Raw genomic sequence first — 50,720 nt, forward strand, 5'->3', positions numbered from 1 at the left:
AGTACTTTTCCCCGTACTATTTTTACCAACTAAAATAGTTAATGGCTTAATTTCAACTTCTTTCGTATCAATTAAACTTCTTAAATTTTTAATTCTTATTTTTTTCAAATTCATACCCTCCCATTGTACATTCTCCCTGATATAATTATAGAATTTCAGTGTTTTTGTAAACTTTAAAAAAGCAGATATCAATTCTTTTCATTTTTTATTGCAATCTAGATATTAACCTCCGTTTAATTTTCCTATATTATAATAACACATTGCAGATTAACTGATTGTCATATTTTGTCGAAATAATACATATAAACATTCTTCGTCTACTACTTATCCTAACCTAAATGATAACTTGTACGCTCAATTAAATGTAATAAACTATAAAAAATCCATATACTTTTTTTCTCCCCATACCTGTATATATGTTTTTCCCCACTCATCAAATATTTCTTCAACCGTTATTAGCAAAACTTCGGAACTTACTTGTTTTACCGGAAAGTACTCCTCAATTCCATTTTCAAAAACTATATTTGGATCCTTATAACGATTTGTATTTCTCTGTAAATGTTCACAAATATGCAGTACGATTCCACCAATTGAGTTAATAGAGTCCCTTTGTTTCCACAAATCTTCTTCATTAATGAGTTTTATTGCCTGTACTAGCTTAATTAAATAATGATCTTGCATTCGATGATAAATAATTTTGTATACTAACTCCACCTTTTTCCTCCCATCATTTCAACTACTACACTGGATATTTAACAAATAAATCTTTCCGAAAATCTTTATCATTTATAAGCAGTCTAATTTTTTCGTTATTATCGTTAAGGAACTTTACTACTTTCTTTTTATCCCATATATCATTTTCTTTTGGAAAATCATCAAATTTTTCATACAAGATTGATAGTATCTCTTCTCTTTTTATCGTGAAATTTTTATTTTCTACTTGAAACTCGTAACTTTTCGCATTTGGTACTAAAATCGCTAGATAAATAACGTTAAAGAGAAAATTCTTCTCCTTTGTGTCCTTGCCATCAAACCAATACGTCTCAACCATGTCTTCTGTCAGAGTTCCATTTGCACTATATTTTACCTTTATACTTTCATTCTCTAAACTTATACTTTGAAATGTTTCACCACCGGGTAAATGATTAACAATTACAACCACATCTGAGTTATTACCAACGTATGTCCCAGCATACTTCTTAAAATGACCAGGTTCAACATCAGATATTTCTTTTATTCTTTCTCCGCTAGAACAAGCAGTAATAAATAAAAAAATTGTTAGCATAACAACCACAATACGATGCATATATTTCATTTAGCATTCCCCATTTTTATCGATATTTCGTTCATTACAATACTTCTTCTCAAAATCCTTTAAAATATACGCATTTTAATCAAAATTAAAAATTTTCAATTTTTATGTTTACAATTATCCATTAATTGTATATACTTACTAACGTAAGAAAAAATTCTAAAAGGAGGTCGAAGGAAATGATGAAATTACAATTACATGCTTTAACTTTAGCGTTAACTGCACCTTTGTTTTTCGGACAATTAAATATGAATTCGACCACCCTAATGGAGAATTGAAAATCGCACTTTATTTCTATTAATTCATAAATTTGCCACAGGAGGTCGTATACTTTCCTGTGGCTTTTTGACGCCCAGCCATAGGAGAACTATATCTTCCTGTGGCTTTTTTGTGCGATTTTTTAGCCTCTTATATTATTTTTTAAAGAAAGGAGCAACATTCGATGACTATTAGCGTATTGTTTTTAAGTATTACGATTCAAAGAAATACAATTTCCAAAGATGAAATTTTTCATAATGAGCAAATTGAAAAAGCTATGAATGATGTTAAGGAGCGCCAAGCGCTTTATTGTGATCACCTGTAATTCCTTTTCGAAAGGAGGAATTCATTTATGACTTTTCATATTTTCTTTTTTACAACTGTACTTCAGAAAAACACTTTATCTGAAGATGAAATCATTCGTAAACAACAATTAAAACAACTGACTGATAAAATGACTGACATTAAAAGTTCATACTATACGCAAATGTATTAAAAATATATTTTAAAGGAGCATTACCTTCATGAAATTTAAAGCATTCTTTTTAATAATCACCATTCAAAAACGTAAGCTTTCTCAAAGTGAGATTATGCATGAGCAACACATTCAAACTATTATGGACGAAGTAAAAGAGCACCAAGCTTCTTATTACAGCCGTCTTTTCTAAATAACTTTTAAAGGAGCATTATCCTAATGAAATTTAAAGCATTCTTTTTAACGATTACCATTCAAAAGCGTAGGCTTTCACAGAATGAGATTTTGCGTGAGCAACATATTCAAACTATTATGGGCGAAGTGAAAGAGCGTCAAGCCTCTTATTATAGCCGTCTTTTCTAAATAACTTTTAAAGGGGAAAAAACAAATGAAATTTAAAGTATTCTTTTTAACGATCACCATTCAAAAAACTAAGTTCTCAGACAGTGAGATATTGCATGACCATCAAATTAATAAAGCTATGGAGGATGTAAAAGAACGTCAAAGTCACTACTGTAGCCATCTATAATTCCTTTCGAAAGGAGGAATGTATCATGAAGTTTCACCTATTCTTTTTAACAATTACAATTCAGAAAAAGAACCTTTCTGAAGCTGAATTAAAACAAGAAGAACAATATAAAGAGATTATGGACGAAATTCGAGATCGTAGAAGCAAGTACTACTCTCATCTATAATCCTTTAAAAATATAAAATTTGAAAGGGGTCGATTATGATGTTGCTAGCACGCTGTGAGGAAATGATTTGGATAGTTCAGAGGGATTCCACATAGTTTTATAGAGGCTATATCATACAAGTTTACCGTTATATTTGATATGTAATAAATATATAATAAAAGTTTATGCATACACTTTTTTACATTGATTAACAAACAAAGATACACCACTTAAAAAGTGGTGTACCTTTCTCAACTTATACTATTTTCGATTACTTCGTTTCGTCTTAAACAATCTCACTAAGTTCGATACAACTGTTTTTGTTACTGCATAAACTGGTACTGCCAAAATCATTCCGATAATTCCCGCAAAGTTACCTACCCCTAAAATTAAAATAATAATTGTTAACGGATGGATATTTAATTTTGAACTCATAATACGCGGTGAAATGATGTTACTTTCAAACTGTTGTACAATTGTTACGATAATAATTACGTACAACGCTTGCATCGGAGATACGAACAGACCTACAATAACAGCTGGTGCTGCACCGATAAATGGACCTAAGTTAGGAATGATATTTGTAAATGCTGCTATAATTCCTAAAACGAAAGCGTACGGTAAATCGATAATTAAATAACCGATAAAAGTAAAAGCACCTACAAATATACAAACGAGCGCTTGCCCTTGAATATATGCAGATAATGTTTCGTTCGTTTCCTTAATGATACGAAGTCCTTCTTCACGGTAAGACTCAGGTAATAGACTAACTGCTTTCCCTGGAAACGCATGTCCATCTTTAAACATATAAAATAAAATAAACGGTACTGTGAAGATAACTAATGCAACGTTTGTGATAATACCAAATAAAGCCGTTGCACTCGACGTAATCGTGTTTGGTATATCCTTTAAGTATTCAATCGCATTTTTCTCAATTGTTTCAATGGAAACGTAGTTTTGTGTAGATAACCATTCAAATAATCTGTGATGGGATAAATCTTGTATGTATAGTTTTCCCTCTTTAATATAACCGGGCATATTTTTTACTAAATCCATTAACTGTTGTGAGATCGTTGGAACAACTACCCCAACTCCAACTGCAGTTAATGTTATAATAAAAAGATATAACAGTAAAATCGCTAAATTTCTAGGTACTTTTTTATTCTCCAAAAAGACTAACAATGGGTTAAATATGAAGTATAAAAATAACGCGATTAAGATTGGGAAAAACAACGTTGATATGAAGATACCAATCGGTTGAAATAGAAACGATATTTTTGTGCAAATAAATATGATCGCTACAACCATTAGCACTTCTAATGTCCAAAAGTGCACTTTCGATTTCAAAAAAACGTCCTCCTTTAAACTAGCACTTCTCTTTATTGTACCAAAATAAGCAAGAATTTCACATAATATTTTCCTTTACAATATTCCAAAATACCAATAAATACACTACAATGAGATTACATACAAATTTGCAGGTAAAGGTGATAAAAATGACACAATGCATCATATGCAGAAAAGATACGAAAGAACTTAGTGAACAATATGTCATCCCCGAAATATTATGTGGATATTATTTCACAAACTCAATTTGTGATACTTGCCAAGAAGAAATGACAACAAATATTGATCGTCCCTTAATTCGGCATAAATTAAGTCAATTTAAGATTGAGCAAATGAAAAAACAAATTGATTCCCCGCTCTATACGAATGAACATGGTGAGGAACTTGCGGCTGCTGAGACAGATGTTGTTGCAGTAAGTGATGAAATACTTTATTCCAATGCATTAATTATGAAACTATGTAAAAAGCACGATATTTCACTACATAATGAAATTTGGAAAGAAGAACGTGTAACGAAGGTAGCTAGCTCTATTCAACGTGAATTACTTTTAGATAACCGTAAATACAAAATGAGCGTATTAAAAATGGCTTATACTTTCGCTGTACAAGCTGTTGATGGCTATTTTGAAGATCCAGATGCGATTGATATTTCTAACATTCTATCAAATGCCGATTTTATGGAATTAAAAGAAAAAAGTATAGTTCGCGATTTAAGTAAAAGTTCTTTATGGAATACATTAAATACAGATAGCGAGAACCATTACTTTATTTTATTAAGCGATAAAGATGGCCTGTTCTGTTTCATTCGTCTATTTGATATATTTGACGTTGTCGTTCATTTATCAGAAAAGAGATATGAACTTTCATCTCCAATTGTCGGCGTAAATGATGTAAATAGGCAGGAATTTTATGTCCAAACTTTAAAACAGTATATGGATGGGCTATTTAAAGAAAGAAAACCTTCTATTTAATCGAAATCAGAACATACGGTCTCCTTTCTTGATGAAAAGACACTGTGTTATAATAAGTATGAAAAGAACAATACAATCACATAAACCAATTATTAATTGTATATAAATAAAAAAAGACTAGTGTGCGGCTACACACTAGTCCACGTAACTTAGCAGATTGGATTGTTCATTTATCCTATTTGTTTCTTACAAACAAAACAACCCACATTCTATTGGCATAGGTGGGTTGTTATTTTTTGAGCTTGTCTATTAAAACGACGACGAACGTTAACAATGCAACGAGAAACAGTCCACCCTGCAGTAGCAACGCTATTTCACTCACGTATTATCACCCCCCTCCTACTTTGGAGAAGTGATAATTGAACAACCAACCGTACCTTAAGTTACTATTTAATTTTACCATATTTTCTAATAGTTTACGATGAAAACCCGCAAGTGAATTACTTGCGAGTTTTTTTATCCCGTATTAACAGGCAGTAAACAAAATGAAGCAAACATAGGTGAAACTGCCTGTTAATGCCCGATTGGATCAACTTTATTTCTCACTATTTTTTTAAAGCATATGCATCAGCTATCATTTCACCAATAATTTTATTTTCTTGTTTCTTCTCGTCTTTCAATAAAGGAAATAACAGTTCTGCCACTTCATATGCCTCTTCTAAATGGGGGTATCCCGATAATACAAACGTATCAATTCCTAACGCTTCATATTCTTTTATTCTTTCTGCTACTGTATGCGGATCTCCAACAAGCGCAGTACCCGCACCACCTCTTACAAGCCCAATTCCAGCCCATAAGTTAGGACTGATCTCTAACGACTCTCTCGTACCTTTATTTAAATGTGTCATTCGTTTTTGTCCGACTGAATCATATCTTGCAAATGTTTTTTGAGCGAGCTCAATTGTTTCATTATCTACATATTGGATTAACCTTTCAGCCTCTTCCCATGCTTCTTCTTCTGTCTCTCTTACAATTACGTGTAGTCTAATTCCAAATCGTACGTTACGCCCCTTCTCTTCCGCAAGTTTTTTTACTTCATCTATTTTCTCTTTCACTTGCTCTGGTGGCTCTCCCCACGTTAAATATACATCACTATGTTCAGCCGCAACTTCTTTACCTGCAGCGGACGATCCGCCAAAATAAATTGGTGGATACGGTGTTTGAACCGGAGGAAATACAACTTTACTCTCCGTAACTTTAATATGTTTTCCTTCTAAAGAGATTGTTTCACCTTGTAATACTGACTTCCAAACCTTTAAAAATTCATCTGCAACTTCATATCTTTCATCATGTTCAAGATACAATCCATCACCTTGCAATTCAACAGGATCTCCTCCAGCTACTACATTAATAAGTAATCTCCCATCTGAAATTCTATCAAATGTAGATGCCATCCTCGCTGCAACTGTCGGTGACATTAACCCTGGTCTAACCGCTACTAAAAATTTTAATTTCTCTGTCTCAGCCGCAAGAGCTGATGCTAACACCCATGGATCTTCACAACCTTGACCAGTTGGAAGTAATACACCAGTATATCCTAAATAATCAGCTGCCTGTGCAACTTGCTTATAATAACCATATTCAGCTGCTCTTCCTCTTTTTGTCGTTCCTAAATATCGACCATCTCCATAAGCTGGAATAAACCATAATAATTCCATACCTTTACACACCCCTTATTTATTTTGAAATGTATACTAACATACTCTATATAAATTACCCCTAATAATTTATATGTTAATTCCCTGTCTCTCCTTTAAAATTATCTCGCCATCTTAAAAACTTCACTTCTAGTAAACGTACGAGTGAATCAGAAAACTTCCCAACGAATGCAAAAATAATAATGCCGACAAATACGATATCTGTATTTGAAAATTGCCTTGCATCCATAATCATATAGCCGATACCTTCTGTAGACCCCATAAGTTCTGCTACTACTAAACTCACCCATGCAACTCCTAAAGATAACCTTGCTCCGAGTAATAAGTTCGGCAATGCCGCTGGTAAAATCAATTTTGTAATTAATTTTCTTTTACTAAACTCTAACACTCTCGCGACATCAAATAGCTTTGAATCTACACCTCGTATCCCTAAAAACGCGTTTACGTATAAAGGAAAAAATGCACCGTCCGCAATTAATAATACTTTCGATGTTTCTCCAAAACCGAACCATAATACGAAAAGCGGTGCAACTGCTAAATGGGGTACAGTTCTTAACATCTGTACTGACGGATCTAAATATTGCTCACTTCTCGTTGAAAATCCAACAATCGTTCCTAAAATAATTCCTAAACTCCCGCCAATAAAGAAACCAGCCGCTGCCCTGAATACACTAATACTTAAATGACCGAATAACTCTCCTGTTTTTATAAGTTCTTGAAAAGCTAGAAATATATCTAATGGCGTTGGTAAAACTGTTTTAGAAACTAAATCGAATACGCCGGATAGCTGCCAAATAATTAATACGATAATCGGTATAGTAATCGCTCTCACTAGCACTTTTCCATTCTTCTTTCGCACTTTCTTTACATTGTTTTTGCCAATCGTTATACTCGCCCTTTTCATAAAAGCTTTCGTATTCTCCAATTTACAAAACCTCTTTTCATTTCGCCTTTAACGCTTTTTCTACGAAAGAATTGTCTACTACTTTATCTGTCTTAATTTCTTTCTTTATAGAACCGAGCTTATATTGAAAATCCGCTGTCTTTTGCTGTTCCGCTATTATTTCTTTCGTTACTGGAACTAAAATTGGTTTGTCGTGATTAAACACTTCTTTTACAATTTCGGCATCTATTTTCTTTGCAGAAGTATATATTTTTATCGCTTCATCTAAGTTTGACTCTTGCCATACACGTGCTTTTTCATAAACTTTAAGGAATTTCTCAACTAATTCTGGATGCTCCTTCGCAAATTTTGTTCTCGCAATTAAAAACTCTGGTGAAGAAACATTTAATAGTTCACCATCTGCAATAACCTTTGCCCCTTTATTTAACGTATGTAGTGAAATGAATGGATCCCAAATGGCCCATGCATCTACTGATCCGGATTCAAATGCCGGCTGCGCTTCATCTGGTTGCAGTTGAATGACATTTACATCTTTCGCATTTATACCTTCTTTTTCTAATGCTCGATATAATAAATTAAATGCGCTACTTCCTTTTGCTACTGCAATTTTTTTACCTTTTAAATCTTTTACACTCGTAATCTTGCTATCTTTTTGTACAAGAATTCCTGTTCCTTTTCTCGCATAACTTGTATTAGCAATTTCAGTAAATTCAATACCTGCTGCTTGCGCTGAAATAACTGGGGAGTTCCCCACTTCACCAAAATCCAACCGATTTGATGCGATTGCCTCAAAATAAGGAGGTCCGCTTTGAAACTCTGTCCATTTCACCTTAACTCTTTCTTTTTTAAACTCCTCTTCAAACCACCCTTTTTTCTGTGCCAGTAAGAGCGGGCTTAATCCTTGCTGTATACCAATTTGTATTGTTACCTCTTCTTTCTTACTACTTGCAGTGCTTTTTTCACATCCTAATAAAAATAAAGATATAACTAATGCAAAAGAAAGGACCTTACATTTTTTATACATATATAATCCACCCTTTTCCTATATACTTGTTTGAATTAGTCCCCCGTGTTCAAACTGATGTAGCACTTTCGTTCGAAGTTGTTGGAACGATTGAGAAGTTTTATTCCGCGGATAAGGCAAACTATTTTCAATAACTTTATGTATTTTCCCAGGCTTTGCACTCATGATGATAATTCGGTTTGAAAGATATATCGCCTCGTCTATATCATGAGTAACAAATATCATTGTCGTTTTCTTTTGTTCCCAAATGTTCAGCAACACTTCTTGCAAATGACTTCGAGTAAAAGCATCCAATGCCCCAAATGGTTCATCAAGTAATAATACATTCGGATCTCTTAATAAAGCTCTCGCAATTGCAACACGTTGTGACATCCCGCCTGATATTTCTTTCGGATATGATTTTTCAAAACCGTCTAATCGAACAATTCCAACCCATTCCTTTACCTTATCCTTTACATACTTATCTTTTAGCGACAAATCTGCAGCAATATTTTCTTCTACTGTTAACCACGGAAACAAGCGGTGTTCTTGAAAAATAAACCCTTGTTTCTTACTCGGTTTTGTTATATGCTCCCCATCAATAATAATTTCACCTTCAAAATCGTTGTCTAAACCAGCAACAATTTTTAATAATGTACTTTTTCCACAACCACTCGGTCCAATTACAGTTACAAAATCCCCTTTCTCTAATTGAAAATTAATATCTTCTAATACTTGAACAGTACCGGTTTGTTTCGAAAAATATTTTGATACCCCATCAATTGAAACAGTCACTTTTTCCCCTCCTTGAAATGATTCATCTAAATGAATAAATTCAGTATTTGTGCAATAAAAAAACCAAAGGCACTTTATCAATAGATAAAATGCCTTTGGTTTCTCCAATCAGCAATATGTTATAGAATTAACTACATATTATACAAATTTTTCCGATGAGTCAACTAGGTTTTGTTAAAATTTAACTATTTCTTCCATAACCCATTTTTAAAGAATGTATTCGTCTCTAAAATAATTGCGGAAAGTAACTCTTGAATATTACCTGTTAATGCATAAAGAGCTTCCTTCACATATCCATCTTCAAAGTTTCCTAACGGCTCTGGTAATTCATCCTCATCCAATATAAAATATTCTCCATTTGGAAGTACCATAATATCGATGATTAAATCTTCAAAGGAAACTACTTCGCCTGTTATTTGCGTATTTTTTACAACATTAAAATAAGAGCCTAAATACATTCCATTCTTATCTCTCCATATGTATAAATTGTATGGACGATTTGCCCAGTAGTATGCAATTGTATAACTTCCTTTCGGGATCGTTAACTTCATATCGTTCGCTGCCATTGTAAAAGAGTACTGTACTTCATGATATAAAATAATTTTGTCCCGCTGCGCTTCTATTAGTAAACAAGCATGGTCTACGGTTGTACCATCATATCGGATTTTTCTTTCAATAATTTCAATGTCTGACGTACATAAGCAACTCATTTTTTTATTTCCCCTTTTATTTTAGTTCTTTCATTATATCCCTTTATATTTCCACTAAGAAAGCGTTCAGTCAATTTGTTTCTTGTTTTTAAAGATAAAATCCATATAATCTCATTTTCTACTCCACAAAAAAGCCCCTTCTAAATTAGAAGGAACTCCAATAGCATTATTCACGTTAGAACTTCTCCGTAACCGCATCATAAAATTTCCGTTCCTCATCAACATTTAAGTGAACACGACTTACTGTTTTAGAAAATCCATATAACAATTGTGCTTTCACTGGCTCTTTTAGTGTTATTTCAAATGTTGGTGGTTCCTTTATAAATTCCATCACAGTTGCGTCAAGAACTTCTTTCTCTTTCTTTAAACTTTCTCCTTTATAAAACGTAATTGTTTCAATTTGTGTAAATGGTATAACCATTTTCTTTCCTAATCCAATTTGAATGATTACCTTTTCTTCCGCAACAATAATTGGATTTTTACGTATTGCTTGTATTTCAGCTAAAAAATAAAACATTGCATATACATTTAAAATAAGTAACACCCATGCTATTACTGGATTCCATTGATGAAACAAATAATGAAAACCGATACTTTCTATTAAGGTCGCATGGATTATCATAACATATACACCTATTGCACCTGTCTTTTTGTGATATGAGTATACGGATTCACCTTCTGGCACTTTTACACGCCATGAAAAAAATGCATAATAGACTAACTTACACTCTGTTAAAATGACATCTACTAACGTATTTCTTTTCATATTTGAGTCAAACGCTGCATCAATTGCATAAGAAAATGAAGAATACTCACTTTTATATTCTTTATATCTTTTTATTATGGTAGGAAGCTTTCTAACAATTTTATATAGAAGGAATAACTCTAAACATACAAAAGCAATTTCTCCTGCAACTATAATATAAGAAACGTATGAAAAAGCTTGTAAATAGTCGCTTGGAATAATAGATTTTGCAAATATATATCCGGCTATTACAACAGGCAATATATACGTTAACGAGTATCTTTTTCGAATAATAAAGAAATACGTAATGATTGGAATTACAAACATACAATCTAATAAAGAACCAAGCACTACTTCTTTCGGAGCAGCTGGTACAATTGGAAGAGCATATAATAAATAGTTTGATAACAAGATTAAAGATACGATTCCAATCCAAATACCTTTCCGCCTTCGCGAAAGTGTGACACTCATACGTTCACTCCTTTATTTAAAAACTTCGTCTAAACGGTCTTTATAAAATGAAATGGCACGTTCAAATTCTTTAACTTCGTCTACTTTTATCACCGTTTCAAGTAATAATTTCATCGCAGATTCATGGTCATTTACATTATATTTTGCTAATGACAAAAATACTTTCATCACGTCATTATCCGGAAACTGCTGCAAACCTGTTTCTAAAACAGTAATTGCTTTGTCATACTCACCTATACAACGATATGTACTGCCAAGACCGATATATGCACCGCAAAGTGACTCCCCATCAAGACCATTTGCAATTGCCTGTTCATAATACGGCACAGCGTCTGTTTCAAGTCCCATTACATCATGTATCCAGGCACATTGAAAAAGCACTTCTGCATCCCGCGTAAAATTGGTTAACCCCATAAGAATCTCTCTAGATTGCGCATATTTCTTTTCATTTCTTAGTTTAATAGCTTGCTTTAATAAATGTTCCATAGAATCCACTCCTCACCAATTATTCTATGTATCCATCTTGAATGGTTAACGTTTGTGTAAAAGTAAAATTCCAATAAATTAAAGTTTCGCTTACCTATATATACTATGCGGATTCACTCTTATCCAAATACTTAAAATTATAAAGCAGTAATGCGATTACATAGTAACTCTAACCTTTTGACAATTTCTTTCGCTGTTTCATCTTTTCCATTACATAACTTCCCTTTACCGTCTTGTCCAATTACGTAGTGCACCGCTCCGCGTGAATATAAAGAATGTGGTGAATTTGCAATCATTACACTCGCCTTCGCTTCTTCCATTCTATTTTTCGCTCTTTCAAATAGTTCTTCTTCATTTACATCACTTTCAAGCTTAAAGCCTACGAGCACTGTTTCTGGATCCCACTCTTTTATTTGTTTTAATACTTTCGGTGCTTTTTGAAAATGAATAATTGGCGCTATATCACTTGAGATTTTTCCATTCATATCAAGAACGCTTCCGTCTTGATCACAAATCTTATCCACAATCCAATCTGATCCAGCAGCTGCCATAATGACCGCATCGACCTTTTCATGCGTAATAATACTTTTCATTTTATCTTGTAAATCAACAATTCCTTCGAATGGGTGTAATTCTAATTGATTATTTATATCGTTTGGTTTCTCGGCAAAATAACCGTGTAAATATATAACATGTGCTCCTTTACTTATAAGCTCTTCTGCAATTATTCTTCCAATTGTTCCTTTTGCCATATTCGTATGACCACGCACTTGGTCCCATTTTTCTAAACAACCACCACTTGTAATTAATACCTTTTTCCCCTTCATTATAACCATCCCTTACTGATTTTTCTTGCGAAACCATTCTGTTCCAAAATCAACGATATCACGTTGTTTCATAAGACGGCACTTTGCGTTTCCTATTTTCCCCATTGTTACAGTACCCTTTTGCTCAAACTCTACACCGATTTCTACAAACTTATCAGAATCGTAATCCATATCAACAAACTCTTTCCATACTCTTTCACCATTTTCTATAATAGGTGCTCCTACTTTTATTAACTCACATGCACCAGAACGTACTTCAGATAAATGTACAGACGTGTTGGAATCATAACCAACACCAATTAATAATATGTTCCCGTCTAAATCATATATTTTTCTTAATGGAGATTCCTCTCCTAAACTCATCGATAGTGACTGATTCATCGTTATTTCTTCTGCGTGTTTTCCCCATGCAGCAAAACTTCCTAATGGATGATTGCTGCGAACTACATTCGGATATGTACGAAAACATTCAACTATTTCCCCCATGCCTCTTGTTGGTGTTATGCGAGGATCATACGCTGGTACATTATCACGGATAATCTGCCACCAGTCTTCAGGGACAGGCGGTCTTGACCAATGTTTCGGATCAGATAAATCTGAAGATTGCGTTGGCATAATGATTGTTCCTTCTTTTGTAACAACTTTCATTAATGCTTCAATTACCGCAACTGCCCCACCAGATATCCAGCCGATAGAACTCAACGAAGAATGCACAATAACCGTCATTCCTTTTTCTAACCCTAATTTTCTTAAATCATTTGTAATTGTTTTGATTGTATTTGGCAATTGTGTACTTGCCACTATGTCATTCATTTTCACGATTGTTCCCCCATTTTTTTAAAACTAATACATACATATATTATCATATTTTTCTTAATTTTTAACTTAATCATTTTTCACATCTATAGAAAATTGTAATATAATCATACAGAAAATAGTTAAATTATGGTGTATTGATTCGGAATATCAAAAGAAGGTGAATAAATGAAGAAATTTATATACTCTTTTCTACTATGTGGACTTATTACTTTAAATGGATGCGTTTCTGCTCAAAATGACTATGAAAGTTATTGGGTTTTGGAAAAATCCAGTTATAATGAAGGTGGATCTGGACTAACCAATTTATATGAAAAAGCACAAGAAGATCCAACTATGGTTCATTACTCAAATGATAGTATTAGTGAAGGGAAAAGATTGGTATATTTAGCATTTGGAAAAAACTATAAAAACGATGAAATTACAGTACAAAAAGTAATAGGCAAAAAAGACACTTCCGTTATCGTATTACAAATTGAAAAAGGGCAAGGAAAAGATGAAAATCCTGTATTGTATATTGGTGTACCAAAACTTAGAGATTCAATAAAAATAGTAGATACAGATGGTAAGAAGATTTTTGAAATGAAGAAGGGTGAAGGTTTTACATCACAACAATAAAAAACTTTCATTCTCATTTACACCTTATACAGAAACGAAAGAGCTCATCATTTGTAATGAGCTCTCCGTTTACTTTATCCTTCAATTGTAACCCCAGTAAACATTGATAAGTTTCCCGTTATTTTCTCGCCTACACGTAAAAATAACCCTGCGGCTCTCCCGCTAATACAGTGTGAACCAATTAATAGTTTACCAGTATATGGACCATCCCATGTGTCAATTGTATAGTCAGGCATTTCTATGTATTGCTGATATATTTTCCGTTGTTCAAAGTAATACTTCGTTTTATCTTCAGCTAATAGTTCATCATTTTCGTATATAGATACTCCTCCGCCTTCACGGCCGTATAAAGGTTTAGAAACATATGATTCATTTCTTTCTATAAACGGTTTATTTGTAAAATATGTTGGTAAGAAGTAGTTCTGAATGATTTCTCGCTCTTCTTTCTCAAAGAAAACTCCCTCTTCGAACAGTTGCCAAATTAATGCGAGTACACTTTTATTTTGCATAAGAAAAGCAGCAGGTGGATTAATAATTTTCACTCTTCCTTGCGCTATATGATCTAAAAGCTGAAGTCCAATTCTTTTCTCATTTTTATCGGTATCTGAAACTAAATATTCAATTGGATATAGTCTATATAAATAATGGATTCGTTCGCCATTTGGCGTATATATACCATCATCTGCAACGACGATATCTTGTATTCCTATATAGTCCGTTGATTGATCTAAGCAATAGCTTCTTAAAAATTGAACTGTTTGATGATCTTCATCGTGCCAATCATAACTAGTAAAATATATCGTCTCTTCAGGACCTATATTATAGTCATGTTTAATTTGTTCCCACGCCTGCACAATATGCTCTTCTATATGATTTGGGTGATTCACATCGTGATAACGGCATAACACTTCATTTGCGACAGACGGCTCTAAATAACCTGTTGGTGTGTCACAATTTACTTCTATTAACTTTATATCTTCACCATTTACGATAAAGTCAAACCTTGTAAAATATGAAAACAAACCAGTATGTTTCATTCTCGCAATTTCCCACGTTTCAGCTGGAAATCGTAGTTTTTGAAAATCTTCTGTCGTATTGACAATATATTGATACGTTCTATATAACACGTACATAACTTCCTCTGTCGCTTTTGAAATAGCAGTATAAGTTTTTACTGGCATACGATACATACCTGTTGCCATATATTGATTCCATTCTTCATTTTCTAATAGACTCGGCCATGTAAAACCATTCCGACCAGCCTCTTCCGCAAGTGAAAACCATACTTTCATATACTCTTTCTGCTCTTGTTCTGTATACATGATCCTATTATCCTTTCGTGTTATGATCCGGCTGGCGCTTTTGCGTTTCCAATTCCACTTGAACCAGAATTCACTTTCGGCGTTTGAGTAGTAGATGATTTCGGCGTATTTGTATCTGGTGTCACTTTATTTGAGGAATTGGGCTGTTGTTTGTTTAAATCTACTTTATTGGAAGAATTATTGGTGTTACTGTTAGTTCCACCGTAGTATCCACCACCACCGCTGCCACCAGTTCTACTTTGGTCTTTTTCACGATATGGAATAATATTATTTGCATACGGTTTCTTCATTACATTGGGTTTTGCTATATAATTCATATTTGAAGTTCTGCTTGCTAATAAATATCCTGCTACGAATGGCAGTATCGGTAAATGTGAGTTTTCATTATACGATGAAAACGATGGATTAATTTCCTTGCATATCTCATCATTTTCTACATTTTCATTAGTAGGAGTTTTATCATCACAATGTAAAGCTTCTTGTTCATTGCCTTGCTTTGCACCATCTGTTTTAACAGCGGTACTTTCTTTCTGTACAGTTTCTTCTTCATAATCACCACACCCAGTTAATAAAAATGATGATACTCCTATTGAAGCAGCGACTTTTATAAATTTACTTTTATCCATTCTCATGTGTTATACACCTAATTTCTTTTATCTATATTTTTCCATATAACTTTATTATATAATATATATGTTAATTTTTTCAAACTAAACTCTATATGCACATTTGCATATTTTATACTTTTTATTCCATGAATAAAAACAAACTATCATTAGATTATAATTTTATTTATAGACAATAATAAATTGAAAGACGACCTAATACCCGGGTCGTCTTTCAATTGTGTTATTTTTATATATTAAACGTCTCAATAAAATCTCTAATGGTCCATTCAGATTGTTTTTCTCCATTATTGTAGCTAATATGACAGACAATATCCAAATACTTATAGCTATCAATGCAGCAAGAGCGTTACTTACAAGCCCTCCTAAATCAAATGCTACAGGTGATAAAAGTATAACAAGCAGTGCCTCATTCAAAACAAAAAATGTTAATGAGCGTTTTCCCAAAGCAATTAATGAACGGCTAAAGTGCCCTAGATTTTTTAATCTACTCCCTATTATACCGAAACCCGTTGCATATGCTAATCCTCCAACAATTCCAGTTAAAATATGGATTCCATTTACCATTCCAGCCGTAAATACACTTGGATACCATACAGTCCCTATAAAAGATAGAGGCAAAGCACCTATTAAGGAAATTGCTAATCCTATAATTGTTATAAAATATAATTTTTTCAAATGTTGCTCTGGTTTTATTAATAACTGATATCTAGCAATCCACAAACCAAGAATTACAGAAGGAAGAATCGGGAACATAAAATGGATGAGAACGGGTATAACAGGAAAGAAAAGTAATCGTAACATTGTAGTACTAATATACGTGTCTTTTGCTGAAACATCTGGTGAAAAACCGTAATCACCTATTGCTTGCATATTAAATCCCCATATTATTGGAATAAAAATAATATACAATATAGTGATAATCGTAAATGTTCGAATTAATGTTTTCATTTTACACTTTAATAGCGGACTTACAAGAAGCCCCGCTACGCCATAGGCCATAAGAATATCTTGCCCTCCAATTAAGACCGCTAACACAACCCCAAACAGTATTAAATACCAAGAGCGTCTTCTTACAATTTTCACAGCATGATTTTCATTTTTCTCTTTTGATATTTGCCCTTCAAGTGCTAGAACCAAGCCGTAGCCTAATAACACGGCAAACATCGCTCTTGCACGGTTATCAATTATGAATATACCAAAAAGGTTTACAATTTGATCAAAAAAACTACCGCTTTCCACCCTATGCATAATTCCAGGATCTGCAGCATATAAGTAAAGCGGTGCATGAGCAAGTACGATTAATAGTAACATAGTACCCCTTGCTAAATCTAATGAGACTGCACGTTTCTTCTCAATTGTTCCATTATTTATAGATTTACTCATATTTTGCTTCCTTCCTTTGCATCATCTAAACATTTCGACCTTTCTTACATTTTTGTCAAAAACTAATAACTAGCTACTATTAAAATTAGAACAGATAAAGTGAAACTTGAATCAGTGGAGGTTTTGTGCATCCTCCACTAATTAGAAGCCCGTACCAATCGGGCATTTATGGGCTGCAAGGCTTCCAACTAACTAACTTCCTTACTCCAGCCGAATTTTAATGTGGGAGCTTTACTACCCACCAATAGCGAGATAAATAAAAAACGAACTATTTCTTCAAATCGTCTTCCGAATATTATATTCTAAGATTATTTCATTATGTTTTATTTTTAAAATACAAATGAAATCTTTCAATCCCCGGATATCTTTCTCCTAAACTTTTAACCTGAAAACCAATTTTTTTATAAAATTCTACTGCCTCATTGTCTGTCTCTGCTTCTATATAAGTTAATTGAAGCATTTTTACTACTTCTTTTATCATTTGCAACGCAATTCCTTTATTACGATATTGTGGAGCGACTGCTATGTGACATATTCTCGCTTTATTTGCTCCGATTATTTCAATACCTATACAAGCCTCCTCTTCATATCTGTACAAAGTCCCTTTATTACTTTCATAATATAAAACTGCTTTCTTTAAGCTAGTTTCACTTGGCCCAACTGCATACTGTAACACATTTAAAATTGGATCTTTCTCAATTTGTTCCACGCGTTGCAAATTCATTTCTACATCCCTTTCCATGAAAAAAGACTAGCTCTTTCTATAAAGAGCTAGTCTCATTACGCCGTTATTTTTTCTTCTTTTTTCACAACGACTGCTACATAACTATGTAGTATCATTCCGACAATAACAAGACTCATTCCGATCCAAGATAAAGATGACGGAATTGGCGCAGATAGCAAGATAAGTTCTCCTACTAGCGCAAATAAAACTTCACCAGACTGAGTTGCTTCTACTGTTGCTAGTTTTTGTGGATCATCTTTTACAAGATCTGTCGCAAAGAAGAATAGTACGGTCGCGATTAAACCTGAACTAACAGCTACAATAAAACATTGGAAAACTTGGCTACTTGACGGTAATCCGCCTGTTGATACTTCATAACCAGATAGTAAAAACCAAAACGGTAAACTTGCTAATGTCATACCGAGAACTCGCTGGAATACATCTAATTCTCCTTTACAAACTTGCATCATTTTTCGATTTCCAAGAGGATACGCAAACGCTGCAATAAGTACAGGAACTACACATAAAAAGGTTTCTCGAATTCCTAATGAAGAAGCATGTTCTACTTGCATGAGTACAACACCGCTTAAAATAACCCCAGACATAACTAATTCCTTCATTGGAAGTTTTTTATGTAATGGATCTACTGCAAAAAACGGTGTTAACAAAATTCCTGCGACAATCGTAATTTGCCATGTTGATGCAACAAGCCAACCAGGTCCAAAAGCTCCGGCAAAACTAAGTGGTGCATAAAAAAGACCAAATCCAACGATACTCCACACTAACCATTCTTTCGGATTATTTTTCATATATTGAAGGAGTTGCTTTAAGTTCCCTCTATACATGACAATAAGTAAAAGCATTGGAACCATAAAGTAGTACCGTAATGAAGCACTCCAAATCCAGCTTCCACCTTCTAAGTCCATCGCCCGGTTTAAAACAAAGGTAAAGGCAAAGAAAAATGATGCCAATATCCCTACTGCAATAGCTTTCATTATAAAACTCCTTGTTTAGTTTCTTCTTATACTATACAACAAATTAAATATAATTAAAATTCGAAATCTTTATCTCGCATGTATTCTAGCTCTATATAATTTTCTTAACTGACTAATATGAGCTTGATGGTACCGATTATGATCGGCTATATGCCATATTCCCCACCTTATAGTCGCATTTTCTCCCTTTTCGTAAAAAACTTCTCGTGTTAAATCCTTTTCTGTTAGTTTCATACATCCCTCATATAACATATGTTGCACAGCTTCATAATCTTGCATTACTTGTTGCAACGTCTGTTTTCTTAAACTTGGCAGTTCTCCTACTTCATTTAACATAGGTCCATATATATTATTCAGTGTCTGTGGAACTTCCACTCCTTTTAAACGATACACCCAGTGTAAATCAACCACCGCTAAATGCTGAAGTAGCTGTCCTATACTATTTTCATTATTTTCTGACCCTTTAAAGGACAGTTCTTTCTCATCAGTACCTTCTACTAACTTTTGCAATCGTTTAAATGTATCAGTAACCGTCGCATATAGAATCGCTACTTGCGGGTTCATATTTTTTTCTAAATGGAGATCTTTCATACTAAACTCCCTCTATTAAAAGAACAAGACCATATGTTCATCATCACTATACACACCATTCATCTTTATAGCTCTCTTTTCAATCCCATACGTTTTAAAGCCCATTGATTCATACAATTTTTTTGCTGGTTCGTTTGTAGATACAACACCTAAGTTCAATTGTTCTAAGTTCATTTCTCTTGCTCTTTCAATTGCCTTACGTATTAACTCACGTGCAAGGCCACTTCTTCGATTACTTGCATCTACATACATCGCAACGATATGACCTTTATGTTTATACGCCTCTTTCTCTTCTGTTAGTAAAGTGACAACTCCAACTAATTGATGATCCTCATTAAAAGCACCGAATGTACAACTAGTAGTAGCTGTTAAATTACTTTCCACTCGCTTAATAGGATTTTCCTGGCGAATCGCCTCTTCATAAGTTGTTACAAATGCCTCTGGATTTACTTGTAATGCTTGTAAACGTAAATCCCAATATTTTTCTGCATCTTCTTTCGCAAGTAATCGAATCATATTTCTCCAGCCCCTTTAAGTTTACATAATATTTTTATAAACTACTATTTACAGATTCATATTCTTCTCTTAACATACTATAACGACAACGATGAATGAACTCCCCTAGACGTAATCGATCATTTCTCATTAATCCTTCATAAACAAAACCAGCCTTTTCATAACTCTTTCTAGCTTGTAAATTATCTTCATCTACACGTAGCCATACTTTTTCTAATTCAAATTCAAAGAATGCTATATGTAACATGCTATATAGGGCGGCTATTCCATACCCTTTTCCCCAATATTCTTTATTACCAATCGCGATTCCTAGTTCTGCATTTTTATTTGTTTTATCAAAGTTTTTAAGATCTACCCACCCAATATGTATGCCAGTCTCTGCAGTGATAGCTCTTTGTTCATAACCATTTTTTCGATTTATACATGCTTCAATCCATTTTCGCGTTTCTTCACGAGTGAACGGTGGATATTGATCTGGTACAACTAAATGTTTTGTTACTTTTGTATCTAATGACCATTGATATCGATCTTCTACATCATCTAGTGTCAGTTCTCTTAATTGAACATATGGTACATTCATTGCGTTATCCCCTTTTTATTTTCCTATAGAAAACCCTTCAAACATTCTTCCTCCGTACTGTTCTAGCGTTTTTTCTACAAAAGTAATTAATTTTCTTTTCTCTCCCGTTGTATAAAAATGATCGAACGCTGCTACAAATTGGTCTGCATATTGTTCATCATATCTTCTAAGTACCCTTATAAACCATTTTGAATTTCCAAGCCATTTACCATTTACTCTTAATACATATTCATGTAATAAATCAGCTAATAAATTCGCGATAAACAATTCTTCTTCTCTTTTTGATGCACCAATAAAATCGTCCAAAGTATCCGTAATAAAATACCGTTTCTGCTTCATCATTTCTTCAGTCCATTTAGCTGGCCCTTTATTTAGTAAATCATTTGCTTCTCTTTTTAATTTCTCAACAATTTCATTTTGCCCTTTTAATACAATGCCCTCTGAAACTAACTGTGGTAACGAAGGTCTCCCTCGGTCACAATCCATTTTAAAAAAGGTTTTACACGTTTCAAAATTATGTACAAACACTTCAACAGGCCATCCATTACTATAGAAAGATTCTCTATAACAAGACGTTAAACTTTGATCAACTATAACAATGTCCAAATCAGATGTTTTTGTCGCTTCACCTCTTGCAACGCTTCCTCCCAGTAAAGCTACATCACAATTCGGAAATTGTGATGTAATTATGCTTTGTGCTGCTTCCGTTGGTTTCATAACCGTTCCCCTTTTCTTATTTCACTTTCTTTTTTTCAGCTCTTTCTCTCGCCTTTTGTATATACGGTTCTGCGTCTGGTGTTTTGCATGACGTTGCCCCATGATCAACTTGTACTTTCCCAATTTCACGTGCAATTTCAATCGCTTTTCTCTCTAAGTCTTCATTACGAATTCCTATCGCGATTAAAGCACTATTCATCGCTTCTTTTTTTCTATTTTTTTCATTATGTATATTTGCTTTAATCTCTTCTAGATACGGAGTGAAGAATTCATCATGTAACGTTTTATTTTTAATCGCTATATTTGCTAATAGAGACCATCCTGCTCTTCCAATCCATTCATCATCAGACTTTGTCCATTCTTCCATTCTTTCTATCGCGATTGGCGACGTACAAATAGCCGTCATCAAAACGTCCATTAAACAATAATAATCAACTTCCTGTACCCATTTGTTTAGCTGTTCTGTCGTAACTTTCTTTGGTTCTAAAATCATTGTTGCTAAAGTCATTGCATCCATATTTTTAGTTTCCCATAAAGAAATTGCTAAATCGTGATCTTTTTTTATCTTCTTTTTTAACAATTTTAAATTGGCAAAACTAACTCCGAATAATGGCTCTTTCGCTCCGTGATTTTTATACGTTTTACGATTTTGTTCTGTTCCATATTCCTCTAGTTGCTGCATTACTTCCTCAAGTAACATATACCCACCTCTTTATCTTTTATGTTGACTTCATATATGTATGTACGATATATTCTACATTACTTTTTAGTTTTCCTATATGTATTTTTTAAATACGGTATGTGAAATTTTATAGTTGCTATATATAACTAAAACAACCACGAAAAACCTGTACATTTTACATATACAGGTTTTCATTTCATCAATTTTCCAAAGTATAAGAAATAGAATATGAAAGAACTTTTATTTATTCGATTTTCTCTATATTTGTTGTAAGCTCTTTACATCTGACCACTCTTCTATAGACACTGCGTCCGGAAAAACTGTAACTACATTAAAATTCGCACCTTTTTCTTTTTCAATTTGTTTAGTAGCTAATAAATTCGCTGCCGCAGACGTTCCTATTTTCATACCAGTTTCATTATAAAAACGTGCCATTTCATACAAAAAGAGCTTCTTTATTCAAATGCATTCATAAGCACAATTCTCCAACCATCTGGATCCTCTATTGTGGTCCCTTTCTCTATCCAATACGGATTTTCTGGTTCTACCTCATGATAGCCCATATTACTTAATCGATTCACTATTTTTTCAATTTCATCTTTATTAGGCATATAAAAAACTAGTAAATTATCTTTTGTCGGTGCCGGACATGGACTTCCATTAACATGCGTTGTAAACTCCAAATGATACTCGGCATCCGGTAATCCAAACATAACCCCATCATATCCTTCATGATTATGAAATTCTCCTATACGCTTTAACCCTAACCCCGTCTCATAAAAACTTATAACTTCTTCATATTTATCTGTTGGTCTTGCCATTCTAAATTGAACCCAACTCTTCATGCAAATCTCCTCCTTTTCATTTTCCAAAGCTTTATATTAATCATTATAGGTTACATATATTTCCTTTCACATCCCTCATTAGTGTGAGAACCGCCAAAGTTGAAAGACCTATTAGTTTATAAATAGTAGGACTTTAGTATTAAATTCATATAAAAGCAGTTATATAAATATTGAGATGTAATAAATATTTCTTCCGATAATATCAAATGTTCCCCAGACCAAAATTTAATTGTTTCTATACCAACATTTTAATAGAAAATAAAAATATTCGAATCAATAATTGGAACGAAAATGAAGTGATACAAAAGTATGATTAGTCCCCTTTCATTTTGATACCGATTCCCCTAAAAACCACCTACATCATTATTAGAAGAACCGAATTTGATTCTTGAAAATTTTCATAATAAACATTAAAATCACCCTATTTTTTCAAGACTGCAATTGATACAAAATCTTGCATATTTTTGAACAAACTTTTTTGCACTTGTAAAAAAGTTTTTTTGCATTTACCTACCTATAATTGCTAATATAGTAGAGTAGAACTTTTATAGAGAGAAGGAAAATTATGCACAATGGAATTCGAATGACAACTTTAGTAAAAAGGGCTATGTTGATTTGCGCTGGGGTATTATTTACTTATGAAGCAGCTTTTGGATCAGTACATACAGCTCTAGCAAGTTCAGAGGATGAAACAAAATCAGTCCAACTTGTAAGTGAGATTCAAACTTCTCTTGCACCGAAAGAAGCTCCTAAGCAATATAATGGGCAAGTTAGAAAAGTCGCTTACTTAACATTTGACGATGGTCCTGGAAAATATACAGCTGAGCTTTTAGATATGTTAAAAAGAGAAAATGCAAAAGCAACATTTTTCCTAATTGGTTCAAACGTAAAAGCATTCCCTGATCTTGTAAAACGTGAAGATACTGAAGGCCACTACGTTGGGATGCACAGTATGACTCATAACTACAAGAAACTTTACACTGAAGGTCATTACGTAGACGAAATGAAGGAAGATCAAGGCTTAATCGCTGGCGTTCTAGGTAAATCACCCGTATTAACTCGTCCTTCTTACGGCTCAATGCCAGGATTAAATGAAGCTCTTCGTAACAAAGTTGTTGAGAATGGCTTAAAAGTTTGGGATTGGACAATTGATTCATTAGACTGGAGATATAACAAAATGCCTGTTGACGCTGCGTCAGCTAAAATTGTAGAAAACGTTCTAAATGGTGCTAATAAACCAACAGAAGTTATTCTTATGCACGACATTCATCCACAATCCGTAAAAGCAGTACCTGGAATTATAAAAGGACTGAAAGAAAAAGGATATGAATTAGAAGCCTATAGTGAGAACGAACACTTCCCATTAAACTTCTGGCATGATAATCGTATGTAATGAAAAAGACTTGATTTCCTCTAGTAGGTTATTGAGTCTTTTTTATCGTTTTTGAGTATTACTTCTCGTATATTCAATTCAAATTTTTAGCACTTGATGTGCCGAATGAATGGGTACTATGGAGTGATATTAGTTACTGGTGTTGTGCCATGACTGCTAGCTCTATGTATTTTCATCAAACAAATAAACGAACAGTAGAAGACTGGTTTACCTTTATGAATGAAGAGTACAGATTAATATTCGACTTCGACTATTTATTATCTCATCTTGATTGGTATAAAGGTAAAGAGGCTTCATCGGAAAAACAAGGTGTTATCGGCAAAATCCCCCTTTCCTTTGTAAAAAAAGTAAAACGTTTTCGTGCTAAGAAAGATAAATCTATTAATGAAATCAGAAGTGATAACTGGGATAATAGAAAAGAAAACCGTATCAAAAAGATGAATCGAAAATTAAGAAAAAGAAACGACAAGCAAAAAAAAATTGCAAAAGCAACTTATACGGAATTAAAACATATATATCAAAATACAGTAAGAAATTATGGATTGAGTATACAAATTCAATCCTATTTTTTATATTATCAACACTTTAGCACATATTACTCTTAAGGAGTGATGTGTATATGGATTTTCTTTCAACCGAATATTTGTCTGCCTTACTTGCCATCATTGTAATTGATTTAGTGTTAGCTGGAGATAATGCCATCGTAATTGGATTAGCAGCAAGGCGATTACCGAAAGATCAACAAAAGAAAGTAATTATATGGGGAACTATCGGTGCAATCGCGATTAGAGCCCTCGCTACTTTAGTTGTCGTTTGGTTATTAAAAATACCAGGGCTACTTCTAATTGGTGGTGTACTCCTTATATGGATCGCTTACAAATTAATTGCTGAAGGTAAAGATCATGATATTAAGGCAGAAGAAGGATTTTGGTCTGCTATTAAAACCATTATTATAGCTGATGCATTAATGGGAATTGATAATGTTCTCGCTGTTGCAGGAGCTGCGCATGGCAATTTTTCTTTAGTAATCATTGGACTATTAGTATCTATTCCAGTAGTAGTATGGGGCAGTACCTTAATTTTAAAATGGGTGGACAGATTCCCTGTCATCATTACGATTGGAGCAGCTGTTTTAGCTTATACTGCTGCGAAAATGATTGTAGATGAGAAATGGTTCGCTGGATTTTTCGAAAGTAATCCTTTCATAAAATGGGCATTTATCATTATTATCATTGCTTGTGTAGTATTCTTTGGAAAGATGAAACAAAAAACGAAAGATAATTCTATATAATGACAACGTTATATGTACAAACAAAAGCGCTACTCAAATGAGTAGCGCTCTTTAATATTTATTTCGTTTCCCCGTCTTCAGTCGTCTTTACCTTCGTTTTATTTTTATCACGATGGTTATAGTTGTACTTCGAACGATCTACTGGTGTAAAACCTTCCGGTGTGTAGAATCGTAATAAGTCACCATTTACGACTTGGTCAGAGTATTTTAGCGATTTTTGAACCATTTGTTCATTTTGTTTTATTTCATCTGTTAATTCAACAGAGTTACCAGTTGCTGTATCATAGTATTTGCCGTTTAGCGCAGTCACTGTAGGACTTACATAGTTACCGTTACGGAATGGGACGACTTGTTTATGCTCTGGTGATAATAAATCAGATCCGAACTGGACATAATTTTTCGTATCTGTACCTAGTAAGTGTAATAACGTTGGAAGAACATCAATTTCTCCGCCGTATTGATGTTGTACGCCGCCCTTCATTCCTGGAACACGAATGATTAATGGTACACGTTGCAGTTGTGCATTTTCAAATGAGTTCATTTCTTTACCCATTACTTGAGACATTGCTGCGCCATGATTATCTGAAATACCATAATGGTCACCGTACATAACGATAATTGAGTTATCGTATAAACCAGATTGTTTCAAGTAATCCAAGAAACCTTTTACAGACTCATCTAAATAACGTGCCGTTTGGAAATACGTATCTACTGATGAATCACCTGTAGTTGCTGGTTCAATTGTTGCTTCCGCTTTATCAATCGGATAAGGGAAATGGTTCGATAACGTAATGAACTTCGTATAGAACGGTTGTTTCAATGTTTGTAATAACGGAATGGATTCATTAAAGAACGGTTTATCTTTTAATCCATAGTTTACTACATCTTTTTCATTCATATCATAGTATGACGCATCAAAGAATTTATTGAAACCAAATGATTTATAAATATCATCACGGTTCCAGAATGTTTTATAGTTACCGTGGAATACAGCTGATGTGTATCCTTGTTGTCCTAAAATAGCTGGTGCTGATTGATACGTGTTATGAGCTTTATTTGTAAAAACAGATCCTTGCGGTAATCCAAACATTGAGTTTTCTAACATGAACTCCGCATCAGATGTTTTACCTTGTCCTGTTTGATGGAAGAAGTTATCAAAGTATAACGTATTCGCATCTTTTGTAAATGAGTTTAAAAACGGTGTAACTTCTTGCCCATTTAATTTATAATCAATTAAAAAGTTTTGGAATGATTCTAAATGAATATAAATTACGTTCATTCCTTTTCCTTTACCGAAGTACTCAGGATTTGGACTTGCATATGTTGATGCAAGATAATTTCTAACCTCTGTCATATTATCTCCATCAGCTAACGCTCGTTCTGTTGATGCTTTCGCACTTTGAATGCCATCATAAATCGTATAGTTGTATGCCCCTAAATATTTCACAATGTAATTGCGGTCAAATGTTCTTGTTAATAATTCAGGACGATCGGATTCTGCAAGACCTAAGTTAATGCTGAATAATAAAATACCTGCTACAAATACTAGTGATACTTTATGTTTCGCAACACGAATTGGTTTTGGATTTGCAAATTTTGTTGCAACTAAAACGATTAAAATGATTGTATCTAAGAAATATAGTGGATCATATGCGTGTAGCAATGCAAAAATACTACCACCTAAATCTCCAAAGTTATTCGTTTGTGTTAATGTCGGGAACGTAATAAAGTCACTGAAAAAGCGATAATATACTACGTTTGCGTATAACAGTATAGACATTAACAAATTAATAACAATTAACCAAATGTAAGCACGTTTCCCCTTTGCGAATAATGCGAGCCCTAAAAATAAAACTGCTGAGCTTAACGGGTTGAAAAACAGTAAAAACTTTTGGATTGTGTTGGATATCCCTAAATTAAATTCTGTCACATATGCTGCGTATGTTTTTAACCAGAATAAAATAATGGCAAACACGAAAAATCCAAAGTGATTGCTTAACACTCGCTTACTCTTTAATAGTAATTGTTTCATCTCTCCACCTCTTTTGATCATCCAAGGCTTATTTTTTTATAAGTCTGTCTCTATTCAATTTTTTATCTTCAAATAGATTTTGTTTATTTAACTAAATGAAGAATATTAGTAATTATAATTTGAAGCTAGTATTTATTCAACTATTTCTTTCTAGACATTTTGACCTTGGTTTCTATTTAATAAAATAAATTTGTAACATTTTCTGTTTTCTCCCAAGTCTCATCCACTAACTATGACTCCACATACTATAAACCTTTCTTTACTGCTTCGCAAATAAATATGTCTCCAGTTCTGGAACATTAATGTAATATAATGAAATTCACAATAGATAGTATTTGTTTTTTTCGGTGTATATTAAATCCCTTCATATATTTCAAGTTTATTCTTGATACAGTCCTTTCTATATATATATAACATCAAAAGGTCTTTTCTTCTCTAAAGTTATTTCTGTATAATTATTCACAATTCATAAAATAAAAGATTATAAAAAAACCTCGCTCTCATAAAGAGAGCGAGGTTTTTCATCATTTATTATTGACCTTTGTACATTGCTTCTACTTGTTTTTGAAGTTCTTCATTTTCTAAGAACTCATCGTAAGTAGCCTCTTTATCGATTACACCGTTTGGCGTTACTTCGATAATGCGGTTTGCAATTGTTTGTACGAACTGATGGTCATGAGATGTAAATAACATTGTACCTTTAAATGCGATTAAACCGTTGTTTAATGCAGTGATAGACTCAAGGTCTAAGTGGTTCGTTGGATCGTCAAGTGTGATTACGTTCGCACCGCTTAACATCATTTTAGATAGCATACAACGAACTTTTTCGCCTCCAGATAATACAGAAACTTTCTTCTTAACTTCTTCACCTGAGAATAACATACGGCCTAAGAAACCACGTAAGAAGCTTTCTGACTCATCTTGTGGAGAGAATTGGCGTAACCAATCAACTAAGTTGGAGTCACTGTTCTCAAAGTATTTAGAGTTATCTCTTGGGAAGTAAGATTGAGATGTTGTAACGCCCCATTTGAATGAACCGCTATCTGGCTCCATTTCACCCATAAGGATTTTAAATAATGTTGTCATCGCAATATCGTTACGACCGATAAATGCAACTTTATCACCTTTATTTAAAGTGAAGTACACATTATCTAACACTTTTTCACCATCAATTGTTTTAGAAAGACCTTCAACAGTTAATAAGTCATTTCCTATTTCACGCTCAGGTGTAAAGCCAACAAATGGGTAACGACGTGATGATGGTCGAATATCATCTAATGTAATTTTATCTAATAATTTTTTACGAGAAGTTGCTTGTTTCGCTTTAGATGCGTTTGAGCTAAAGCGTGCAATGAAGTTTTGTAACTCTTTTACTTTCTCTTCTTTTTTCTTATTAGCATCTTGTGTTAATTTTAAAGCTAATTGGCTTGACTCATACCAGAAGTCATAGTTACCAACATAAAGTTGAATTTTACCGAAATCAAGATCAGCCATGTGCGTACAAACTTTATTTAAGAAGTGACGGTCATGGGATACAACGATTACTGTATTTTCAAAGTTCATTAAGAAGTTTTCTAACCATTGAATCGCTTTTAAGTCCAAGTGGTTGGTAGGCTCATCTAGTAATAGAATGTCAGGTTTACCAAATAATGCTTGAGCAAGTAATACTTTTACTTTCTCTGCCCCAGTTAATTCTGACAATTTCTTATCATGAACATCTTCACCAATACCTAAACCTTTAAGAAGGATTGCAGCTTCTGATTCTGCTTCCCAACCGTTAAGCTCAGCGAACTCACCTTCAAGTTCAGCAGCACGCATACCATCTTCATCACTAAAGTCTTCTTTCATGTAAATGGCATTTTTCTCTTGCATTACTTTGTAAAGTTGCGTGTGACCCATAATTACTGTTTCTAATACTGGGAACTCTTCATATTCAAAGTGGTTCTGTTTTAATACTGCTAGACGCTCACCTGGCGTAATATGTATATCACCTGTTGATTGTTCGATTTCTCCAGATAAAATCTTTAGAAATGTTGATTTACCCGCACCGTTTGCTCCGATTAAACCGTAGCAGTTACCTGGCGTGAATTTTATGTTAACATCTTCAAACAATTTGCGATCCGCGAAACGCAAACTAACGTTACTTACTGTAATCATTTGTGTCCTCCTACTAATACCGCTTATTTCAGCGTTTTCTCACCGATTGTCTTAAAAAATCGCATATTACGACTCAATTATTGTAGACTATAGCTATTATATAGTAGAAAAGGGATGAATAGCAACGGTTGATTGCTATTCATCCCTTTTCAAAATTGAATAAAACATTTGTTTTTAATTATATTAAAGTTACATTCACACTTTAAGGATGATTTATTTTGAAGAAAATATTTATAATTGTAGCATTATGTTTATCAATTGCTTCCTTAACTGCATGTAGTAGTAATAACAATGCAAAAACACCTATTGAATCAAAACAAGAGAAAAAAGTAAAAAGCTATTTCACCATTTGTATTGTTAACTTATCTTTTAACATTGACCTATATGAGTCAATTTCATATTTTGTATTATTGATTTTTTCTTTTTTCATTTTTAACATATCGAATATTTCTAACTCTAAATTCCTTCTAGCTTCAAGAACTTTTATTGCTCCTTCTACACCTGAATGGTTATGTTCTTTCCCATAGCCTTGGTTAGTGTAATAGTCGACAATTCCTGTGGACCATTCTGGAGTTCTTTCTTTTAATGCCTTCCTAAATGAAAATTCAAGATTATCTTGTTCTACATACAATAACATTGGATTTAAATTCTCTATGATTTTTGCAACTTTCATTACATAATTTATTATTTTTTCTTTTTGTTCACCATATTTAATCATCCCAATAGTTAATGGATTTTGTATGAAACAACATTCAAAGATATAAACCTTATTGTCTTCTAGAGCAATTTCAGCAAAGTCATTCCATTTGTCAGCAATTAATTCAACATTTTTATCGAATGGTAATTCATATATATCGTTTTTGAAAATATCGTGAAATAATTCGTCCGAAAATTGGTCACCAAACTCATTTTTTATCTTTCTGTATGGTAATAAATAATTGCTTCCTTTTTTTAGAACTCTTTTAAGAAGCACTTCTTTAAAATCTCCACTGTTATATAATAATCTATCGAATTCAAATTTATTAAAACAAGACACACCATCATAGTCGGCTGGGTGGTTCAAATTCCCCTCTAAAAATAGTTCAACTTCACTTTTATTTTGGCTTAGAATTTCATTTATTAGCTTTGCAGTGGTTGATTTTCCAAATCCAGGTAATCCTTCTACTATTATTAGTTTTGTATTCATAGTTATAAATCCCTTCCTTCAAAGTATTTAACCAAGATTAAAAAAATCACTTACTCCACTGCAATCACCCCTTCAAAATATGATATTCACCATTTCCTTTGAAAAATCATTCTTAAAGCAACCTGACCATTAGTTTAAGAACATTTTTTCACAATGTCTATAATTATTTTAACATAAATTTTCCATTTACCTTTTAAAAAAATATAGTCCACCCTTATTTGAGTGAACTATCTAAAGTAAATTATATCTTTTAAATCAAACACTTTGTCAGTAATCCCCAATCGTTGTGCTGGTATTTTTACTGTTTACTTTTTCCCTTCCTTCGTGGTAAATGGCATACTTTTAAAAGGGGATTCTTTTATTTTCTTTTGCTTAATTTCTTTGTATAATCCTTCATTTTACTCGTTAACCCTATTAAAGCAGGTAACAATATTGGCATCACAATGATAGCTAATAGCAATAGTGCAACGCCCACAACGGATGCTACTTGTATAAGCGTCAATACACCTGAAGGGATTAATGCAGCAAATGTACCAACTAGAATAAGTGCCGCTGATAATACGACTCCTCCTATGTGACGAGATGCATTTACAATTTTCGTCGCTGGGTCCCCTTCTAACTCATTGTATCTCGTCATTACAAAAATACTATAATCCACTCCTAAAGCGACAATCATTATGAAACTAAAGAATGGAACATTCCAGCTTAATGCATCTACATGTAATACATGCGTACTAATTTGTTCACTTATACCTAGTGATGCAAAGTACGCTAATATTAGCGATCCAATAATAAAGATTGTGTTTAATAATGAACGTGTAATCACGATTAATACGATCGCAATTCCAATTAACATAATTGTAGCCGTACGTAAGAAATCTTGCCCGGTTACTTCTTTTAGATCAACGTTTCTAGCTGTTGTTCCTCCGATTGCTGTTTTCACATTATTTAATTCGGTCCCCTTCAAAGTACCATCTATCGTTTTATTGATTTCTTGAATAATTGGCATCGCTTCTTTTGAATACGGATTTACGTCTAAAATGATTGTCATTTTAGCAGTCTTTCTATCATGTGACATGTACGTATTCAAAGCTTTTTGGAAATCTTCTCCCTCTAAAACTTCTTTTGGAATATAAAACTTCTCTGAGCTTTTTGATTCATTTAGCTCGCCTAAATATTTCTGTGCGTCATTTAGGCCGTTACTTACTTTCCCAAGCCCTTCAGTACTTTTAGATAAGCCTGATTGTAATTGCCCCATCTTTTCTTGCAAATCTTTCAGCCCAGTTAATAGCTGGCCTTGCCCATCATTTATTTTTGTTAATCCAGTTTGTAACTCTGATGACTTGTTCGCAATTTGTTTTGAACCGGAAGCACCTTCATTTAATCCATTTTTAAGATCAGCTGCCCCTTTTTGTAATTTAGTAACTCCATTTCTCATTTCTTTTAAGCCGTTATCGACTTTCAATAATGATTGATTTGCTTCTTTAAATGAGCCCATCGCCGCTTTATGCTGCGTTGCTAATTGATTTAATTCATTGGAAAGCACACCTAATTGCTTTTGAGCCTCTTTAGCAATTCCTATCGTTTGCAGTATGTTCGGATCATTTGCTAATTCTGGTTTCGTTTGAATGAAATTGGTCATTAACATTTCGATTTGTTCGTATCCTTTTTTCGCACCATCAATCGCTTGAGAAATGCTTCCGAAGTATTGATCGTAAGAACTTAAACCTTTTTCTAACTGTGCATAGCCAGCATGAAGCTGTGACGTTGCATTAGATAGTACATTTATATTTTCATTTACTGAAGTTAACCCACTCTCAATTTGCTGTGCTCCTTGTGCCCCATCGTTTATTCCATTCGATAATTGATTCAACGCTGTTCCTAAAGCCGATACACCATTTTTCGCCTCGTTCGTTCCATCAATTAATTTTTGAACATTCGCGAGGCCGTCTGACTCATTACCATCCATTTTATTTTTAGCATCCGTTAAACCATCATTGATTTCTTTTATGCCACCATTGGCATCTCCTAATCCTGTATTTAGTTCTCCCGCTTGTTTATTTATATATAATTCTTTTATCTTATCTCCAGTTGGACGTGTCGGTGCATATACTTCTGAAACACCTTTGACTTTCGAAATTTTATCAGTTAACTCATCTAAAGTTTGTAGAGACGTTCCTTCATCTAATTTTTTGTTTGATTGAATCACTAACGTACTTGGTGAAGAAAAACCAGGCGGAAAATGATCTTCTATTACGTTAATCCCCATCTTTGATTCGTACTTATTGTCTACTTCAAATAAGTCATTGTAATTAAGTGTACTGGAATATTTTAATACGAAAGGAATCGATATCACGCATACAATAATTAAAGCTACAAATGGTCTTGCTACTGAGTTTTTCGCAAAGAATCCCCATAATCGACTGTCTTCATGACCTTTAAATGTTTTAACTGGATAAAACATTCCTTTTCCTAAAAGCACCATGAAAAACGGATTTAAAGTGGTTAAAACGAGTAGTAATACTAAAACACCAATTGCTACCGCTGAAGTAGATTGATATAATTTAAAACTTGCTAAAGCAAGTGATGCAAAACCAATTAGCACCGCTATCCCACTATACAATACGGTTTTACCTGCCGATTTAAATGTTTCTTTCGTAGCTAAAAATGCGGTTTCTTGTTTACTTAATTCTTCTTTAAATCTCGTAAATAATAAAATGTTATAGTCTGTTCCCACTCCAAACAGAACGACAACTACAAAGACTTGCGTAAAGTTTGAAAATGGAAAATTAAATTGATCTACAAGATGAGCAATAATCCCCATTGAAACTAAGTACGATACACCAACTGTAAGAAGAGAAATAATCGGAACAACAGGTGAACGGAATACAATGATTAATACTATAAGAATGAAAATGATTGAAATAACTTCAGTCGTTTTCACTCCCTCTTGAGAGGATTTAAGAAAATCACCCGCTATTAAGTCACTTCCTGTTAAGTACGTTTTTACCCCTTTCGTTTGTACTTTTTTATGAAGATTATTTGCAACTTTTGATATTTCACCATGCTTTTTATCTATTGATATTTGCGTTAAAATGGTCGTATTATCTTTAGAAACTAATTGTTTCTCCAAATCTTTATTATCTAAATGTGAAACAACTTCCTTTATTCCTAATTGCTCTTTTTCATTTTGCAGGGCGTTGATTGTTTTTGTTATTTCCTCTTTTTTCTCAGTTGTTAAAGCCGTTTTACTTCCACTATTAAAAACAGCTATAACGTCATACTTTTCAGTCCCGTCTTTATCCATTTCTTTTATCATTTTGTCAGCAATACTACTTTGTGCTGTATTAGGAATCGTAATGTGCCCTTTTTCTTTCACTAATTTATCCATATTAGGCATCGTTACGATCATTGTAATAGTAATAAATATCCATAATAGAAAAGATACACTTCTCCAATTTTTCAGCTTGCTCATTTTAATCATCTCCCGTTTTGAAAGTTTCACGTAAGTTCAGGAATGAATATTCATTCCTATTATTCCGAAACTATTTTTAGGAATGAACGTTCATTCCTATCGTTCTATTAATTTATTTTATAAACCCTATTAAACTACTCTTTCCGGAATGAATGTTCATTCCCTTAGTTGCACAAATATCCTCTCCTACTTTCTTTTTTCAAATCTATTCAGGAATGAATATTCATTCCTATACTTATAAGCTATAGAATCAAATGATTCTAATAGCGTTCCAAGAACTTTCTTCCAATTCTTTTACTAATTCTTTTGAGTATTCTAACTGCCCTGTTGCAATTACCTTCGTTAGTTTTTCTAGCGGTTGATATACAATAATAATTAAAGCAACTGGAGGCAATGGACGAAGAAAACCTTTTGTGATTCCATCTTCAATAATATTCATAAAGAAGCCTATAAAATCGTCAAATATTTTCTTACTCTGCTCGTCAAGAAAATAACTATCGCAGTGAGAATTTGTAAATAAAAAAGCGTCTACATTGTTTCTCGCAAATTCAAATAAACGGTTGTACGTATGACTAAACTGTTCACGAATATTTGCTTCAACAGGAAAATCCGTTTTTATCATTTCAGAAAGCTCTAACATACTTTTTGAAAATAATGAGTTAACAAGCGCCTCTTTATTTTCAAAGTAGCGATAAATAGTACCCGCACCGACCTTTGCTTTTTCAGCGATCATTGGAATTGTCGTACCATCGTAACCACGCTCTGCGAAAAGTTGTATCGCAGCATCAAAAATATCCTCTTGTTTGTTTTTAGCCATTTTTTCCACCTCTATTTTCAGGAATGAAAATTCATTCCGTTTTTAATTATAAATTACATGGATTAAAAGTCAAGTGCGTGACCAGTATCGGTTCGTTTTTAATCCCTTGTTTGTGAAAAAATTATATCCGCGATTTTCAAGATATATCGACTTACCGAAAAAAACTGACAATATAATTTGAAGCCGCCCCAAAATTTTATTTGGGACAGCTCAATTTTCTATTTATAACTTAAAAGAAATCATAAATAAATGCTTTACGTACTGGAACTATATTCTCAAAAGCTCGTACTTCTTCTTCACTTCCGCTAATTAATCCAAGTTCATTGAGTTCTAATGGGCGTTTGTATCCAAACAATATTGTCGATAGTGCATTTATACCTAGTTTGATTCCTTTATCCATTGGTTCTTCTATAATTGTTATTTCATGATTCGCTAGTCTTACTGTTATGTTATTCCACTGAGCAAATGAATCTGTAATATGTAAAATTACTTCTTGCTGTGCATTGTTCCAGTTCAACTCATATTGTTTTAAGAACTGCTCCACATCTACAATTCTGCCCATAAAATATGGTTTTATTTCTGCCTTCACTCGTGGCTCTTGCAGTGTATATAATAACGGTTCGTTTTCACTTACTGTCATTTCAAGTTCTTTAATCATAGAATCATGCTGACAAATAAAGTTCCACAGACCATTTCGTGCTTCATTATGCAGCGGAACAAATTCTTCTACTGTCATTTTGTAGTTTTCTATTTTATATAGCATGTAGCCAGTTGCCTTTTTATTTTCATCGTAATAAATCGCTAATGTTAAATCATCATAAACAGCTTGTAACCACCATTTTTCATCGCGAACTAGCATACCAGAAAAACGTTCTGCAAATGTTTCATAAATCTTCTCGACTTCTTCTGAATGATTTTCTTTATTGAAACGCTTCACAGTACCATTTACTTGTTTTTTCATAACTAAATCACTCTTTGTCATATGACATACAAAGAGATTCGCACAAAGTTCCCAGCCGTATTTACGGTAAAATGAAACAGCAAATGGATGTAGCATCGATACTGTATATCCGTCATTTTTCATCGTTTGAAGTGAGTGTTGAAGCAATTCTTTTACATATCCACTTCTTCTATACTCAGGATACGTCGCTACCCCTGCAACGCCACCCATTTTAAATTTTTCTTTACCTATGTATATATGAAACGGAATAAGGTGCAGTTTTGCTGCTACATCTTCACCTTCCATAATACCGTATATTTCATGACTTTCTTTCATCTTTGTAAGTTGTTGCTGCAATCGTTCCTCATCAACTTTATATTGAAAAGCGTATTCCGATAAGCGTAATGCTTCTCTAAATCTATCTTCTTTTAATCGTATAACGTTCATATATTTCTCCTCCATTCCTTGTTTGAATTGTACCATAATTCTCAATATTCCAGTACGGCGAATGAAATTATATGAACTTAACGACACGAATCCAATATAAAAAGCAGATACATCCCGTATCTGCTTTTTATTACTTTATTTTGCTAACTTTTGAAGTTCTTCGAAGAATGTAGGATATGATACGCCTACTGCTTCTGCGTCTTCAATTGTTGTTTTTCCTTCTGCTAGACAGCCGGCAATTGCAAGCATCATTCCGATGCGGTGATCACCGTAACTATTTACTGTATTGCCTTTTAGTGCTGATTTTCCGTAAATAATCATGCCGTCATCAGTTGCTTCTATGCGAGCTCCTAGTTTCGTTAACTCCGCAACGACTGTATCGATACGGTTCGTTTCTTTTACTTTTAATTCGTGCGCATCTTTAATTACTGTAATTCCTTCTGCTTGCGTTGCCGCTAAAGCGATAACAGGAATTTCATCGATTAATCTTGGGATAATATCTCCGCCAATTTCAATTCCTTTTAATGAAGATGTTTCGATCGTAATGTTTGCTGCTGGTTCTGATGATCCTTCGTTAATTGGCTCTACAGTGAACATAGCACCCATTTTCTCTAAAACATCAATAATACCTGTACGAGTTGGGTTCATCCCTACATTTTGTAATACTAGTTTACTATTTGGAATGATTGCGCCTGCTACTAAGAAAAATGCTGCTGATGATACGTCACCTGGCACTTGAACGTCTGTTGCTGTTAACTTTTGCCCACCTGCAAGTTTCACTGTTTTTCCTTCGCGAGTTACTTTAACTCCAAATGCTTCAAGCATTCTTTCTGTATGATCGCGTGAAATATGTGGTTCTGTAACAGCTGTTACACCTTCTGCTCGAAGTCCTGCAAGTAAAATAGCTGACTTTACTTGTGCACTTGCTACAGGTGAAGTGTATTCAATTGCTTTTAAATCTCCACCACGTATTGTTAATGGTGTAAACGTTCCTTCTTCGCGGCCATCAATGATTGCACCCATTTGTTTTAATGGATTTGTTACACGTTTCATCGGTCTTTTCGCGATAGATGAATCACCTTGTATGCAAGAGAAAAATGGTGTATTTGCCAAAATTCCTGACATTAAACGTATTGTTGTACCAGAATTACCAACATCTAATACAGCTTTCGGTTCTTGTAATCCTTCTAACCCTTTACCAACTACAGTGACTTCATCACCGTTTTGCACGATGTCTACTCCCATTTCTTTAAAGCAAGAAATCGTACTTAAACAGTCTGCACCAGGCAAGAAACCTTTAATTGTTGTTGTTCCCTCTGCAATCGCGCCGAACATGACAGCACGGTGTGAAATGGATTTATCTCCTGGAATTGTAATGTTGCCATTTAATCCGTTATTAACAGGTTGTATCGATCTTTCCTTCACGTTTTCACCTTCTCATTTAAATTGTTTCATAAGTTTGGTATTTTTCTTCTCCAAGCACTAGCTTTGCTTTCATACGATCTTCTTCTCTTTGGAAGCTAATACGTAATACCCCAAGCAACCCTTCACGTGCTTCTAATATTTGCAAGTTCGTAATACTAATTTCTTCGCGTGCCAAAATACTCGTAATATGAGCCAATGCCCCTACTTTATCTAAAACATCGACGTATAAGTCGTGATAGGCAGGAATTGCCCCTCTCTTTCGTACTGGTAGAGAGTCACGGTATTCTTTCGCGTCTGCAAAATAGTTTTGAATCTCGCCTGCATCTCCGGTAGAAACTGTATCATATAAATCTTCCATTTCAGAGATCCACTCTTTTAATAATACCATTAAATGCTCACGATTTTGCTTAACAATATCACTCCACATTTTTGGGCTACTAGATGCGATACGTGTAATGTCTTTAAACCCTCCGGCAGCTAGTTGATGAATAAGTGGATTATCTCCTGCATGTTTCTCCACTTGTTTCACTAATCCTGCTGCGATAAGATGCGGAAAATGACTAACAATCCCTGTTACATAATCATGTTCTTCCGTATTTAAAACGAGAAAATGAGATCCTGTTCCTTGTAACCAACGCTTTAGTTCTTCCACATGTTCATTTGGCACATGATTCATCGGCGTTAAAATGTAAAATGCATTTTCAAATAAATGCGCTTTTGCACTTTCAACTCCAGTCTTATGAGAACCTGCCATCGGATGTCCACCAATGAAAGATACTTCCTTTGAAAATAAAGCTTCCGCTTCATTCATAATCGTTCCTTTTGTACTACCAACATCGGTTACAATCACATCTTCTCTTAAACGAAATGACGCTAATTTGTGTAATAACTTCTTCGTTTCTTCAACTGGAGAAGCAAAAACAATTAAATGCGCCTCTTCGCATGCACGCTGTAAATCTACCGCTACTTCATCTACTACGTGTAATTCTTTTGCACGCTCTACTTGTTCTTGAAAAATATCATAACCTGTTATCGTTACATCGTGCTCTTTCTTAATTGCTAATGCGAGAGAGCCTCCGATTAAACCAGTTCCAATTAAAACTACCTTTTTATGCATTTTCCTCATCTCGAGACTTTCTTTTTTTATTTTCAAAGTGTTGTTTTAACACTGAAATCACTCCTTCATTTTGCTCCCTTGTTCCGACTGTAATACGGACACCATTTGGGAACGGACGTATAATAAATCCTGCGTGTGCACAAGCTTCATAAATCTCCCCAGCATTCTCAACTGGCAAGAAGATGAAATTTGTTTGCGATGGATAAAACGGGATTTCATTTTCCTTACAAAAGATTTCGTATTGTTGTAATCCCTCTGTATTCACACGAACTATTTCCTCAATAAACTCGTCATCACCAAAAGCAATCGTCGCTGCTTTTTGCGCTAATGAAGATACGTTAAATGGCAAACGTACGACATTTAATTTCTCGATTAGCTCTTCCTGTCCAATTGCATATCCAACGCGGAAAGAAGCTAATCCGTACGCTTTAGAAAATGTTCTAAGTACAAGAATGTTTTTATGTTTTTCTAAAAGCGGTAATGTCTCCGGGAAATCTTTTGCTGTTACGTATTCATAGTACGCTTCATCAATGACAATTAACGTATTTTCACTAATACCTTCAATAAATTGAGTCAATTTTCGATCATTCACATATGTGCCTGTCGGGTTGTTCGGATTACAAATCCATACGATTTTCGTATTATTATTTATTGCTGACGAAATTTCGTCTAAATCGTATATACCGTTATTTAAAGGGATTTCTTTCACTTCACAACCTTCAATAATTGCATGATGACGGTACTGCGGAAATGTTGCACCAGCCGTTACGATGTTATCTCCTGCTTTAAGTACTGCACGGCTTATTATTTGAATGACTTCATCTAAACCACTACCGCAAAGTATTTGTTCCATTTGAACATGTAACTTATTTGCAATTGTTTGACGGAGCGTTGTAGCACCTCCGTCAGGATACAAAGCATGTTCCAACCACGATTTTTGCAACTCATCTAAAACACGTGGTGAGCAGCCGAATGGATTTTCATTTGATGCTAATTTCACAAATGAATGATCTCCGTACACTTCTTTCATTTGTTCAGGTGATTTACCTGGTTTATATGGTTGTAATGATGAGAGTTGATCTTTCACTTGCATGTTAAAACCACCTTTTTATTAAAATTCTTTTGCGTATTTATTATGTTGCGTAATGTTTTGCTGAATTAAATCCATACGATCTTTTCCGAATTGTTCGACTAGTGCATGTGCAAGTTCCCATGCTACAACAGATTCAGCTACTACACCTGCTGCTGGTACTGCACAACTATCAGATCTTTCAATACTCGCTTGGAATGCTTCTTTCGTATCAATGTCAACACTTGCTAACGGTTTGTATAATGTAGGTATTGGCTTCATAACTCCTCTTACGACAATTGGCATTCCTGTTGTCATACCGCCTTCTAAACCGCCGGCATTATTCGTTTTTCTCGTGTATCCATTTTCTTCATCCCATAATATTTCATCGTGTACTTTACTTCCTGGCTGTCTTGCTGCTTCAAAACCAACGCCAATTTCAGCACCTTTAAATGCATTAATACTCATAATTGCACCAGCAAGTTTTGCATCTAATTTACGATCGTAATGAACGTAACTACCAACACCTATTGGCATACCTTCTGCAATGACTTCAACAATACCGCCGATTGAATCCCCACTACTTTTAGCGTTATCTATCGCATCCATCATCTCTTGTTCTACTTCTTTATCTAAACATCGAACTGGTGAATTTTCAGTAATCGTTTGAATTTCTTCTATTGGTAAGTTTGAAATTCGTTTCGCTTGTACCCCACCAATTTCAAGAACATGCCCTGCAATTTCTACGCCTAATTCTTTCAAAATTTGTTTTGCAACTGCACCAGCAGCTACACGAACTGTCGTTTCTCTTGCAGATGAGCGCTCTAGTACATTTCTTATATCACGATGTCCGTATTTAATTGCGCCGTTTAAATCCGCATGTCCTGGACGTGGTTTTGTAATTGTACGTTTCATATCTTTACTTTCTTTTTCCGAAATTGGCTCTGCACCCATTACTTTCGTCCAATGTTTGAAATCATCATTTTTAACGATTAACGTTATTGGTGAGCCAAGTGTCATCCCATGACGAACACCACTTACAATTTCAACTGTATCAGTTTCTATTTGCATGCGTCTTCCGCGTCCGTGCCCTTTTTGTCTTCTTAATAATTCTTTATTAATATGTTCCGCTGTTAATGTTAAACCTGCTGGTACACCTTCTAAAATAACTGTTAACTGCGGTCCATGTGATTCTCCAGCTGTAATGTATCTCATTTCTCTTGCCCCTTTACTATTTTTTTGTACAAAAAAGTCCCTACTGAGCGCTCAGTAGGGACGATGTTTATCGCGGTACCACCCTAGTTGTAGACAACTATCGTCTACCTCTCTTCTTCTTTAACGATCGTTTGACCGTCTTCCCCTCCAAAAGTTGGCGGAAAAGATGCTCCAAGGCTGTAATTCATGCTTATCTTTGTACTGATTCACACCGACCATCAGCTCTCTTTAACAGTGAGATAAGCACTACTGTTTCCTCTTCAGCGCATATATGATATGGAATTAAGATAATTTATTTTTGAAACCTTTTAACTCATCCATGAATCTATGGAATTCTGGAATATCCATTTGTTGTGCAGAATCTGATAATGCAACCGCTGGGTCTGGGTGTACTTCAGCCATTACTGCATCTGCGCCAATTGCAAGCGCTGCTTTCGCTGTTGGTAATAATAAATCTCTGCGTCCAGTTGAATGCGTTACGTCAACGATTACTGGTAAATGTGTTTCTTTCTTTAAAATCGGTACTGCTGAAATGTCTAATGTGTTACGTGTCGCTCTTTCGTATGTGCGGATACCACGCTCACATAGAATAATTTGGTCGTTACCTTGTGCAATGATGTACTCAGCTGCGTTAATGAACTCATCAATTGTTGCTGCTAATCCACGTTTTAATAATACTGGCTTGTTAACTTTACCTACAGCTCGTAATAAATCGAAGTTTTGCATGTTACGTGCACCAACTTGAATTACATCAACGTAGTCTAATGCCATTTCAACATCGTTCGGATTTAAAATTTCACTAATGATCGCTAAGTCAAACTCATCTGCAACCTGGCGTAAAATTTGTAATCCTTCTACTCCTAAACCTTGGAAATCGTATGGAGATGTTCTTGGTTTGAAAGCACCACCGCGCATTAATTTTAGACCTTGGTCTTTCATCGCTTGCCCTACTTGGCGAACTTGCTCTAAGCTTTCTACCGCACAAGGTCCCATGATGAACGTTTGTGTTCCGTTTCCAATCAATTCACCTTTTACATTAACGATTGTATTTTCTTGTTTCTTTTTACGTGATACTAGTAATGCTTTACGGTTATCATCTTCTTGTAATTCTAAGCTAGCTTTGAAGATTGTTTTGAAAATGTGTTGAACTGTTGACGTTTCGAATGGTCCTTCGTTATGCTCTGCGATCATATCAAGCACTTCACGCTCACGTACTGGATCAAATCGTTTCGTACCTTGTACTTGCTTCTGTTCCCCAATTTTTTGAACGATTTCACCACGTTTGTTTAAAAGGTGTAATAGTTGTAAGTTAATTTCATCTACCTGTTTACGTAATTGATCTAATTCATGATTTGCCATTTGGAAATCCTCCTCTAATGTTTTAAAAGTATAGTAAGAGAATGAAAAATTCTCTATTTTCTGAACTGATAAATTATACAAAATTTAAGTGGAATCGATACCTCTTCTTATTTTAAACGAATACTTACTATAAGGACACTATCAACTCAATCAAAACCCACTTTTTTGTACAAAAAATCCCTACTGATCCAATCAGTAGGGACGATATTTATCGCGGTACCACCCTAGTTGTAGACTTATTTCGTCTACCTCTCTTCATTGTTAACGATCATCTGACCGTCTTTCCCTTCATAAAGACAATACTATCTTTACTACGAAAAAGATGCTCTAGGACTGTAATTCGCTCTTGTTTTTGTACTGGTTCGCACCAACCACCAGCTCTCTGTTACAGGGAAACAACAACTACTGCTTTTCCTTTCAACGCATATATATTTAATTTTCAAGTTAGACCACTAAAATACAAAAAGTCCCTACTGAATAAATCAGTAGGGACGATATTTATCGCGGTACCACCCTAGTTGTAGACTAACTTTCCGTCTACCTCTCTTCACTGTTAACGATCAATTGACCGCTTTTTCTTCATAAAGACAATACTATCTTTACTACGAAAAAGATGCTCCAAGACTGTAATTCATGATTATCCCTGTACTGGTTCACACCAACCACCAGCTCTCTGTTACAGTAAGATTAACCACTACTGTGATCTCTTCATTGCACTTTGTTTATTCAAATGTTTTTGAAATTGAATAAGTATGATTCGTATTATAGAACGCTTTTTAAAACACTGTCAACAACTTTTTATATTTTTTTTAAAATTCCACTTCCGCCCTACATTTCTTCTTGTAAATTATCCATAACAATTCCGATGCGAATTATCTCATTATCTATTGCATTTAATACATATTTTTCTACTCCATACTGGATTAATATTTCTTTTATTTGAATGATTTCAGTTTCAAGTAAATCGGCTTCTTGAAGCGTTTGTAGTAAAGTGAAAAATACATTTGCATACAATTCTTTATACATTTTTATACTCTCTGTCTTTTCAAGTATTTCATTAAACAACTGTTTTAACTCCGTTTGATTCCCTTTTCCAACCAAACCTGAAAATGTTTTTATTATAGATAATCCTCTTTCTACTATTTCATCCATAAATAAAATAATACGCAAAAGCATTACATATTCTCTAGCTGTAATTTCACCCATTTTCGGTCGCTCTCGCAAAAATACACTGAGCCAAGATGCCCAAAATTTTTGTTGTTCTTTTGCACTTAACGTTTTGACGTAATAGCATAAAAACTGCATAAATTTAATTTTATTTTCTTCATTTTCTTGTATAAGCAATGGGTATAGCCAATCCGTTTTTTGCTCCCAATACAGTACACATTTAATAAATACAAAACTAAGCCATTTCAAGAAAGCTTCCCTCGTATGCGGATGCAATACTTCCAAATGTTCTACCGCATACTTAATAAATCGCTTCATCTCTGTAAATAAAGGTAAATTGATTTGCGTGTAACATAAGCCTGCCCATGCATATTTCGTAATCTCATTTTCTTTCTTTAAATCTAAGCACGGTAGCAAATATTTTCGGCACCATTGTTTCTCAATATGATAAAGAAATGTTATATCCGCTACTAAACGAGCTAACATAAAATTTGTCCGTTCTTTACTAACTCTTACTTGTTCTTCAAATAAAAATAAATATTCATATACATTACGATCGTATAAATGATCATATGATAACAGTTTTAATAATACAGCTGTCATTTTCCCAACAGGATGCTGGATTGATTCATTGTAAAAATCTTGTTTTCCAAGTTTAAAATCTGTATCACTTTTCATTACTTGAGGGAATACCGAAAAAGCAAAACGTTTCACATTGCGTATACTATTTTCCTCTAACTCTTCTAATCGATTACTAATCTCATATAGAAAGCTACTAATTAACCAATGAAAAGCAGTATTTCTAACAAATTTCTGTAATAGCGGAATTACTTTTTGGATTTGTTCATTTGTCAATCCTCGATTATTTCGCCACTCTCTAATACAAACAAACCATACTTCATTACTTATTTCGTGCATACCAACTAATTGATAGGCAAATGAAATACTCCATTCTGTATTCAACTTACATGCTTTCGATAACATCTCTAAAAAATGGCGTTGTTCAAAAACACCATCTTGAGAAAATTGACGAACTTGCTTCATAATTTCATCGTCTTTCAACTGCAATAATCCATCAGCAGTTACATTACAAGTAATACTTTGATCTGCCGTCTCTTTCTTTTGTACACTATATCGATCAGAATGAAAGTGAGGATGTTTTTGCTTCATTAACTCATAACCTTTTGCTGTAGATGGACTATTCGAATCACAAGTGAATAATAAATCTAAAACTAAACAAGCATCAAATGCTCTCTCCTCTGCTAGTTCCTTCAATACAATTTGAATAACCTCTTCCTTTGTTTTTTCTAAAGAGTGTGCGAAATGATTTTTTATAAGTTGAAAAACTTCGTGTTTATACGTGACATCTAAAAGAAGTTCTTCCTGTAACAACCATTTCATTTTGGCATCGGCGCTAACGAATATATTTTTATTCATCGCATCAATTGCAATTCGGTTCTGAAGCATGCTGTTTGCTTCTATCATTTCTGTAATATAATAATTTGCTTTTTTTTCATTATTTTCACACAAATAGGCTAAACACTCTTTTACAATTTGAATTAAAAATGCAAGATCATTTTGCTGAACCTCTTTTCCAACATTTTCCTTATCCTTTTTTTTCAGTGCCGTTTGTCGTAGTGATAACATTCGCATCTTCTCTATTCCCATCATCATAATTGGTACGGCGTAATAGGAAATATGAGGTTTCATCTTCTCATTCCAAATTTGCTCCACATAAGAAAATGTAGACACTGGTAAACGACTCGATTCCTCAAGTTCTATTGATTCTTGCGTATCATTTCCCCATTTTCTTTCCCGCTTCAATTTCAGTTTTCCGTCCAAAATAAACGTTAGTAATAATAAAGCAATTTCTTTATGCTCAGGAAAAGAACATTTTTGCAGTAAGCAAGCAATTTTTTCAATAGATTTACTATCTTTTTCAGCTGTTTCTAATAAAAGAAGTGTCCATCTTGCAAACAACAACGGGTCCATTTTAATTTTCGTTTCGTTTAAGTAGCTACAAATTGTTCTCCATAATAACGGAGATATTTTAGAATGATTTTTAAAAATTAATTGAAATAATTCTTTTTGATGACTAAAAAGAAATTGTTCCACCAACCATTCTGCAAGTAATTCATCTACCTCATTATCGTTTGATGTAACTAAAAATAAATTTTGTAATTTCCCTTCTGCTTCAAGCCATTCCACCCATTCATAATCATGAGCAAATTCAACAAAGTAGCGGACTGTTTCAATTTTTTTTATGGATTGTTTTATGTATGATAATTGTTCCTGCTCTACTGACGGTGGAACTGTTACTATGTCACGAATTCGCATTCGTTTTGTAATATAATTATCTCCCATTAATTCTGCCCATCGCTTCACTGCTTTAACAAGAGATTGATGATTATTACCTTTATTCGGGTATACAATCGGCCGTATTCCTAAATGCTCCCAATGGTACGTATTTTCCCCTTGTGCGACAAATGCATAACGCCTTGTACTTGGCGGTAAACCAGTAGCCAAATATTTCATTACTGGGTCATTATGGCTATATCCAACGAATAAAACAGTATAATTCGAGAATAAATCAACTAAAAACCTTCTTGCCCAACCTTCGGTCAAGTAAGCCCTTCCAAAATCACCATCTGTTAAAATTAAAGCTTCTTTCTCTTGTTCTATATTGCCATGTATGTAAGCGAGTCCTTTAAACGCTCTACCTGTAGGTAACGCAGGTGCGTAATATACGTTTAATTCTCTATTCATTTCTTTCATCGCAGTTGTAAAATGCCGATCAAAATTTGTCGTGACAATGCGGACTTCCGTATCTAAAGGAAACAACCTCGGAATTGCATAATGAAGCGGATTCGGCTTTGATTTTTCAATATGAACTAAATCTCTTGCAACTTGATGTATATCTTTTGTTTTCGCAATTTTACCAAGATAATAATCATGAGGTTCTGTTATTTCACGCGTTTCTACATATAACGTTTTCGCAATCTCATCAACTAGATCATCAAAATTCGGTAAGTTTGATTTCCCTTTCATAGAAACTCCCGCTCCAACAAATAGTACTAACTTTCCTTGTTCAAGATGATCAATTAACTCCTCTGGAATTTCTACTTCTGAAGTAATCCACATCATGGATTCCCCCTTACCTAAAAATGTCATATACTCTCATTTTACTATAACATTTTTTCTTTATTTTTTTAATATTTAGACAAAAATGAACATGAAAAAGTTTTATGTAAATATATTCGTTACAATGTATGAACTCCTAAATTTATTGTAAAACTATGTATAAATCGGAGGTGTAAATATTGAATGGTTTTACTGTAGTACTTATCAAATTTATATCGTGCATTATCGCATTTAGTATTGGACTCGCTTTATTTTTCCCTGCAACGTTCGTCCAAATTATTTCATTTAGTCTCTTTGTTACAATCGTTTCCTATATGTTCGTCGATAAAATCATATTAAACCGAATAGGCAATACCGGTGCCATTATGTCGGATTTCTTACTAACGTATTTAAGCGTATGGATTTTCGGTAATATTTTATTAGACAATTACATGCAAATTGCATGGGGGAGTTTCCTTTCCGCTACTGTCTTTACATTATCTGAAGTAATCGTTCATCGCTTTTCTAACTCACACACAAGGCACAACAACGATAACATTCATATTAATCGCCGCTTTGCATATGGTACGGAATTTGCTGAAGAACAGAATGTATTGGATAAAGATAAGAAGAAATAACATTTTGATGCAGGAGCGCCCTTTTTAATTATGTGGTGCTCCTTTTGTGTATTTTCATTATGTTATGGTATGTGAAATTATAAGAACAATTTTTTTAATATATCTTATAATAAAAAACTGCCTCTTATTTAGAGGCAGTCACTTTCAAATCTTTTAACGCAACAACATTAGCAAACGCTCCAAACACTACATTATGATGCTTTACAATGTCTTCCGCACGTAACACGTCTGTATTAAACGTACTATGTGCATCACTCACTAACGTTACTTTATAACCTTCACTAAACGCTCTTCGCGTTGTCGTATCCACACAGTACTCTGTTTGCATTCCTGAAATAATAACGTGTTCAATGCCTTTTTCTTGTAATACTTCGTTTAAGTTTGTCTTATGGAAAGAATCTGGCGTCGTCTTTTCAACGATACGATCCCCTTTTTGCGGAGCAATCGCCTCATGCACTTTCCAGCCCTCTGTACCTTTTTCTAACGGATGATCTTTTGGTCCGTTATGTTGTACATAAATAACTGGAATATCATTTGAACGACATTCCCCAATAAGCTCTTGCAATATTTCTAAAAACTTTTCCCCATTATGTACTGGCATTCCTGCTGTATACATACCTGCTTGCACATCAATTACTAGTAATGCTTTTTTCATTTCGCGCAGCTCCCTTTGTTTGTATTCTATCATCCAACAATCTTCTAATTTCCCCTCATGCAGCTCATGTTCCTTTAATATCTTCACTTTTTTAAAGCCGCATTTTTCATAACATTTTATCGCACGTTCATTATTTACTTTCGGATCCATTGCGATTGCTTCTGCTCCCCTGTTCTCCATAATATATGTAATTGCTGCCTGAACGAGTTTCGTTCCAATTCCTTTTCCCCAATAAGTCAGCTCTCCGATAAATTGATCCATTCCCCATACATTTTGTGATTCTTCATAGCCATATAATGTTTTCCACTCAGAATCAATTGGGTACATTTGTATGTAACCAATTGGAACAGCATCAAACTCTATTAAACATCTTTTTTCATGACTATTTGGATTATGTATGAAATGATTCAGTACCATTTCTACAGATTGCGGATTATCGCGTCCTTCGTAATACCGCAAGACTTCTGGGTCTGTTAACCATTTTGAAATGATTGGTGCATCCTCTTCTATTACGTATCTAATCGATATATTATCTTTTTGAAATAGCATATAGTACCTCTTTTTAATTATTTATATTTTTTCTTGTTGTGACATCATTCATTGCACCTATTAGTGCATATGGTAACAATGTAATCGCAAAAAGAGCTGTAAACACATTAAAATGAGGAATTTCATATAGAGTGAACCATTCCGTGAAAAATCAGGAATGTAAAATTCTATTTAAAAACTCTCCACTTGGCTTAAAATTTGGTGCCCATCCTGTAATCTGACAAATAATAAATAGTAATTGAACAATTATAAATACCCCTAAATAACGAAACCATGTCCGTTTCTATATAGGGTGTGTATTCTTTAATGTATCTTCCATCTAGCCCCCTCCTTTAAATATCCATCATATTGAGTATACACTTTCTTTACTTCATTTGTTAAAATCTTCTATATAATCATTCACGCTGGGGGAATTCATTATGTCTAATCCTATACTTACTACATCCACTTTAATCATTCTTAGAGGAAACTCCGCAAGTGGTAAAACAACAATCGCAAAGCAACTACAAGAGCATTTCGGACAAGGTACACTTTTGGTATCTCAGGATGTTGTCCGTAGAGATATGCTTAGAGTACACGACACGATGGGTAATTTATCACATGATTTACTATTTGAAATTACGAAGTACGGAAAAGGAAAATGTGAGTTTGTTATTTTAGAAGGTATTTTAAACAGTCGTAGATACGGTAAAATGTTGAAAGAATTAATACATTATTTTGAAGGAAACGCTTATACATACTACTTCGATTTATCATTAGAGGAAACAATACGACGACATAATACAAGAGAAATACGCCATGAATTCAGTGAGGATTCATTACAAAAATGGTATAATCCACACGATACAATCGAAGTTTCTAGAGAAACTGTTTTTACAGATAACTTCAAACAAAAAGATATATTTGATGCGATTCTTAATGATGTTGTGATACAAAAATAAGACCGACAGAATATGTCAGTCTTATTTTCGTTATGTTATATTCTATATTTATTATAGAATTTTCACTTTAACAGTTTGTCTTCCCCAATTCATAGCTTTACTTTTTGAGCCCATTAAAACATCAATACGATTTCCTTTAATAGCACTTCCAGTATCACCAGCTATTGCTTCGCCATAACCTTCTACCCATACTTTAGATCCTAATGGGATTACTTTCGGATCTACTGCGATAATTCTCATATTCGGATTAGCCGTTAAATCATGCCCCATCGCAGTTAAAACGCGTCCACCATATGTACCATTTTCACTTGGATCAGCAGTATATGCAGTCGCTACTACCGTTAATTCACGTTTAGCAGACTGTATGTTATTTTTAGACTCTTCTTTTGCTTTTGCTATTTCTCTTGCTTTCGCTTCTTCCTTAACCTTGGCTATTTCTCTTGCTTTTGCCTCTTCCTTAGCCCTTGCTATCTCTTGGGCTTTTGCTTTTTCTTTAGCCTTCGCTATTTCTTGGGCTTTCTCTTCTTCTTTAGCCTTCACTATTTCTTGGGCTTTTGCTTCTTCCTTAGCCTTTGCTATTTCTTGGGCTTTTGCTTTTGCCCCTTCCTTAGCCTTCGCTATTTCTTGGGCTTTCTCTTCTTCCTTAGGCCTTACTACTTCTTGTACTTTCACT

Annotated in this window: 50 protein-coding genes, 5 pseudogenes and 3 other annotated features; of the genes and pseudogenes, 13 read left to right on the plus strand and 42 right to left on the minus strand. The window is 34.0% G+C overall.

Annotation, left to right across the window (positions count from 1 at the left end):
* The 3 genes and pseudogenes from DN394_RS29880 to DN394_RS24325 form a co-directional block, all read right to left on the minus strand.
* Window positions 1-114: AAA family ATPase (locus tag DN394_RS29880; protein ID WP_149294328.1), on the minus strand; the 114-nt coding region annotated here is incomplete at its 3' end.
* A gap of 218 nt (window positions 115-332) precedes the next feature.
* A pseudogene (locus DN394_RS24320) lies at window positions 333-714 on the minus strand (hypothetical protein); the annotation flags it as partial.
* A 25-nt stretch (window positions 715-739) separates the two neighbouring features.
* Window positions 740-1,315: a DUF4825 domain-containing protein gene (locus DN394_RS24325; protein ID WP_149294329.1), complete on the minus strand. Its 576-nt coding sequence runs from the start codon at window positions 1,313-1,315 to the stop codon at window positions 740-742.
* A gap of 439 nt (window positions 1,316-1,754) precedes the next feature.
* Between DN394_RS24325 and DN394_RS24330 the strand changes: the two genes are divergently transcribed.
* From DN394_RS24330 to DN394_RS24355, 6 genes are read left to right on the plus strand one after another with little or no spacing between them, the layout of a single operon-like run.
* Complete coding sequence (locus DN394_RS24330; RefSeq protein WP_000156189.1) at window positions 1,755-1,895, plus strand: YrzI family small protein; 141 nt, start codon at window positions 1,755-1,757, stop codon at window positions 1,893-1,895.
* 27 nt (window positions 1,896-1,922) lie between these two features.
* On the plus strand, window positions 1,923-2,066 hold the full coding sequence (locus DN394_RS24335; protein WP_000142721.1) for a YrzI family small protein: 144 nt from the start codon (window positions 1,923-1,925) through the stop codon (window positions 2,064-2,066).
* A gap of 28 nt (window positions 2,067-2,094) precedes the next feature.
* A complete protein-coding gene (locus DN394_RS24340; protein ID WP_060487131.1) occupies window positions 2,095-2,238 on the plus strand; it encodes a YrzI family small protein in 144 nt (47 codons plus the stop codon).
* A gap of 26 nt (window positions 2,239-2,264) precedes the next feature.
* Window positions 2,265-2,408, plus strand: coding sequence for a YrzI family small protein (locus DN394_RS24345; protein ID WP_097918370.1), 144 nt, complete (start codon window positions 2,265-2,267; stop codon window positions 2,406-2,408).
* Window positions 2,409-2,433: 25 nt separating this feature from the next.
* A complete protein-coding gene (locus DN394_RS24350; protein ID WP_000669812.1) occupies window positions 2,434-2,574 on the plus strand; it encodes a YrzI family small protein in 141 nt (46 codons plus the stop codon).
* 25 nt (window positions 2,575-2,599) lie between these two features.
* Window positions 2,600-2,740: a YrzI family small protein gene (locus DN394_RS24355; protein WP_000668503.1), complete on the plus strand. Its 141-nt coding sequence runs from the start codon at window positions 2,600-2,602 to the stop codon at window positions 2,738-2,740.
* 240 nt (window positions 2,741-2,980) lie between these two features.
* Here DN394_RS24355 and DN394_RS24360 read toward each other — a convergent pair whose 3' ends face one another.
* A complete protein-coding gene (locus DN394_RS24360) occupies window positions 2,981-4,066 on the minus strand; it encodes an AI-2E family transporter (protein ID WP_000837880.1) in 1,086 nt (361 codons plus the stop codon).
* Window positions 4,067-4,215: 149 nt separating this feature from the next.
* Here DN394_RS24360 and DN394_RS24365 point away from each other — a divergent pair, with 149 nt between their 5' ends.
* Complete coding sequence (locus tag DN394_RS24365) at window positions 4,216-5,037, plus strand: HNH endonuclease (protein WP_000189719.1); 822 nt, start codon at window positions 4,216-4,218, stop codon at window positions 5,035-5,037.
* Between the two features lie 229 nt (window positions 5,038-5,266).
* Here DN394_RS24365 and DN394_RS29550 read toward each other — a convergent pair whose 3' ends face one another.
* The 10 genes from DN394_RS29550 to aacC form a co-directional block, all read right to left on the minus strand.
* Window positions 5,267-5,359 carry a putative holin-like toxin gene (locus tag DN394_RS29550; protein WP_001289320.1) on the minus strand — a complete coding sequence of 31 codons (93 nt, stop codon included), beginning with the start codon at window positions 5,357-5,359 and terminating at the stop codon, window positions 5,267-5,269.
* A gap of 223 nt (window positions 5,360-5,582) precedes the next feature.
* Window positions 5,583-6,695, minus strand: coding sequence for an FMNH2-dependent alkanesulfonate monooxygenase (gene ssuD / locus DN394_RS24370; RefSeq protein ID WP_149294330.1), 1,113 nt, complete (start codon window positions 6,693-6,695; stop codon window positions 5,583-5,585).
* A 76-nt stretch (window positions 6,696-6,771) separates the two neighbouring features.
* Window positions 6,772-7,620: an ABC transporter permease gene (locus DN394_RS24375; RefSeq protein ID WP_097918368.1), complete on the minus strand. Its 849-nt coding sequence runs from the start codon at window positions 7,618-7,620 to the stop codon at window positions 6,772-6,774.
* A 16-nt stretch (window positions 7,621-7,636) separates the two neighbouring features.
* A complete protein-coding gene (locus tag DN394_RS24380; RefSeq protein ID WP_097918367.1) occupies window positions 7,637-8,623 on the minus strand; it encodes an aliphatic sulfonate ABC transporter substrate-binding protein in 987 nt (328 codons plus the stop codon).
* Window positions 8,624-8,641: 18 nt separating this feature from the next.
* Window positions 8,642-9,397 carry an ABC transporter ATP-binding protein gene (locus DN394_RS24385; RefSeq protein WP_046959729.1) on the minus strand — a complete coding sequence of 252 codons (756 nt, stop codon included), beginning with the start codon at window positions 9,395-9,397 and terminating at the stop codon, window positions 8,642-8,644.
* Window positions 9,398-9,582: 185 nt separating this feature from the next.
* A complete protein-coding gene (locus tag DN394_RS24390) occupies window positions 9,583-10,107 on the minus strand; it encodes a ribonuclease FAU-1 family protein (protein WP_098208913.1) in 525 nt (174 codons plus the stop codon).
* 175 nt (window positions 10,108-10,282) lie between these two features.
* Complete coding sequence (locus tag DN394_RS24395) at window positions 10,283-11,323, minus strand: hypothetical protein (RefSeq protein WP_098208914.1); 1,041 nt, start codon at window positions 11,321-11,323, stop codon at window positions 10,283-10,285.
* Between the two features lie 12 nt (window positions 11,324-11,335).
* A complete protein-coding gene (locus DN394_RS24400) occupies window positions 11,336-11,809 on the minus strand; it encodes a tetratricopeptide repeat protein (protein ID WP_141542896.1) in 474 nt (157 codons plus the stop codon).
* 137 nt (window positions 11,810-11,946) lie between these two features.
* Window positions 11,947-12,636, minus strand: a complete 690-nt coding sequence (locus tag DN394_RS24405; protein ID WP_098208916.1) for a phosphopantothenoylcysteine decarboxylase domain-containing protein — start codon at window positions 12,634-12,636, stop codon at window positions 11,947-11,949.
* A gap of 12 nt (window positions 12,637-12,648) precedes the next feature.
* Window positions 12,649-13,449 carry a BA2930 family N-acetyltransferase gene (aacC, locus tag DN394_RS24410; RefSeq protein ID WP_141474995.1) on the minus strand — a complete coding sequence of 267 codons (801 nt, stop codon included), beginning with the start codon at window positions 13,447-13,449 and terminating at the stop codon, window positions 12,649-12,651.
* Between the two features lie 171 nt (window positions 13,450-13,620).
* Between aacC and DN394_RS24415 the strand changes: the two genes are divergently transcribed.
* On the plus strand, window positions 13,621-14,070 hold the full coding sequence (locus DN394_RS24415; protein WP_149294331.1) for a hypothetical protein: 450 nt from the start codon (window positions 13,621-13,623) through the stop codon (window positions 14,068-14,070).
* A 74-nt stretch (window positions 14,071-14,144) separates the two neighbouring features.
* On the opposite strand, the gene DN394_RS24420 is transcribed toward DN394_RS24415, so the two are convergent.
* The 12 genes and pseudogenes from DN394_RS24420 to DN394_RS24475 all read right to left on the minus strand — a co-directional run bounded on the left by DN394_RS24420 (window position 14,145) and on the right by DN394_RS24475 (window position 23,054).
* A complete protein-coding gene (locus tag DN394_RS24420; protein WP_149294332.1) occupies window positions 14,145-15,392 on the minus strand; it encodes a glutathionylspermidine synthase family protein in 1,248 nt (415 codons plus the stop codon).
* Window positions 15,393-15,412: 20 nt separating this feature from the next.
* Window positions 15,413-16,024: a hypothetical protein gene (locus DN394_RS24425; RefSeq protein ID WP_149294333.1), complete on the minus strand. Its 612-nt coding sequence runs from the start codon at window positions 16,022-16,024 to the stop codon at window positions 15,413-15,415.
* 189 nt (window positions 16,025-16,213) lie between these two features.
* Entirely contained in the window at window positions 16,214-17,404 is a 1,191-nt protein-coding gene (locus DN394_RS24430) for a DUF418 domain-containing protein (RefSeq protein ID WP_149294334.1), read from the minus strand.
* Window positions 17,405-17,720: 316 nt separating this feature from the next.
* Window positions 17,721-18,128 (minus strand): GNAT family N-acetyltransferase, encoded by a 408-nt coding sequence (locus tag DN394_RS24435; protein ID WP_097918380.1) that lies wholly within the window; start codon window positions 18,126-18,128, stop codon window positions 17,721-17,723.
* 56 nt (window positions 18,129-18,184) lie between these two features.
* Window positions 18,185-19,123, minus strand: a complete 939-nt coding sequence (locus tag DN394_RS24440) for a DMT family transporter (protein WP_097994070.1) — start codon at window positions 19,121-19,123, stop codon at window positions 18,185-18,187.
* A gap of 69 nt (window positions 19,124-19,192) precedes the next feature.
* The gene (locus DN394_RS24445; protein ID WP_097918356.1) at window positions 19,193-19,714 is read right to left on the minus strand and encodes a DinB family protein; all 522 of its coding nucleotides are present in this window, start codon (window positions 19,712-19,714) and stop codon (window positions 19,193-19,195) included.
* A gap of 15 nt (window positions 19,715-19,729) precedes the next feature.
* Window positions 19,730-20,230 carry a GNAT family N-acetyltransferase gene (locus DN394_RS24450; RefSeq protein ID WP_149294335.1) on the minus strand — a complete coding sequence of 167 codons (501 nt, stop codon included), beginning with the start codon at window positions 20,228-20,230 and terminating at the stop codon, window positions 19,730-19,732.
* 34 nt (window positions 20,231-20,264) lie between these two features.
* Window positions 20,265-20,810: a GNAT family N-acetyltransferase gene (locus DN394_RS24455; protein ID WP_097918354.1), complete on the minus strand. Its 546-nt coding sequence runs from the start codon at window positions 20,808-20,810 to the stop codon at window positions 20,265-20,267.
* Between the two features lie 15 nt (window positions 20,811-20,825).
* Window positions 20,826-21,527 (minus strand): nucleotidyltransferase domain-containing protein, encoded by a 702-nt coding sequence (locus tag DN394_RS24460; protein ID WP_098705474.1) that lies wholly within the window; start codon window positions 21,525-21,527, stop codon window positions 20,826-20,828.
* Between the two features lie 16 nt (window positions 21,528-21,543).
* Complete coding sequence (locus DN394_RS24465; protein WP_097994064.1) at window positions 21,544-22,227, minus strand: DNA alkylation repair protein; 684 nt, start codon at window positions 22,225-22,227, stop codon at window positions 21,544-21,546.
* Window positions 22,228-22,467: 240 nt separating this feature from the next.
* Window positions 22,468-22,653, minus strand: a pseudogene (locus DN394_RS24470) (cysteine synthase family protein); the annotation flags it as partial.
* An 11-nt stretch (window positions 22,654-22,664) separates the two neighbouring features.
* Window positions 22,665-23,054, minus strand: coding sequence for a VOC family protein (locus DN394_RS24475; protein WP_149294337.1), 390 nt, complete (start codon window positions 23,052-23,054; stop codon window positions 22,665-22,667).
* A gap of 565 nt (window positions 23,055-23,619) precedes the next feature.
* Here DN394_RS24475 and DN394_RS24480 point away from each other — a divergent pair.
* The 3 genes and pseudogenes from DN394_RS24480 to DN394_RS24490 all read left to right on the plus strand — a co-directional run bounded on the left by DN394_RS24480 (window position 23,620) and on the right by DN394_RS24490 (window position 25,738).
* Window positions 23,620-24,447 (plus strand): peptidoglycan-N-acetylglucosamine deacetylase, encoded by an 828-nt coding sequence (locus DN394_RS24480; RefSeq protein ID WP_097918350.1) that lies wholly within the window; start codon window positions 23,620-23,622, stop codon window positions 24,445-24,447.
* 86 nt (window positions 24,448-24,533) lie between these two features.
* Window positions 24,534-24,954, plus strand: a pseudogene (locus DN394_RS24485) (DUF3841 domain-containing protein); the annotation flags it as partial.
* 112 nt (window positions 24,955-25,066) lie between these two features.
* Complete coding sequence (locus DN394_RS24490) at window positions 25,067-25,738, plus strand: TerC family protein (RefSeq protein ID WP_000346968.1); 672 nt, start codon at window positions 25,067-25,069, stop codon at window positions 25,736-25,738.
* Between the two features lie 58 nt (window positions 25,739-25,796).
* Here the strand turns inward: DN394_RS24490 and ltaS are convergent, their stop codons facing one another.
* From ltaS to DN394_RS24550, 12 genes are all read right to left on the minus strand, one after another.
* The gene (ltaS, locus tag DN394_RS24495) at window positions 25,797-27,770 is read right to left on the minus strand and encodes a lipoteichoic acid synthase (RefSeq protein ID WP_000811613.1); all 1,974 of its coding nucleotides are present in this window, start codon (window positions 27,768-27,770) and stop codon (window positions 25,797-25,799) included.
* A gap of 531 nt (window positions 27,771-28,301) precedes the next feature.
* Complete coding sequence (locus DN394_RS24500) at window positions 28,302-29,927, minus strand: ABC-F family ATP-binding cassette domain-containing protein (RefSeq protein WP_000633870.1); 1,626 nt, start codon at window positions 29,925-29,927, stop codon at window positions 28,302-28,304.
* 337 nt (window positions 29,928-30,264) lie between these two features.
* Window positions 30,265-31,113 (minus strand): P-loop NTPase family protein, encoded by an 849-nt coding sequence (locus DN394_RS24505; RefSeq protein WP_001093201.1) that lies wholly within the window; start codon window positions 31,111-31,113, stop codon window positions 30,265-30,267.
* A gap of 358 nt (window positions 31,114-31,471) precedes the next feature.
* Window positions 31,472-34,588 carry an MMPL family transporter gene (locus tag DN394_RS24510; RefSeq protein WP_141545454.1) on the minus strand — a complete coding sequence of 1,039 codons (3,117 nt, stop codon included), beginning with the start codon at window positions 34,586-34,588 and terminating at the stop codon, window positions 31,472-31,474.
* 250 nt (window positions 34,589-34,838) lie between these two features.
* Complete coding sequence (locus DN394_RS24515; protein WP_001107287.1) at window positions 34,839-35,405, minus strand: TetR/AcrR family transcriptional regulator; 567 nt, start codon at window positions 35,403-35,405, stop codon at window positions 34,839-34,841.
* A 229-nt stretch (window positions 35,406-35,634) separates the two neighbouring features.
* Window positions 35,635-36,792, minus strand: coding sequence for a GNAT family N-acetyltransferase (locus DN394_RS24520; RefSeq protein ID WP_141545453.1), 1,158 nt, complete (start codon window positions 36,790-36,792; stop codon window positions 35,635-35,637).
* 135 nt (window positions 36,793-36,927) lie between these two features.
* Complete coding sequence (gene aroA / locus DN394_RS24525) at window positions 36,928-38,217, minus strand: 3-phosphoshikimate 1-carboxyvinyltransferase (RefSeq protein ID WP_149294339.1); 1,290 nt, start codon at window positions 38,215-38,217, stop codon at window positions 36,928-36,930.
* 16 nt (window positions 38,218-38,233) lie between these two features.
* Window positions 38,234-39,334 carry a prephenate dehydrogenase gene (gene tyrA / locus DN394_RS24530; protein WP_097918378.1) on the minus strand — a complete coding sequence of 367 codons (1,101 nt, stop codon included), beginning with the start codon at window positions 39,332-39,334 and terminating at the stop codon, window positions 38,234-38,236.
* Window positions 39,327-40,427 carry a histidinol-phosphate transaminase gene (gene hisC / locus DN394_RS24535; RefSeq protein WP_097918347.1) on the minus strand — a complete coding sequence of 367 codons (1,101 nt, stop codon included), beginning with the start codon at window positions 40,425-40,427 and terminating at the stop codon, window positions 39,327-39,329. The genes tyrA and hisC overlap by 8 nt, the downstream gene beginning before the upstream one ends.
* 18 nt (window positions 40,428-40,445) lie before the next feature.
* Window positions 40,446-41,618 (minus strand): chorismate synthase, encoded by a 1,173-nt coding sequence (gene aroC / locus DN394_RS24540; RefSeq protein ID WP_001269422.1) that lies wholly within the window; start codon window positions 41,616-41,618, stop codon window positions 40,446-40,448.
* 53 nt (window positions 41,619-41,671) lie between these two features.
* Window positions 41,672-41,891, minus strand: a binding site (T-box leader).
* A gap of 9 nt (window positions 41,892-41,900) precedes the next feature.
* Entirely contained in the window at window positions 41,901-42,977 is a 1,077-nt protein-coding gene (locus DN394_RS24545; protein WP_001273578.1) for a bifunctional 3-deoxy-7-phosphoheptulonate synthase/chorismate mutase, read from the minus strand.
* Window positions 42,978-43,171: 194 nt separating this feature from the next.
* Window positions 43,172-43,407 (minus strand) — a binding site (T-box leader).
* A 54-nt stretch (window positions 43,408-43,461) separates the two neighbouring features.
* Window positions 43,462-43,698: a binding site (T-box leader), on the minus strand.
* Window positions 43,699-43,805: 107 nt separating this feature from the next.
* Entirely contained in the window at window positions 43,806-47,285 is a 3,480-nt protein-coding gene (locus DN394_RS24550; protein ID WP_179953665.1) for a DUF4020 domain-containing protein, read from the minus strand.
* Window positions 47,286-47,464: 179 nt separating this feature from the next.
* Here DN394_RS24550 and DN394_RS24555 point away from each other — a divergent pair, with 179 nt between their 5' ends.
* The gene (locus DN394_RS24555) at window positions 47,465-47,902 is read left to right on the plus strand and encodes a YndM family protein (RefSeq protein ID WP_001013096.1); all 438 of its coding nucleotides are present in this window, start codon (window positions 47,465-47,467) and stop codon (window positions 47,900-47,902) included.
* Window positions 47,903-48,026: 124 nt separating this feature from the next.
* Here the strand turns inward: DN394_RS24555 and DN394_RS29555 are convergent, their stop codons facing one another.
* From DN394_RS29555 to DN394_RS24565, 3 genes and pseudogenes are all read right to left on the minus strand, one after another.
* Window positions 48,027-48,557, minus strand: coding sequence for a cysteine hydrolase family protein (locus DN394_RS29555; protein ID WP_243707039.1), 531 nt, complete (start codon window positions 48,555-48,557; stop codon window positions 48,027-48,029).
* 15 nt (window positions 48,558-48,572) lie between these two features.
* A pseudogene (locus DN394_RS29560) lies at window positions 48,573-49,106 on the minus strand (GNAT family N-acetyltransferase); the annotation flags it as partial.
* A 13-nt stretch (window positions 49,107-49,119) separates the two neighbouring features.
* A pseudogene (locus DN394_RS24565) lies at window positions 49,120-49,425 on the minus strand (YfzA family protein).
* 100 nt (window positions 49,426-49,525) lie between these two features.
* Between DN394_RS24565 and DN394_RS24570 the strand changes: the two are divergent.
* Complete coding sequence (locus tag DN394_RS24570; protein WP_149294342.1) at window positions 49,526-50,047, plus strand: kinase; 522 nt, start codon at window positions 49,526-49,528, stop codon at window positions 50,045-50,047.
* Between the two features lie 51 nt (window positions 50,048-50,098).
* Here DN394_RS24570 and DN394_RS24575 read toward each other — a convergent pair.
* The coding region (locus tag DN394_RS24575; RefSeq protein ID WP_255258670.1) for a 3D domain-containing protein at window positions 50,099-50,720 on the minus strand (622 nt) is incomplete at its 5' end.

Source organism: Bacillus sp. BB081, assembly GCF_008368895.1.
Lineage (GTDB): Bacteria > Bacillota > Bacilli > Bacillales > Bacillaceae_G > Bacillus_A > Bacillus_A wiedmannii.

Coding starts and splice junctions, on each gene's coding strand:
- DN394_RS24435 (WP_097918380.1), bottom strand. CDS start 18,128: ATGAATTTGCAACGCGTGGAACAAATTGAGAAAGATCCAATTTTAAAT.
- DN394_RS24345 (WP_097918370.1), top strand. CDS start 2,265: ATGAAATTTAAAGCATTCTTTTTAACGATTACCATTCAAAAGCGTAGG.
- DN394_RS24570 (WP_149294342.1), top strand. CDS start 49,526: ATGTCTAATCCTATACTTACTACATCCACTTTAATCATTCTTAGAGGA.
- DN394_RS24475 (WP_149294337.1), bottom strand. CDS start 23,054: ATGAAGAGTTGGGTTCAATTTAGAATGGCAAGACCAACAGATAAATAT.
- DN394_RS24405 (WP_098208916.1), bottom strand. CDS start 12,636: ATGAAGGGGAAAAAGGTATTAATTACAAGTGGTGGTTGTTTAGAAAAA.
- DN394_RS24465 (WP_097994064.1), bottom strand. CDS start 22,227: ATGTTACTTGAGGAAGTAATGCAGCAACTAGAGGAATATGGAACAGAA.
- DN394_RS24335 (WP_000142721.1), top strand. CDS start 1,923: ATGACTTTTCATATTTTCTTTTTTACAACTGTACTTCAGAAAAACACT.
- DN394_RS24505 (WP_001093201.1), bottom strand. CDS start 31,113: ATGAATACAAAACTAATAATAGTAGAAGGATTACCTGGATTTGGAAAA.
- DN394_RS24440 (WP_097994070.1), bottom strand. CDS start 19,123: ATGAAAGCTATTGCAGTAGGGATATTGGCATCATTTTTCTTTGCCTTT.
- DN394_RS24425 (WP_149294333.1), bottom strand. CDS start 16,024: ATGAGAATGGATAAAAGTAAATTTATAAAAGTCGCTGCTTCAATAGGA.
- ssuD (WP_149294330.1), bottom strand. CDS start 6,695: ATGGAATTATTATGGTTTATTCCAGCTTATGGAGATGGTCGATATTTA.
- DN394_RS24520 (WP_141545453.1), bottom strand. CDS start 36,792: ATGAACGTTATACGATTAAAAGAAGATAGATTTAGAGAAGCATTACGC.
- DN394_RS24550 (WP_179953665.1), bottom strand. CDS start 47,285: ATGTGGATTACTTCAGAAGTAGAAATTCCAGAGGAGTTAATTGATCAT.
- DN394_RS24480 (WP_097918350.1), top strand. CDS start 23,620: ATGCACAATGGAATTCGAATGACAACTTTAGTAAAAAGGGCTATGTTG.
- aroC (WP_001269422.1), bottom strand. CDS start 41,618: ATGAGATACATTACAGCTGGAGAATCACATGGACCGCAGTTAACAGTT.
- DN394_RS24365 (WP_000189719.1), top strand. CDS start 4,216: ATGACACAATGCATCATATGCAGAAAAGATACGAAAGAACTTAGTGAA.
- DN394_RS24490 (WP_000346968.1), top strand. CDS start 25,067: ATGGATTTTCTTTCAACCGAATATTTGTCTGCCTTACTTGCCATCATT.
- DN394_RS24510 (WP_141545454.1), bottom strand. CDS start 34,588: ATGAGCAAGCTGAAAAATTGGAGAAGTGTATCTTTTCTATTATGGATA.
- DN394_RS24515 (WP_001107287.1), bottom strand. CDS start 35,405: ATGGCTAAAAACAAACAAGAGGATATTTTTGATGCTGCGATACAACTT.
- DN394_RS29555 (WP_243707039.1), bottom strand. CDS start 48,557: ATGAAAAAAGCATTACTAGTAATTGATGTGCAAGCAGGTATGTATACA.
- DN394_RS24330 (WP_000156189.1), top strand. CDS start 1,755: ATGACTATTAGCGTATTGTTTTTAAGTATTACGATTCAAAGAAATACA.
- ltaS (WP_000811613.1), bottom strand. CDS start 27,770: ATGAAACAATTACTATTAAAGAGTAAGCGAGTGTTAAGCAATCACTTT.
- DN394_RS24380 (WP_097918367.1), bottom strand. CDS start 8,623: ATGTATAAAAAATGTAAGGTCCTTTCTTTTGCATTAGTTATATCTTTA.
- DN394_RS24500 (WP_000633870.1), bottom strand. CDS start 29,927: ATGATTACAGTAAGTAACGTTAGTTTGCGTTTCGCGGATCGCAAATTG.
- DN394_RS24395 (WP_098208914.1), bottom strand. CDS start 11,323: ATGAGTGTCACACTTTCGCGAAGGCGGAAAGGTATTTGGATTGGAATC.
- aacC (WP_141474995.1), bottom strand. CDS start 13,449: ATGAATGACATAGTGGCAAGTACACAATTGCCAAATACAATCAAAACA.
- DN394_RS24545 (WP_001273578.1), bottom strand. CDS start 42,977: ATGGCAAATCATGAATTAGATCAATTACGTAAACAGGTAGATGAAATT.
- DN394_RS24455 (WP_097918354.1), bottom strand. CDS start 20,810: ATGAATGTACCATATGTTCAATTAAGAGAACTGACACTAGATGATGTA.
- DN394_RS24390 (WP_098208913.1), bottom strand. CDS start 10,107: ATGAGTTGCTTATGTACGTCAGACATTGAAATTATTGAAAGAAAAATC.
- tyrA (WP_097918378.1), bottom strand. CDS start 39,334: ATGCATAAAAAGGTAGTTTTAATTGGAACTGGTTTAATCGGAGGCTCT.
- DN394_RS24460 (WP_098705474.1), bottom strand. CDS start 21,527: ATGAAACCAACGGAAGCAGCACAAAGCATAATTACATCACAATTTCCG.
- DN394_RS24400 (WP_141542896.1), bottom strand. CDS start 11,809: ATGGAACATTTATTAAAGCAAGCTATTAAACTAAGAAATGAAAAGAAA.
- DN394_RS24340 (WP_060487131.1), top strand. CDS start 2,095: ATGAAATTTAAAGCATTCTTTTTAATAATCACCATTCAAAAACGTAAG.
- DN394_RS24450 (WP_149294335.1), bottom strand. CDS start 20,230: ATGATTCGATTACTTGCGAAAGAAGATGCAGAAAAATATTGGGATTTA.
- DN394_RS24355 (WP_000668503.1), top strand. CDS start 2,600: ATGAAGTTTCACCTATTCTTTTTAACAATTACAATTCAGAAAAAGAAC.
- DN394_RS24415 (WP_149294331.1), top strand. CDS start 13,621: ATGAAGAAATTTATATACTCTTTTCTACTATGTGGACTTATTACTTTA.
- DN394_RS24325 (WP_149294329.1), bottom strand. CDS start 1,315: ATGAAATATATGCATCGTATTGTGGTTGTTATGCTAACAATTTTTTTA.
- hisC (WP_097918347.1), bottom strand. CDS start 40,427: ATGCAAGTGAAAGATCAACTCTCATCATTACAACCATATAAACCAGGT.
- DN394_RS24350 (WP_000669812.1), top strand. CDS start 2,434: ATGAAATTTAAAGTATTCTTTTTAACGATCACCATTCAAAAAACTAAG.
- DN394_RS24420 (WP_149294332.1), bottom strand. CDS start 15,392: ATGTATACAGAACAAGAGCAGAAAGAGTATATGAAAGTATGGTTTTCA.
- DN394_RS24430 (WP_149294334.1), bottom strand. CDS start 17,404: ATGAGTAAATCTATAAATAATGGAACAATTGAGAAGAAACGTGCAGTC.
- DN394_RS24445 (WP_097918356.1), bottom strand. CDS start 19,714: ATGAAAGATCTCCATTTAGAAAAAAATATGAACCCGCAAGTAGCGATT.